This window comes from Blautia sp. AF19-1 (assembly GCF_003479155.1).
In the GTDB taxonomy this organism is placed as follows: Bacteria; Bacillota; Clostridia; order Lachnospirales; family Lachnospiraceae; genus Fusicatenibacter; species Fusicatenibacter saccharivorans.
On record NZ_QUGQ01000006.1, the window covers coordinates 1 to 57,671 of the forward strand.

The 57,671-nt window shown below is 49.2% G+C and carries 50 protein-coding genes, 3 tRNA genes and 1 pseudogene; 43 read left to right on the forward strand and 11 right to left on the reverse strand.

The window, feature by feature from the left end:
* Positions 1 to 215 precede the first annotated feature (215 nt).
* Positions 216 to 287, forward strand: a tRNA-Asn gene (locus DWX26_RS05200).
* 158 nt (positions 288 to 445) lie between these two features.
* Here the strand turns inward: DWX26_RS05200 and DWX26_RS05205 are convergent.
* Entirely contained in the window at positions 446 to 1,303 is an 858-nt protein-coding gene (locus DWX26_RS05205; protein WP_117802316.1) for an AraC family transcriptional regulator, read from the reverse strand.
* Between the two features lie 244 nt (positions 1,304 to 1,547).
* Between DWX26_RS05205 and DWX26_RS05210 the strand changes: the two genes are divergently transcribed.
* Complete coding sequence (locus DWX26_RS05210) at positions 1,548 to 3,743, forward strand: alpha-galactosidase (RefSeq protein WP_118600994.1); 2,196 nt, start codon at positions 1,548 to 1,550, stop codon at positions 3,741 to 3,743.
* Positions 3,744 to 3,940: 197 nt separating this feature from the next.
* Positions 3,941 to 4,825: an SH3 domain-containing protein gene (locus tag DWX26_RS05215; RefSeq protein ID WP_118600995.1), complete on the forward strand. Its 885-nt coding sequence runs from the start codon at positions 3,941 to 3,943 to the stop codon at positions 4,823 to 4,825.
* A 110-nt stretch (positions 4,826 to 4,935) separates the two neighbouring features.
* Here the strand turns inward: DWX26_RS05215 and DWX26_RS05220 are convergent.
* The 3 genes from DWX26_RS05220 to DWX26_RS05230 form a co-directional block, all read right to left on the reverse strand.
* Positions 4,936 to 5,007, reverse strand: a tRNA-Cys gene (locus tag DWX26_RS05220).
* 3 nt (positions 5,008 to 5,010) lie between these two features.
* Positions 5,011 to 5,082: transfer RNA gene (locus tag DWX26_RS05225), tRNA-Glu, on the reverse strand.
* 215 nt (positions 5,083 to 5,297) lie between these two features.
* Positions 5,298 to 6,260: an AraC family transcriptional regulator gene (locus tag DWX26_RS05230; protein WP_022461721.1), complete on the reverse strand. Its 963-nt coding sequence runs from the start codon at positions 6,258 to 6,260 to the stop codon at positions 5,298 to 5,300.
* A gap of 101 nt (positions 6,261 to 6,361) precedes the next feature.
* Here DWX26_RS05230 and DWX26_RS05235 point away from each other — a divergent pair, with 101 nt between their 5' ends.
* The 7 genes from DWX26_RS05235 to DWX26_RS05265 all read left to right on the forward strand — a co-directional run bounded on the left by DWX26_RS05235 (position 6,362) and on the right by DWX26_RS05265 (position 17,107).
* Entirely contained in the window at positions 6,362 to 7,993 is a 1,632-nt protein-coding gene (locus DWX26_RS05235) for a glycoside hydrolase family 13 protein (RefSeq protein WP_118600996.1), read from the forward strand.
* A gap of 72 nt (positions 7,994 to 8,065) precedes the next feature.
* Positions 8,066 to 9,562, forward strand: a complete 1,497-nt coding sequence (locus tag DWX26_RS05240) for a response regulator transcription factor (protein ID WP_118600997.1) — start codon at positions 8,066 to 8,068, stop codon at positions 9,560 to 9,562.
* Positions 9,540 to 11,252 carry a sensor histidine kinase gene (locus DWX26_RS05245; RefSeq protein ID WP_118600998.1) on the forward strand — a complete coding sequence of 571 codons (1,713 nt, stop codon included), beginning with the start codon at positions 9,540 to 9,542 and terminating at the stop codon, positions 11,250 to 11,252. Before DWX26_RS05240 ends, DWX26_RS05245 begins: the two co-directional genes overlap by 23 nt.
* 252 nt (positions 11,253 to 11,504) lie before the next feature.
* Entirely contained in the window at positions 11,505 to 12,491 is a 987-nt protein-coding gene (locus DWX26_RS05250) for an ABC transporter permease (RefSeq protein ID WP_243030545.1), read from the forward strand.
* An 11-nt stretch (positions 12,492 to 12,502) separates the two neighbouring features.
* Positions 12,503 to 13,402: a carbohydrate ABC transporter permease gene (locus tag DWX26_RS05255; RefSeq protein ID WP_022461726.1), complete on the forward strand. Its 900-nt coding sequence runs from the start codon at positions 12,503 to 12,505 to the stop codon at positions 13,400 to 13,402.
* Between the two features lie 21 nt (positions 13,403 to 13,423).
* A complete protein-coding gene (locus tag DWX26_RS05260; protein ID WP_118600999.1) occupies positions 13,424 to 15,046 on the forward strand; it encodes an extracellular solute-binding protein in 1,623 nt (540 codons plus the stop codon).
* A 177-nt stretch (positions 15,047 to 15,223) separates the two neighbouring features.
* Complete coding sequence (locus DWX26_RS05265; protein WP_158580588.1) at positions 15,224 to 17,107, forward strand: serine hydrolase domain-containing protein; 1,884 nt, start codon at positions 15,224 to 15,226, stop codon at positions 17,105 to 17,107.
* Positions 17,108 to 17,194: 87 nt separating this feature from the next.
* On the opposite strand, the gene DWX26_RS05270 is transcribed toward DWX26_RS05265, so the two are convergent.
* Positions 17,195 to 18,259, reverse strand: coding sequence for a PTS transporter subunit IIC (locus tag DWX26_RS05270; protein WP_117509767.1), 1,065 nt, complete (start codon positions 18,257 to 18,259; stop codon positions 17,195 to 17,197).
* Positions 18,260 to 18,464: 205 nt separating this feature from the next.
* On the opposite strand from DWX26_RS05270, the gene srtB reads away from it, so the two are divergent.
* From srtB to DWX26_RS05320, 10 genes are all read left to right on the forward strand, one after another.
* Positions 18,465 to 19,316, forward strand: coding sequence for a class B sortase (srtB, locus tag DWX26_RS05275; protein WP_118601001.1), 852 nt, complete (start codon positions 18,465 to 18,467; stop codon positions 19,314 to 19,316).
* Between the two features lie 26 nt (positions 19,317 to 19,342).
* Positions 19,343 to 20,077: an NAD-dependent protein deacylase gene (locus DWX26_RS05280; RefSeq protein ID WP_118601002.1), complete on the forward strand. Its 735-nt coding sequence runs from the start codon at positions 19,343 to 19,345 to the stop codon at positions 20,075 to 20,077.
* Between the two features lie 32 nt (positions 20,078 to 20,109).
* Positions 20,110 to 20,301 (forward strand): DUF951 domain-containing protein, encoded by a 192-nt coding sequence (locus tag DWX26_RS05285; RefSeq protein WP_022461609.1) that lies wholly within the window; start codon positions 20,110 to 20,112, stop codon positions 20,299 to 20,301.
* 147 nt (positions 20,302 to 20,448) lie between these two features.
* A complete protein-coding gene (gene rpsF / locus DWX26_RS05290) occupies positions 20,449 to 20,736 on the forward strand; it encodes a 30S ribosomal protein S6 (protein ID WP_022461610.1) in 288 nt (95 codons plus the stop codon).
* An 11-nt stretch (positions 20,737 to 20,747) separates the two neighbouring features.
* Complete coding sequence (locus tag DWX26_RS05295; protein ID WP_055220137.1) at positions 20,748 to 21,209, forward strand: single-stranded DNA-binding protein; 462 nt, start codon at positions 20,748 to 20,750, stop codon at positions 21,207 to 21,209.
* 20 nt (positions 21,210 to 21,229) lie between these two features.
* Positions 21,230 to 21,478 (forward strand): 30S ribosomal protein S18, encoded by a 249-nt coding sequence (gene rpsR / locus DWX26_RS05300; RefSeq protein WP_022461611.1) that lies wholly within the window; start codon positions 21,230 to 21,232, stop codon positions 21,476 to 21,478.
* 189 nt (positions 21,479 to 21,667) lie between these two features.
* Complete coding sequence (locus tag DWX26_RS05305) at positions 21,668 to 23,713, forward strand: DHH family phosphoesterase (RefSeq protein WP_117802327.1); 2,046 nt, start codon at positions 21,668 to 21,670, stop codon at positions 23,711 to 23,713.
* 1 nt (position 23,714) lies between these two features.
* Positions 23,715 to 24,161: a 50S ribosomal protein L9 gene (gene rplI / locus DWX26_RS05310; RefSeq protein ID WP_022461613.1), complete on the forward strand. Its 447-nt coding sequence runs from the start codon at positions 23,715 to 23,717 to the stop codon at positions 24,159 to 24,161.
* 4 nt (positions 24,162 to 24,165) lie between these two features.
* A complete protein-coding gene (gene dnaB, locus DWX26_RS05315) occupies positions 24,166 to 25,500 on the forward strand; it encodes a replicative DNA helicase (RefSeq protein ID WP_022461614.1) in 1,335 nt (444 codons plus the stop codon).
* Between the two features lie 299 nt (positions 25,501 to 25,799).
* Complete coding sequence (locus tag DWX26_RS05320) at positions 25,800 to 26,396, forward strand: MerR family transcriptional regulator (protein WP_118601003.1); 597 nt, start codon at positions 25,800 to 25,802, stop codon at positions 26,394 to 26,396.
* A 63-nt stretch (positions 26,397 to 26,459) separates the two neighbouring features.
* Here DWX26_RS05320 and DWX26_RS05325 read toward each other — a convergent pair whose 3' ends face one another.
* Complete coding sequence (locus tag DWX26_RS05325; protein WP_022461615.1) at positions 26,460 to 26,663, reverse strand: DUF1858 domain-containing protein; 204 nt, start codon at positions 26,661 to 26,663, stop codon at positions 26,460 to 26,462.
* 206 nt (positions 26,664 to 26,869) lie between these two features.
* Here DWX26_RS05325 and DWX26_RS05330 point away from each other — a divergent pair, with 206 nt between their 5' ends.
* The gene (locus DWX26_RS05330; protein ID WP_022461616.1) at positions 26,870 to 27,040 is read left to right on the forward strand and encodes a DUF362 domain-containing protein; all 171 of its coding nucleotides are present in this window, start codon (positions 26,870 to 26,872) and stop codon (positions 27,038 to 27,040) included.
* A 68-nt stretch (positions 27,041 to 27,108) separates the two neighbouring features.
* Here the strand turns inward: DWX26_RS05330 and DWX26_RS05335 are convergent, their stop codons facing one another.
* Positions 27,109 to 27,858: an adaptor protein MecA gene (locus tag DWX26_RS05335; RefSeq protein WP_022461617.1), complete on the reverse strand. Its 750-nt coding sequence runs from the start codon at positions 27,856 to 27,858 to the stop codon at positions 27,109 to 27,111.
* A gap of 695 nt (positions 27,859 to 28,553) precedes the next feature.
* Here DWX26_RS05335 and DWX26_RS05340 point away from each other — a divergent pair.
* The 4 genes from DWX26_RS05340 (at position 28,554) to DWX26_RS05355 (ending at position 33,376) form a co-directional block, all read left to right on the forward strand.
* A complete protein-coding gene (locus DWX26_RS05340) occupies positions 28,554 to 30,254 on the forward strand; it encodes a glycosyl hydrolase family 18 protein (RefSeq protein WP_158554994.1) in 1,701 nt (566 codons plus the stop codon).
* Between the two features lie 60 nt (positions 30,255 to 30,314).
* Positions 30,315 to 31,331: a hypothetical protein gene (locus DWX26_RS05345; protein ID WP_118601004.1), complete on the forward strand. Its 1,017-nt coding sequence runs from the start codon at positions 30,315 to 30,317 to the stop codon at positions 31,329 to 31,331.
* Between the two features lie 82 nt (positions 31,332 to 31,413).
* The gene (locus DWX26_RS05350; protein WP_330410121.1) at positions 31,414 to 32,205 is read left to right on the forward strand and encodes an N-acetylmuramoyl-L-alanine amidase; all 792 of its coding nucleotides are present in this window, start codon (positions 31,414 to 31,416) and stop codon (positions 32,203 to 32,205) included.
* A complete protein-coding gene (locus DWX26_RS05355) occupies positions 32,102 to 33,376 on the forward strand; it encodes a transglutaminase domain-containing protein (RefSeq protein WP_118601005.1) in 1,275 nt (424 codons plus the stop codon). Before DWX26_RS05350 ends, DWX26_RS05355 begins: the two co-directional genes overlap by 104 nt.
* Positions 33,377 to 33,496: 120 nt before the next feature.
* Here the strand turns inward: DWX26_RS05355 and DWX26_RS17845 are convergent.
* A pseudogene (locus DWX26_RS17845) lies at positions 33,497 to 33,652 on the reverse strand (electron transfer flavoprotein subunit beta); the annotation flags it as partial.
* 144 nt (positions 33,653 to 33,796) lie between these two features.
* Between DWX26_RS17845 and DWX26_RS05365 the strand changes: the two are divergent.
* The 7 genes from DWX26_RS05365 to DWX26_RS05395 all read left to right on the forward strand — a co-directional run bounded on the left by DWX26_RS05365 (position 33,797) and on the right by DWX26_RS05395 (position 41,997).
* Positions 33,797 to 35,458, forward strand: coding sequence for a class I SAM-dependent methyltransferase (locus DWX26_RS05365; RefSeq protein ID WP_117761975.1), 1,662 nt, complete (start codon positions 33,797 to 33,799; stop codon positions 35,456 to 35,458).
* 10 nt (positions 35,459 to 35,468) lie between these two features.
* Positions 35,469 to 36,410 (forward strand): ABC transporter permease, encoded by a 942-nt coding sequence (locus DWX26_RS05370; protein WP_118601006.1) that lies wholly within the window; start codon positions 35,469 to 35,471, stop codon positions 36,408 to 36,410.
* Positions 36,407 to 37,213, forward strand: a complete 807-nt coding sequence (nikC, locus tag DWX26_RS05375) for a nickel transporter permease (RefSeq protein WP_117761943.1) — start codon at positions 36,407 to 36,409, stop codon at positions 37,211 to 37,213. The genes DWX26_RS05370 and nikC overlap by 4 nt, the downstream gene beginning before the upstream one ends.
* Positions 37,214 to 37,249: 36 nt before the next feature.
* Positions 37,250 to 38,086, forward strand: a complete 837-nt coding sequence (locus DWX26_RS05380) for an ABC transporter ATP-binding protein (RefSeq protein WP_118601007.1) — start codon at positions 37,250 to 37,252, stop codon at positions 38,084 to 38,086.
* Positions 38,079 to 38,846 (forward strand): ABC transporter ATP-binding protein, encoded by a 768-nt coding sequence (locus DWX26_RS05385; protein WP_243002065.1) that lies wholly within the window; start codon positions 38,079 to 38,081, stop codon positions 38,844 to 38,846. The genes DWX26_RS05380 and DWX26_RS05385 overlap by 8 nt, the downstream gene beginning before the upstream one ends.
* A gap of 71 nt (positions 38,847 to 38,917) precedes the next feature.
* A complete protein-coding gene (locus DWX26_RS05390) occupies positions 38,918 to 40,480 on the forward strand; it encodes an ABC transporter substrate-binding protein (protein ID WP_118601008.1) in 1,563 nt (520 codons plus the stop codon).
* Positions 40,481 to 40,587: 107 nt separating this feature from the next.
* Positions 40,588 to 41,997: a Sapep family Mn(2+)-dependent dipeptidase gene (locus DWX26_RS05395; protein ID WP_055228098.1), complete on the forward strand. Its 1,410-nt coding sequence runs from the start codon at positions 40,588 to 40,590 to the stop codon at positions 41,995 to 41,997.
* Between the two features lie 109 nt (positions 41,998 to 42,106).
* Here DWX26_RS05395 and DWX26_RS05400 read toward each other — a convergent pair whose 3' ends face one another.
* Both DWX26_RS05400 and DWX26_RS05405 read right to left on the reverse strand, forming a co-directional pair.
* The gene (locus DWX26_RS05400) at positions 42,107 to 43,807 is read right to left on the reverse strand and encodes an ABC-ATPase domain-containing protein (RefSeq protein ID WP_118601009.1); all 1,701 of its coding nucleotides are present in this window, start codon (positions 43,805 to 43,807) and stop codon (positions 42,107 to 42,109) included.
* Between the two features lie 140 nt (positions 43,808 to 43,947).
* The gene (locus tag DWX26_RS05405; RefSeq protein WP_118601010.1) at positions 43,948 to 44,961 is read right to left on the reverse strand and encodes a LacI family DNA-binding transcriptional regulator; all 1,014 of its coding nucleotides are present in this window, start codon (positions 44,959 to 44,961) and stop codon (positions 43,948 to 43,950) included.
* Positions 44,962 to 45,313: 352 nt separating this feature from the next.
* On the opposite strand from DWX26_RS05405, the gene DWX26_RS05410 reads away from it, so the two are divergent.
* From DWX26_RS05410 to DWX26_RS05455, 11 genes are all read left to right on the forward strand, one after another.
* Complete coding sequence (locus tag DWX26_RS05410) at positions 45,314 to 46,714, forward strand: L-fucose/L-arabinose isomerase family protein (RefSeq protein ID WP_117814507.1); 1,401 nt, start codon at positions 45,314 to 45,316, stop codon at positions 46,712 to 46,714.
* A gap of 5 nt (positions 46,715 to 46,719) precedes the next feature.
* Complete coding sequence (locus DWX26_RS05415; protein ID WP_117509781.1) at positions 46,720 to 47,553, forward strand: transketolase; 834 nt, start codon at positions 46,720 to 46,722, stop codon at positions 47,551 to 47,553.
* On the forward strand, positions 47,550 to 48,482 hold the full coding sequence (locus tag DWX26_RS05420) for a transketolase family protein (RefSeq protein WP_118594827.1): 933 nt from the start codon (positions 47,550 to 47,552) through the stop codon (positions 48,480 to 48,482). The genes DWX26_RS05415 and DWX26_RS05420 overlap by 4 nt, the downstream gene beginning before the upstream one ends.
* 347 nt (positions 48,483 to 48,829) lie before the next feature.
* Positions 48,830 to 50,317, forward strand: coding sequence for an FGGY-family carbohydrate kinase (locus DWX26_RS05425; protein ID WP_118601011.1), 1,488 nt, complete (start codon positions 48,830 to 48,832; stop codon positions 50,315 to 50,317).
* Between the two features lie 474 nt (positions 50,318 to 50,791).
* Positions 50,792 to 50,926 (forward strand): DUF6783 domain-containing protein, encoded by a 135-nt coding sequence (locus DWX26_RS17850; protein ID WP_442857766.1) that lies wholly within the window; start codon positions 50,792 to 50,794, stop codon positions 50,924 to 50,926.
* Positions 50,927 to 50,975: 49 nt separating this feature from the next.
* Positions 50,976 to 51,695, forward strand: a complete 720-nt coding sequence (locus tag DWX26_RS05430) for a metallophosphoesterase (protein WP_118601062.1) — start codon at positions 50,976 to 50,978, stop codon at positions 51,693 to 51,695.
* A gap of 197 nt (positions 51,696 to 51,892) precedes the next feature.
* Positions 51,893 to 52,549, forward strand: coding sequence for a metallophosphoesterase (locus DWX26_RS05435; protein ID WP_118601012.1), 657 nt, complete (start codon positions 51,893 to 51,895; stop codon positions 52,547 to 52,549).
* Between the two features lie 18 nt (positions 52,550 to 52,567).
* The gene (locus DWX26_RS05440; protein WP_118601013.1) at positions 52,568 to 53,350 is read left to right on the forward strand and encodes a metallophosphoesterase; all 783 of its coding nucleotides are present in this window, start codon (positions 52,568 to 52,570) and stop codon (positions 53,348 to 53,350) included.
* Positions 53,351 to 53,486: 136 nt separating this feature from the next.
* Entirely contained in the window at positions 53,487 to 54,542 is a 1,056-nt protein-coding gene (locus tag DWX26_RS05445) for an AAA family ATPase (RefSeq protein WP_118601014.1), read from the forward strand.
* A 19-nt stretch (positions 54,543 to 54,561) separates the two neighbouring features.
* Positions 54,562 to 56,391: a vWA domain-containing protein gene (locus DWX26_RS05450; protein WP_118601015.1), complete on the forward strand. Its 1,830-nt coding sequence runs from the start codon at positions 54,562 to 54,564 to the stop codon at positions 56,389 to 56,391.
* A gap of 125 nt (positions 56,392 to 56,516) precedes the next feature.
* Positions 56,517 to 57,206, forward strand: coding sequence for a metallophosphoesterase family protein (locus DWX26_RS05455; RefSeq protein WP_118601016.1), 690 nt, complete (start codon positions 56,517 to 56,519; stop codon positions 57,204 to 57,206).
* 111 nt (positions 57,207 to 57,317) lie between these two features.
* On the opposite strand, the gene DWX26_RS05460 is transcribed toward DWX26_RS05455, so the two are convergent.
* Positions 57,318 to 57,509, reverse strand: a complete 192-nt coding sequence (locus DWX26_RS05460; RefSeq protein WP_055220177.1) for a YlcI/YnfO family protein — start codon at positions 57,507 to 57,509, stop codon at positions 57,318 to 57,320.
* Positions 57,510 to 57,671 lie beyond the last annotated feature (162 nt).

Here is a 57,671-nt window from a genome sequence, read left to right on the forward strand (position 1 = left end):
GAGCTGACTGTTACTAATCGGTCGAGGGCTTGACCTGAATGGTTGTGTTCACAGAAATGGAATGATAGATGTGTAGTGTATGCGGTTTTGAAGGTATATCGGAAAGGCCATCGGAGAAATCCGGTGGCTTTTTGTAATTATTTTCCGCAAAATACTTGTTTTTCGAAAAAGATTGTGTTATAGTAACGATTGTTAGGAAAAGATTCCTGAGGTATTCCTCGATAGCTCAATGGTAGAGCATTCGGCTGTTAACCGAAGGGTTGTTGGTTCGAGCCCAACTCGGGGAGCTAAGATGAAGAAGCGATACAGAAATGAGAAATCATAGCTGTATCGCTTTTTTGCTGTCTGTAGCCATTAAGAAATGCCATCTAACATTTTGACGGTTTTCCATAACATTTCTTCCTGTTCATGGAAAAAAGATTTCGTTATAATAAAATCAGACAGATCACGGAACATGTGCAGAGTCCGGAGTCGTGTCCAGGCGGAACTTTTTCCGATAGGCGCTTGGCGTCATGCCCTGCTTCTGGCGGAAGGCTTTGGTAAAAACTTCGGCATTCCGGTAACCACAGGAAAAAGCGACCGTTTCGATGGAGAGATCCGTATACGATAAAAGCTCGAGCGCACGCGTGATCCGGCAGGAAGAAAGATAGTCCTGCGGTGAGGTATGGAGATATTTTTGAAACAGGGTATAAAGGTAACTTCGGTTGATGCAGACATATCTGGCAATATCCGAGACAAGGATTTCATTGGAATAATTATTTCGGATAAACTCAACGGCTTTTTCCACGTAAAGATTGCCACTCTCCCGTGCAAAAGGGTCGGCAAGCGTGATTTCGCGGGAAAGAATTGAGAAAAACTGGTATAGACAGCCTTCCAGAAGATACTGGTCAGAGGTGTCATAGGTATTGTGCTTCTGCATCTGAAACAGGAGGGACTGCAGTTCACCGGAAAAGTTGCACTGGTAGACAGGGTGCTCCTCGGAAAGACCGAGTTCCTGTACATAAGAGGCAGCTTTTTCGCCGTCAAAACCGATCCAGAGATAGGTCCAGGGATCATCCGCATCGGCTTCATAGTAGGTGCGGACATTTGGCATCAGGAAAAAGCCCTGTCCGGCGGTTAAGCGGTAAGTGCGGTTTCCGATGGTAAAAATGCCTTTCCCGGAAATAATATAGTGGATCACGTAATTGGGGCGGACAGCCGGGCCGTAGCTGTGGAACGGCTGGCAGGCTTCGTAGCCGCAGAAGCAGAGATAAAGATCCGAAAATTTATGCTTTGGGACGGGAAGTGTCCAGGAAGTTTCCATAAGTATACCTCACAAAATGAATCATCAGAAAAGCTGGAATGTCACAAAGGATGAGATTCCGAAATATCAGTAAAATTATATCGTGTTTTGCAGGATACTGCAAGCCGCTGTAGGAAATCAAAGGCCCGGAGTAGCAGCCGTTGCGGTTCACACAGCACCGGAACACTTGCTGTTCGGGTATGTAAGAAAGTGATTTTGGTGTGAGCAGCCCGAAAAAATGCGATAAGATAAAGGAGAAAAAACCATGGCAATCAAAGTAAGTGAAAATGGACGGTTATTTACCCTCCAGACAAAAGACAGCAGTTACCAGATGTTCGCAGATGACAAAAATGTGCTTCTGCATCTCTACTATGGAGAAAAAATCGGTGAGGAAAATCTTTCCGGTCTGATTTTCTGTACGGATATGGGATTTGCAGGAAATCCGGAGGAAGCAGGCCCTAACCGGAAATATTCTCTTGATACACTTCCGCAGGAAATTCCGGGAAGTGGTGTCGGTGATTTCCGTGATGATATGATTGAGATCCGCCACGCGGACGGCAGCTTTGCAGCAGATTTTCGTTTCGATTCGTTCGAAATTCTGGATCATTCCTATGCTATTCCGGGAATGCCGGCGCTGTACGATACAGAGGAAGAAAAAGGTGAGACTCTTGTTATTACAATGACGGAGAAGGCTTCCGATATTGTTCTGAAGCTGTTTTACGGTGTATTTGAAAAGGAAAATGTGATTACGAGAGCGGCAAGACTCGAAAATCACGGAGAAACGGCGATTGAGCTGGAAAAAATGCTGTCATTCAGCATGGATCTGATGTATGAAAATTATGAGATGATCTATTTTTCAGGTCGTCATGCGATGGAGCGTACGGCGGAGCGGATTCCGGTGCAGCATGCAAAAGTCGAGATCGGAAGCACCCGTGGTACATCGAGCCATCATTACAATCCGGCTGTGATCCTCTGCGAGGAGGGTGCGGGTGAGACACACGGTTCCTGCATCGGCGCATGCCTCGTTTACAGCGGAAACTTCGTTGCGGCAGCACAGAAGGATCAGAAAAACCAGACTCGTTTTCAGATGGGTATTCATCCGACCAATTTCTGCTTCCATCTGGAAAAAGGAGAGGCGTTCGATACCCCGCAGGCAATCTTAAGCTATTCCGGAACCGGCCTTACCAAACTGTCACAGCAGTATCATGAGATCATCCGCGAGCATATCTGCCGTGGCGCATACAAGCATGCCAAACGACCGATTTTGATCAACAACTGGGAAGCAACCTATTTTAATTTCAACGAAGAAAAAATCCTGAAAATTGCAGAACAGGCGCAAAAGCTTGGCATTGAGATGCTGGTGCTTGACGATGGCTGGTTTGGAAAACGAGAGGATGATAACAGTGGTCTCGGTGACTGGTTCGTTAACGAGAAAAAGATGAACGGCTCCATGGCGCAGCTTGCAGAAAAAATTCACAAGATGGGCATGAAATTCGGTCTCTGGTTTGAGCCGGAGATGATTTCCGAGGACAGTGATCTTTACCGTGCACATCCGGATTGGGCATTTGCAATTCCTGGCCGTGTGCCGAACCACAGCAGAAATCAGCTTGTACTTGATATGACGCGTGAGGATGTGCGCGAGTATCTGCTGGAGCGTCTGACAACCATCGTTCATGATGCAAAGATTGATTATGTCAAATGGGATATGAACCGCAGCGTCTGCGATGTTTACAGCCATGTGGCAGCTCAGAACAGAAACGGGGAGCTGTATCACCGCTACGTACTCGGCGTTTATGATCTGCTCGAGCGTTTCCTTGCCGCATGCCCGGATCTGCTGCTCGAGGGCTGCAGCGGAGGAGGCGGACGATATGATGCCGGTATGATGTATTACTCCCCGCAGATCTGGTGCAGTGATAATACCGATGCGATCAACCGTCTTTCCATCCAGTACGGAAGCTCGTTCTTCTATCCGATCAGCACCGTTGGTTCCCACGTTTCTGTATGCCCGAACCATCAGACCGGCCGTGTGACACCGTTCCGGACAAGAGGCGATGTGGCACTGGCAGGAAGCTTTGGATATGAGATGGATCTGAATAAGATTTCAGAGGAAGAAAAAGAGATGGTAAAAGAGCAGGTTGCTGCGATGCATGAATATTACGAGCTCACACACGAAGGCCTGTATTACCGTCTGACCGGACTGAAAAAACAGGATTTCATGGCATGGGAGTTTGTGGCAAAAGATCAGAGCCGTGCACTGCTCACGATCGTAAAAACCGACGCAGAAGGAAATATGCTTCCGGTTCACACGAAAGTGTGCGGACTGGCAGAGGATAAGCTGTACCGCTGCAGCCTGGACCAGGAAGTCCGCCTTGGCCGTACCTGGAACCGTGCGGGGCTGACCCTGCATCAGGTGCTGGGAGAGTATGAGAGTATCCGGGTCGAATTTACAGAAGTAAAATAAAAAAGATAAGAAAAATCTTCAACTGGATTTGAGGGGGAGGGAACCTCAATCTGGTTGGAGATTTTTTTGCATAAAGAAAATCAAAGCAGGAGGGAAGGAACGCACTCTTTACAGTGCAAAAATAGTTGTGATACAATAAGCAAAAGAAATTTTCTGACAGAAAATAAAGACGGAACTGTCAAGAAAGGAAATTGTACATGAGAAACAGAAAAAACTGTTTAGCTGTTCTTCTGATGACAACTATTGTGGTAATGGGATGTGGCAACCAGCAGGTGGAAAAGGAGAATTCATCGGCTGTCTCCGAAAGAGCATCCAATGTCCAGGATAAGTCAGAAGATGGTGAAAAAGAGTTTCTTTCTACATACCAGAATATTATAATCACACTTCCAGAAGGCTGGAATGTAATGAGAGATGAGAAAATCCAATGTAGTTTCATATCGGAAGATGGGGAAAGTCTTGAGATATCGTATCGGGAAGGAATGGCAAAAGTAGCGCTTATGGATTTTCCGGAGGACGAAGAGAGCGCTGAAAATTTGCTCTACCCGAATGAAATAACAGGGGAAAACAGCATCAGCGATTTTATGGTGAAAACAGCTAACGAAGGAAAAGATAACGAGAGTTCCTTTTATCGTTTCCAGGTAAAAAATTCCCTGCAGATTCCGATTGCATTTTTCTGCGGGGTGAAAACGGAGAATGAAGGGTATCAGATCATATGGAAAAAAGGAAGCGGCAGCAACGATACACAGCAAATCGTGCCGGAAATACTGGAGTCTCTGCAGTTCCCGGACAATGAGCTGCTGACAGAAACATTTCAGACGGCCTGCCAGGAGCAGAAAAGAGCGCTGGAAGCAGAAAATAATTCGGATGGCGTGAAAAAGCAGAAGGGTAAGAAAACCGTCACCTGTATCTCACCGGTCAATGTACGTACAGAACCCAACGTCAGCACAAGCCAGGTTATCGGAGCTCTGACGACAGGGGAAGAAGTGGAAATGCTCGGAAAAGAGAACGGATGGTACAAGATTTCGTATGAGGGAAAAACGGCGTATGTGTACGAAGACTATGTGAAAGAAAAAGAAAATTAAAAAAGAATGATATTTTCAAAAAAGCTGCCGAAGCAAACAGAACCGGCAGCTTTTTTGAAATAATTTTGAAAAAGAAAAATCCCGGAAACTATCTGTTTCCGGGAAAATAGAGGCGTCGACCGGATTTGAACCGGTGGATACTGGTGTTGCAGACCATTGCCTTACCACTTGGCTACGACGCCATATGACTCCGACGGGAATCGAACCCGTGTTACCGCCGTGAAAGGGCGATGTCTTAACCGCTTGACCACGGAGCCGAAGTTTTTGATTTGTCTGCCGTGATTTTTGCTCAGCGACAAGTAGTATATTATCATAAGAAAACGAGTTTGGCAAGTGTTTTTTGAAAAAAAATCAAAAATTTTTGAGATTTGTGTTGTCGTGCATTCAGAAGGAAAAAATTTGATGTTTCGCTGTATAAGAAAGTGATTTATCTTTGCGTAGATATAAAAAGGGAACAGAAAAATTTGCCGGGTCAGGGCATGGCTTTTCGATATTCTTCCGGTGACATACCAAAAGTCCGGCGGAAAATGCTGGCAAAATAGCTGGGGCTTTCAAATCCGGTATCCAGAGCAATTTCCAAGATAGAAAGCGAGCTGCCGGTAAGAAGATCTGCGGCTTGGGTTACGCGGTACTGGTTGATATAGGAAATAGGCGTTGTGTGAAAGTGCGTTTTGAAGAAACGACAAAAATATTGTGGATTCATATTGAGTATAGCAGCAAGATCTGAAAGACGGATTTTGGAATCATAGTTATCCTGAATATAACGTAAGAGTTTTTTACACTGATCAGATCTTTCTTTTTTACGAGTGCAGAGGGGTTCCGGATGAAGAAAAAGCTGGTATTGCGCCAGAAGTGCAAGAATCCGATACATGTCACTTTTGATCAGAAGAAACCAGCCGATGGGTTTGGTATCGTATGCATACAGGATTTCCTGGAAAAGCTCAGATAATGTCAGTACAAATGTTTTCTGTGTCTGAGAGGAGGCTTCAGCAGCAGAAAGCTCTTCCAATGGAAAAGCCGGAAGAAGCAGTTGATGAGAGAGCAGCGGACGAATCCAGTCTGCTTCACAGGAATCCAGATAGGCACATGAGAGAATTTCTGGAAGAAATACAAGGGCATGGTGAACCGAAGGGGTAGTTCCAATGCTGCAGAGCTGATGCAGTTCGTGACTGTTGATGAAAAGAAAAGTACCTTCGGAAATTGTCCGGGTTTCAGTTTTCAGTGTCAGAGTGAGAGTACCTTTTTCAACCCAGATCCATTCTAATTCTTTATGCCAGTGAAAAGGAACAGAGAGCCCGCCATGCGCATAATCCTGATGATAGATATGGAGCGGAACAGGTTCGGTTCCATGCACGGTAAAATCCCGGATTCCGCCAGAAAGAACAGGGGAACAAGATTCAGGAGAAAAGAGCTCTTTTGAACGTTCTTTTTTCATAAAAGTCAAAATCCTTTCATTAAATACGAAAATTAAGTTAGAAAATATAAGATAATATCATTATACTGCTCTTATAGGAAAAAAGAAAGAGAGGACAGAAAATGAAAAGAGAGTGGTGGCATAGCTTAACCGTATATCAGATTTACACCAGAAGCTTCTGTGACAGCAACGGAGACGGCATCGGCGATTTTGGAGGGATTCTGCAGAAGCTGGACTATCTGCAGGAGCTTGGTGTTGGAGCCATCTGGCTTTCGCCTTTTAACGATTCTCCTAATTACGACAATGGATATGATGTCAGTGACTATTATAAAGTAATGGAAGAAGCGGGCACAATGGAAGAGCTGGAAGAACTGATCGCAGCCTGTGAAAAGCGGGAAATTGTGGTCATGATGGATCTTGTTTTAAATCATAGTTCCCATCTGCACCCATGGTTCCTGGAAGCCAGAAAGGATCGAAACAGTAAATACCATGATTTTTACATCTGGAAGGAAGGAACGAAGGAGCAGCCGCCAGAAGGCGGCGGAGCATTCTTTGGAGGAAGCACCTGGGAATGGGTGCCGGAGGTTCAGGAATATTATTATCACAGTTTCAGTGTAATGCAGCCGGATCTGAACTGGAAAAATCCGTCGCTTCGGAAAGAGCTGTACCGGATGATCCAGTTCTGGATGGATAAAGGGATCCGTGGTTTCCGGCTGGATGCAATTGACAATATTGTAAAAGATGGACATGGAGGAAATGATACTCATTCGGAGCAGATTCATACATACTTAATGGAAATGAATCAGAATACGTATGGAAAATCAGAACAGATCCTGACAGTGGGGGAAACCGGAGGTGCTACGGTAGAAATGGCACAGCAGTATTCTGATCCGGAAAGCCAGGAGCTCAGTATGATTTTTCAATTTGAACTGATGGGAATCGACGGCATCCGAAGTGGAAACTGGGATCCGAAACCGTATACGCTGCCGCAACTGAAGCAGCTCTTTGAAAAATGGCAGACGGGACTGGAAGAAAAAGGATGGAACAGCCTGTTCTGGGGAAACCATGATTTTCCGCGTGTCGTATCGCGCTTTGGAAATGACAGGGAACCGTATCGGGAAAAATCAGCAAAAATGTTGGCTGTCCTTCTCCATGGGATGAAAGGAACTCCTTATATTTACCAGGGGGAAGAAATCGGTATGACAAATGTGTCAGGGCTTCGGATCGAGGACTATCAGGATATCGAGTCTGTAAATTTTGCCGAAGACCGTAAAAAAGAAGGCTGGGAGGAAGAAAAAATTCGTACCTATCTTGCACGGAACAGCCGGGACCATGCGCGGACGCCAATGCAGTGGAATGCGGAAAAACACGCCGGATTTACAGCGGGAACACCGTGGATGGCGGAAAATCAGAATTACGCGGAGATCAATGTGGAAAACAGCAGAAAAAATCCGGATTCCCTCTTCTATTTCTATCAAAAACTAATTGCGCTGCGTAGGAAAAATGACACTCTTGTTTATGGGGATTTCCGTCTGATTGAGGAAGAAAATCCGGATATTTTTGCTTATGAGAGAAATCTGGGAGAGAAAAAGCTGATTGTGCTCTGCAATTTCCGGGATACCGCGGCAGAGATGAAAGCCCGATATGATTTGACAAAAGGAACGGTTCTGATTCATAATGATACAGAAAGCCTCACAAAAGAAGTGTGGAAGTTACAGCCGTATGAGGCGTATATGATTGAACTTCTGCAGTAAAAAGACAGAAATGAAAAGCAGCAGAAGAAGAAGAAGAAAACTGCAGGAGCAACTGGAAACAGGAGGGAAAAAATGTATCGCGTTCTTCTTGTAGAAGATGAAGAAATTGAACTGGAGACATTGCGGGATTATATTGACTGGAAAAAGAACGGGATTTCCAGGGTATTTACCGCGCGCAATGGCAGAAGGGCACTGGAGTGCCTGGAAGAAAATATGGCAGATATTGTGATTACGGATATTCAGATGCCAGGAATGAGTGGAATTGAACTGGCAGAGACGATCGTACGCCGGGGATATCCATGCAAAATTGTTTTTCTGACAGGATATGATGATTTTTCCTATATCCATTCCGCTTTTCAGGTGAATGCCGTGGATTACCTTTTAAAGCCATTTACGATTGAAGAAGTAGAAGCATGTCTGAAAAAAGTGAGAAGTGAACTGGAGAAAAGAGAGATAGCAGACTGGTCGCGGAAAACGGCGGCGAAGCAGTTGCTGGAAATGGCTTTGCGGGAAAAACAGGAAACAGAGCTTTTACGGAAAAATTTCCGTGGTGTATTTGGAGAAGAACTGGAAGAGTGCAGGTTTGGAATCATAGCGGTTTATGGAAAAACGGAAGAAAACATCTGTAGCCAAATTCAGGAAAAATACAAGGGCATCCGTTACATCAGCAAAACGGAACGGATCAGTATGCTGCTGCTGGCGGGGTATCTGTCGGTGAAAGATACGGCATTTCAGATCTGGAATGATTTGAAAGAAGACACACCGAGAGCCGTTGGATGGTGCAGTGGAGCATGGACAGCTGACTGCCTGTACGAAAAGGCGGAAAAACTTCGGAACTGTTGTGTTCTGGCATTTCATATGGATCCACCGGAACTTTTCTGTGCAGATGAAAAAGAAACGGAAGAGGAAAAAGCATATCATTTCCGGGAACAGAAGGAGCGGAGAGAAGAAATCTGTCGTCTGGTCAGCAACGGGAAAAAGCAGGAAACGCTGCAGACCATGAAAGATTATTTTCAACAGCTAAAGGGGCTTGCGCCGAAAACATTTGCGGGAGAAGTTTACAATCTCTATATGTATCTATGGAACCGTCTTGTTTTGAGCGATGAACTGCTGGAAAACTGGATGGAAGCAGAAAAAATTTTGAGAGAAAATGAAATTTTTGAAGCAAACAACAGTTATCAGATGCGGGAAAAGATGAAGCAGTATCTGGAACGGATGTTGGCATTTTTTGAAGAACAGAATCAAAATCCAAATTACTATGCCGTTTATCAGGTAAAAACATATCTTCAGGAGCACTGCTCGGAAAGCGCAGATATCGAGAAGCTGGCTACGGAGGTCGGTTTGTCTCCGAATTATCTGAGGAGCCTGTTTAAAGAGGCAACAGGAAAAACGATTTTGGAATACAATACGGAAATGCGTCTGCAGAGGGCGGCGGAACTGTTAAAGAATAAGAAAAATAAAGTACGGGAAGTGAGTCTGGCGGTTGGATATGAAAATGTTTCTTACTTTGGCGTTGTTTTTCAGAAAAGATTTGGAGTGACACCAAATGAATATCGTAAAATGGTATAAAAATCGGAGTTTTCAGTTTAAACTGGTGATCGGCTATCTGGTACTGGCACTGATTCCAATGCTGTGTGTTACCTGGTACAGTTATGGAAAAACAAGGAATGTGCTTCTTACTGAAGCATATCAGAGTGCAGAACAGGAAGCAGAACGAATTGAAAAAAATTTTTCTACGATGGTCGAGCCTTACGAAACAATTCTGGATGTGCTGTATGTGGATCAGATGCTGAGCGGATATTTGTTTCAGGATTACAGCAACGATTCTTATGAAGATATGTTTTACTATATTGATAAGAAGCTCAGCGAAATCTGTCTGATGAATGCAGGAATTTACAAAATCTGTTTTTACAGCAACAATGAAACGCTTCCGCAGGATAATTATTATTTTTATTCCATGCAGGATCTAGATCGGAGGGAATGTGTGCTGACATTTGATGCGATAGGGGAAACGGTATTCTGTGGGACATCTGGAGACGGAAAAGCATTTCATATGAATCGTCTGATGAATTTTTATCCACAGGGCGGGATGAAGGGCGTACTGTCGTTACAGATTGAAAATCAGCAGATACAGCCCCTCCTCGAAACAATAAATTCCACCGATGAAATTTATCTGGTGGATCAAAAAGGATATATTCTGGCTGCTTCCGAACCGGAAATGGCAGGCCTTCCGATCCGGACCAGAATGCCGGAAGAGGATCTGGAGCAGAAAGCGCAGATTGAGTTTGAGCGTGACGGCATTTCAAAAATCGGAAATATCCAGAGCGGAGTTTTCGGAACAAAAATTCTTGTGATTTCGGATAAGGAGACGGTTTTAAAAGACGCAAAAGCTGTTTCAAGAAGGATGATGTTCCTGATCCTCTGCAGCGCGGCTATGGTATTTCTCTGCATTATCTGTTACACAAGATGGATTTCCGCGCGGGTGCAGAAAGTGGTGTATGCAGCAAAACGGATGGGACAGGGAGAATTTGATTACCGTCTGGAAAATATGGGAGAAGACGAGATCGGACAGATCGGGCTGGCGTTTAATCAGCTCAGTGATCAGATTCAGGAGCTAATTCGGGAAAATTACGAAAAGAAAATCCGGATTCAGACGAGCGAACTGAATTTGCTGCAGGAACAGATCAATCCGCACTTTCTTTACAATGCACTTGCGGTTATTTCAGCACTGGCGATGCGGGAAGGTGGAAAACAGACGATGCAGGCGGTCAAAAATTTGTCCAGCTTCTACCGGATTTCCCTGAATAAGGGAAAACAGGTGCTTTCCATCCAGGAAGAAGTGGAACTGCTGCAGAGCTATCTGAAAATCCAGCAGATGCGTTTTCGGGACAGCGTACAGGTGGAGTATGAGATTGCAAGAGAAGTACTGACATATCGAACCATTAAACTTCTTCTGCAGCCGCTGGTTGAAAATGCCATTCACCATGCGAGAAAAGAGGAAGAAGTTCTCCACATTGCGGTCAGAATTCAAAAAGAAGAAAGGGATGTGGTATTCCAGGTGACAGATGATGGATGTGGAATCGAGGCGGAAAAACTGATTAAACTGCGAAGTTCTCTGCGGCGCTCAGAGGAAGGATATGGACTGAGAAATGTTGCAAACAGGGTTCGTCTGGCTTATGGAGAGAATTATGGTGTCCGAATAGAAAGCCAGGAAGGATATGGAACGACAGTTTCTGTCAGAATTCCAGTAAACGAATAAAAAATCAACAAAGCAGAAATAACTTCGTATTGTTTGCATAGAAAAGGAAACAGAAACCGGCTGATAAAGGTGATTTTGCCCGTCAGCCGGTTTCTGTTTCGTTAGATATTGACAGAAATCGTAAGAAAACAACAGAATAAAAAAGAGAATTATAAAACTCCGTTAAATCGAGATAGAAATCATAAAAAAGTGAGATTGTTGCAGGACAGACTATCCATTAGAATGGAAACATAGACAGCAAGAGTGTACAAGATGAACAAAAAGAAGAAAGAAGGAGAAGGCATGAAAAAAGAAAACGTGCATGCAAAGCACAAAAAAAGCCTCGCGGAACGGTTCTGGAAACAGAAATATCTGTTTTTACTGCTGATTCCATCGTTGGTATGGGTCATTCTGATCTGCTATGCACCAATGACAGGACTGTATATGTCCTTCATCAACTACACGCCGCAGGGTAGCGGCTATTTTGCGGATATGGCGAATTCGCAGTTTGTCGGTCTTGACTGGTTCAAGTATTTCTTTTCCACAGATTTCACAAAAATCATGAGAAACACACTGGCAACCAGCTTACTGACACTGTTATTCTCATTCCCGCTGCCAATCATTCTGGCGCTTTGCCTGAATGAAGTTCGAAACCAGAAGGCAAAGAAATTTGTACAGACCGCATCTTATATTCCCTATTTTATTTCCTGGGTTATTGCGGCAAACATTTTCCTTACATTCCTTTCTTCAGACGGCGTCATCAACAATCTGTTAAAATTCTTCGGATTAACCGATGAGTCGATTCTGTTTTTCCAGAAAGGACCATATTTCTGGTGGATCATCGCGATCGCAAATGCGTGGAAGGTACTTGGATACAATGCGATTATCTATATGGCGGCAATCTCCGGCATCAGCCAGGATATGTATGAAGCAGCGGATGTGGATGGTGCGACGAGAATGCAGAAGATTCTGCATATCACACTTCCGGCATTAAAGCCGACCATTATGATTCTTCTGATTCTGGCAATCGGAGGTGTTCTGAATACAGGATATGAGCAGCAGCTGTTGATGTCTAATGATGCTATTTTAAATTATTCTGATGTACTTGATACGTATGCATACCGCTATGGTTTGAAAAACGGAATGTATTCTTACGGTACTGCAGTAGGATTCTTTAAATCCGCAGTCTCCTTCATTCTGGTCATCAGTGCAAATGCACTTTCGAAGAAATTCAGTGATGATAATACGGCACTGTTTTAGGAGGAAGGAAAATGAGAGAAAAAGCAATTAAAATCAAAAGAAAACGTTGTGCCAGTGACTGGTTTCTTGATATTTTCAAAGTGGTTTTTCTGGTGTTAGTTACTGTGATCTGTGTGTATCCGTTCTGGAACATTTTTGTGGTATCCATTAACGATGCAACCGATGCACTGCGCGGCGGGCTCTACTTTCTGCCGAGAAAACTGAGTCTGGCAAGTTATAAAGATATTCTGGGACGTGCCACATTTTTGCATGGCATTCTGATCACTGTACTTCGTACTGCAATTGGTACACCGCTGGCGGTCCTTGTCACGACAGCACTTGCCTATGTGCTTTCCAGAAAAGAGCTGCTGTTCCGGAAACAGCTGAACCTGTTCTTTATCTTCACCATGTATTTTGGCGGCGGAATGGTTCCGTATTATATGGTATTAAAGAGCCTTGGAATGCTGAATAATTTCATTGTATTTATTTTCCCGAACCTGGTAAGTGTTTATAATATGATTCTGGTAAAGAATTATATAGAGGGAATGCCGGCAGAGATTTTTGAATCGGCGAAAATTGACGGAGCAAATGATCTGACAGTTTTCTTTAAAATGGTAATTCCATTGTCCAAGCCGATTATTATGACCATTGCACTGTTTGTTGCAATTACACATTGGAATTCTTGGTTCGATGCATATTTGTTTACGAATGCACAGTCTTTAAAAACAATGCAGTCCATTTTGGTTGAAATTCTGAATCAGTATCAGACTTCATCAGCGAACCAGGCGGCAAATCAGGCGTCACAGACCATTACACCGGACAGCATTCGAATGGCTGCTACGATGATTGCGACCATTCCGATTATCATGGTTTATCCGTTTATTCAGAAATATTTTGTTAAAGGAATCATGCTCGGATCTGTAAAGAGCTGATGATAGAAGGAGGAAAAGAAAATGAAGTTCAAAAAAAGTATCGCAATGGCGATGAGTGTCCTGATGGCAGCGGGAATGCTTGCAGGATGCGGATCAAATGGCAGTACATCATCAAGTACTGCATCCGGCAGTGCATCATCTGCATCGGGCGAGGTATCAACAGACGGAGTTACGATTTCTATCTTTGACAAAAACTCCGGAAGCAATACCTTTGATGATCCAGTTGCAAAAGCAATTGAGGAAAAAACAGGTGTCAAAATTCAGGTAGAAAATCCAACCGGAGATCCGCTGGAAAAATTGAACCTGATGCTGACCGGTCAGAATTACCCGGATATCGTCCTGATGGATCGTGGAAATGATATTGTAAACCGTTACATTGAGGCAGGCGCACTGCTTCCGTTGAATGATCTGATCGATGAGTACGGCCCGGATGTAAAAGAGATGTACGGGGAAACCTTAAACAAGAGTCGTTATACCGATGGAAAAAATTACTATCTGAATAACTGGTACGGAGAAGATCCGGATCCGGTAGCCGGTGTTCTGATGCGCTATGATTATCTGTGCGAAATCGTTGGAAAAGACCGCGCAGACAGCGATGAGCCATTTACACAGGAAGAGTATATTGACATTTGTAAGAAATTCAAAGAACTTCATCCGACCATTGACGGAAAAGAGAGTATTGCCATTACCTTTGATGCAGAATCCAAAAACTACGATGGAACATTAAAAGGAATGTATGGTCTGAAAACATATTATCAGGATGGGGACAATCTGGAACATGTTGCCAAAGCACCAAACTTCAAAGAGATGATGTCCTTTGCCAATGAACTGTATACCGAAGGCCTTCTGGACAAAGAGTGGGTTGTCAACAAGAAAAATCAGTGGACGCAGAAACTGTCTGCAGGCAACGTATTCAGTACCTTTGCTTCCTACTGGGATACCGATGCAGCAAATACAGCACTTGCTTCTTCTGTAGGAGAAGATGCAAAATTCTATTCCTATAAAATCCTTGGAAACGGAATCAGTACAGATGAAACTACTTACTCCGGAAGAAGTACACTTGGCTGGGATGCAATCGCGATCACCAAGAATTGTAAAAATCCGGAAGCAGCCATGAAGATGATCAACTACCTTGCAAGCGAAGAAGGACAGTATCTTCTGATGTGGGGTATTGAGGGAACCAACTGGAATATGGAAGATGGAAAACACGTTCCGAACGATGATCTGATTGAAGGATTCCAGACGGATTTTGACAAAACAAAATTGGATACCGGCGTCCGCAAATGGACCTGGTTTGTAAAGAACGGAAATGGTACAGACGGAACTCCATACGATGTATCACAGTATAAAGTAAAAGAGACCCGGCAGGTGGCTATGAATCACTTTGGTGAGAACGACAGATGGGATACCGCAGAATTTGCAGGCCTTACCCCGGCAGGAAGCACTCCGGATGGCTTGAAATGGCAGAAAATCCAGGATATCTACGATCAGGAATATCCGAAGATTGTGAATGCAGACAGCCACGATGCGGCAATGGAAGAGTACGACAAGATGATTTCCGAAATGAATGACGCAGGACTGGAAGATGTAGAAAAAGTTATCACACAGAATTATCAGGAGCGTATGAAACTCTGGAATGAGTAAGCTAAAGTAAAATAAAAAAATCACACACGGAAAAGAACCGGCAGAAATTGAAATACAGATTTCTATGTCGGTTCTTTTTTATCAGAAGAAGCATTGCGATTTTCAAGGAATCTGGATATAATGAGGAAAACTGGAAAAACAGGGAAATCCAACCGCATGAGACAGGAGGCATCGTACATGGTAGCGAAAGAACAGTTAACCGCAATGGAAATGATCTGGGGATTTATGAGTGGGACGACAGGACATATGGGAAAGACGGACTTTGCGCCGCAGAAGGAAGCGTTCGGGGATTTTGCATCTCCGGAGACATATTTTCCGCGTGTGACGCCGGAGAGTGAGGGAATCTCCTCGGAAAAGCTGACGCAGATGCTTCGTGAGCTCGCCGCTGCGCGCCATACGGACATGCATCATCTGCTGGTCCTGCGGAATGGACATGTCATCTGCGAATGCAATTTCGCCCCATACCGCAGCGGCATCTGGCATGCGACGTATTCTATGTGTAAGAGCATCACTGGCATGGCGGCTGGTTTTCTGATCAGTGAAGGAAAACTTTCCCTGGACGAGAACGTCTATGATATTTTTGAAAAACGAAACGGTCTGCTGCAGAAGATCCTGCGCCCGAATCTGACCGTGAAGCATCTTCTGACGATGAAGAGCGGCGTACAGTTCAACGAGATGGGCGTTGTTTCCGGCAACGACTGGGTGGACAGCTTCTTAAATGCGCCGGTCAAGGGAACACCGGGCGAAGCGTTTGAGTACAACAGTATGAACACGTATCTGCTGTCTGCAATCATACAGGAGCGCACCGGCATGAAAATGGTAGATTACCTGCGGCCGCGTCTGTTTGAGCCTCTCGGCATCCGGAAAGTTTTCTGGGAGAGCTGCCCGGCAGGGATTACGAAAGGCGGCTGGGGCCTCTTCCTGTGCCCGGAGGACGCGGCCAAGCTCGGGGTGATGTACGTGAACGGCGGAAAATTCGAAGGAAAACAGATCGTCCCGGCGGAATGGGTCGCAGCGTCCACCTCCGTTCATGCGACACCGCCGGAAAAGATGGGAAAATATGGCTATGGTTACCAGGTCTGGATGGAGGAGCGGCCGGGCAGCTTTGCGTTCAATGGCATGCTGGGGCAGAACGTGCTCGGTTATCCGGATACCGGCGTGGTGATTGTGACGAATGCGGGCAGCAACGAGCTGTTCCAGACGTGTGAGATGCTCGACATTGTGCGGAAGTATTTCGGCGCGGAATTTGGTGCAGAGCTGAAATCCGGCGAGGCGGAAAGCCCGATGGCATATCAGAAGCTGGTGCAGACCTGCCGTGATCTGGAGGGCGCGAAAGAGACACCGGGAAGAATCCTGCGCGGCGGCTGGAAGCGGAGAACACCGGGGCCGCGGAACAGCGGAACACCGCGTCAGATCGACATGGCGCAGCTTCTGCACGGAAAAGAATATAAAATGGAGGACACGCATGTCGGCATGTTTCCGCTGACGCTGCAGGTCTTCCACAACAACTTTTCCGACGGCATCCGCCGCATTGGTTTCTTCTATGAAAAAGGCCGTTTCTTTGTCGAGCTGACCGAGGGAGAAAAAACACAGCGCATTGAGATCGGTCTTACGGGGTCCAAAGTTGTAGAATGGGTGGAAAACGAGGAATCGTATCTGCTCGGAACGACGGGACAGTTTGCGGAGAATGAAGACGGCGAACTGGTGCTGAAGCTTGAGTTTGCATTTCTGGAAGAGGCCGCAAGACGGAGGGTCAAAATCATTTTCCAGCGTGATTTCGAGCGGATCAGACTGGAGTGGAATGAGACGCCGGGCAAGGATCTGATTATCGAGGGCCTTGAATCCCTCGTGACGGATGTGGCGATCGCACCGCTTCTGCCGTCGCGGTTCCGCGAGCGGAGCCTTGACATGATCCATCTGCTGATGGCACAGACCATTGAGCCAATGGTAGAGGCACATCGTGTGCGGCCGGGGGAAGAAACGGGGACAGAAGAAGCGGCAGCGGAAGCTGAATCGGCCGCGGCAGTGGAAAATGCGGAAAACGCAGAAGAAACGGTGTAAAAACAGAAAAAATCAGAAGAGAAATGTGGATAAAAAAGGGAATGGAGCTGCCGGATGCGCAGTTCCATTCCCTTTTAAAAATACAGATTACAGATTCAAAGCCATATCGCCGGATTTGATCAGGTTTGCCTTGCGGAATACCTCTGAGAAGAACAAGGTGATCACAGCCGGAAGCACGAAGTGGAGCAGAATAATTTTGATGATAACGAGCTTCGGATCATCGTAAGCGATCATCGTCTGATACGTTGTGATCTGTCCGACAAGACCTGCGGAACCCATGCCGCTTCCCGTTGCATTATTCTGCATATTGGCGAGGATTGTGGAGACGGGTCCTAAAATCGCACTCGAGAAGATGACGGGCAGCCAGATCAGTGGATGACGCATGATGTTCGGCACCTGGAGCATCGAGGTTCCAAGACCCTGTGCGACAAGGCCGCCGAATTTGTTTTCCCGATAACTTGCAACCGCGAATCCGACCATGTTGCAGCAGCAGCCGATCGTTGCGGCACCGGCGGCAAGACCGGAAAGATTCAGAATGATGCCGAGTGCAGCGGAGCTGATCGGCAGTGTCAGAACCATACCCATGACGACCGAAACAACGATGCCCATGATGAACGGCCGCTGTTCCGTTGCCCAGTTGATGATGCTTCCAAGGCCTGTCATCATCTGGGAGATCGGCGGTCCGACGAGCAGTCCGACAACGGAACCGGCTCCGATGGTGATGACCGGTGTCACGATGATATCAACCTTGGTCTTGCCGGAAACCAGATGGCCGCAGGTGATGCCTGCGAAAGCTGCGATGAAAGCGCCGAGCGGTTCGCCAGGTCCTGCCAGAACGGCATTTCCGTCCACAAAGAATGTGCCGCCGGTGATCTTGCCGGCATAACCGCCGACCATGGCGGCGACGGCTGCAGAAACCGTGACAAGCGGGCTTTCCCCATATTTCACTGCCACGCCGACACCGATACCGGCACTTGTCAGGGCTGCGGCAGCTTTTCCAAGCAGATAGATCACATTTCCAGTCGAACCGCCGATCAGAAGACCGATCTGCTGAATCATCGTACCAATAATCAAGGTTGCAAAAAGACCCTGCGTCATGCCGCCGAAGCCATCAATGAAGATGTGCGAGGCGACTTTTTTGATTGTTCGCATATGGATTCCTCCTCATGTATGTGGTGTGTTACTGTATTCACAAGTGACTTGTCAGTCGACTTTTAGTCTATCATAAGATGGAGGCGGGTGCAATCCTTTTCCGGGGCATAAGTTGACAAAAGAAAGGGGCACGCTTATAATTGAGACAAATTCAGAGCGCTTCCAGAAAACAGCGCAGACAGTAAAAAAGTGATAAAGGAGACGCATGGGAAAACAGAAAAAGAAACAGAAAAAACGCGGCAATCCGCTTTGGACTCTGGTATTTTTAGCGGCACTTGCTGTTTTCTGCTTTTCCGGGTATAAGCTGATCGGCATTTACCTGGATTACAAGACCGGTACGGATGAATACCGGGATCTGCAGCAGTATACGACGGAAATTACAAAAACACCGGAGACACCGGCACCAAAGAAAACAGAGGAGCCGCAGGCGGAATCCGAACCGGCGGAGCCTTCCGAACCGGAGCCGGAACCACTGTCGTATCCGACAGAACCGCCGCTTGCCGTTGATTTTGAATCCTTAAAAGCGATTAACCCGGATGTGAAGGGATGGCTTTATATCGAAGCTCTCGACATCAGTTACCCGGTCGTACAGGGGCCGGACAACGATGCGTATCTTCATACGACGTACGAGGGAACGAGCAACTTTGCGGGTTCCATTTTCCTCGATTACCAGAATCAGGATGATTTCAGTGATGGAAACACAATCGTTTACGGTCATAATATGAAGAATCTCTCCATGTTCGGAAAATTGAAACAGATGAAGGAGCAGGAAAAATATAGGGACAGCGTCTATTTCTGGATGCTGACGCCGGAATCAAACGATGTGTACCAGATTTTTTCTGCCTTTTATACGGAGGCAGACAGTGATGTCTACACGCTGTATTCCGGCGGGGGTGAAGCGTTTGTACAGTATCTGAATACCATGGCGGCGCGGTCAGAGATCCCGGTGGAGCAGCCGGAGATGGATGAAAACAGCCATATTATTGTGCTGTCCACCTGTGCGGCGAGCGATACGACTGGACGGTTCGTCGTTCTGGGCGTGCGGCGGAACCGGTAATGATTGGTCAGGAGGAGGAATGACAGATGGAAGAGGAAAGAAAAATCGAAGAACTGCAGAGATTGATTGATACGCATGAAAATATCGTATTCTTCGGCGGCGCGGGCGTGTCCACGGAGAGCGGGATTCCGGATTTCCGGAGCGTGGATGGCCTTTATCATCAGAAGTATGACGTTCCGCCGGAGACAATTTTAAGCCACAGCTATTTCCTGCGGTACCCGGAAAAGTTTTATGCCTTTTACCGCGACAAAATGCTTCCGGTCGGCGCGAAACCGAACGCGGCGCATAAGAAACTTGCAGAGCTGGAAGCGGCGGGAAAATTAAAAGCGGTTGTGACGCAGAACATTGACGGACTGCATCAGGCGGCGGGAAGTAAAGTAGTGTATGAACTGCACGGAAGCATACACCGCAATTACTGTATGAAATGCGGGGCATTCTGCGATACAGAGCTGGTGAGAAGGAGCAGCGGCGTTCCAAGATGTGAAAAATGCGGAGGCATGATCAAACCGGATGTCGTACTCTACGAGGAGAGTCTGAATGAGAAAGTGCTCGACGGTGCGATCCGCTCGATTGCGGCGGCAGATCTTCTGATTGTCGGCGGAACGTCACTTGCGGTTTATCCGGCGGCAGGCCTTCTCCAGTATTTTGAGGGCGATGCGCTGGTTCTCATCAACAAGGGCGCAACGCCGATGGATAAAAACGCGGATCTTCTGATCCAGCAGCCGATCGGGCAGGTGCTCGGCAGCATCAAAGTAAGATAGATTTTAATTAGAAAATATAAGGCGGAAGAAACATGGCAGAACATTACGAAGTAGGCGATATTGTAAAACTGAAAAAGCCGCATCCGTGCGGCAGCAGCGAGTGGGAAATCCTGCGTGTCGGCGCAGATTTCCGTCTCAAATGCACCGGCTGCGGCCACCAGATCATGGTAGCACGCAAGCTGGTCGAGAAAAACACCCGCGGATTACGAAAAAAAGATGCGTAATATCGTGAAAAAAACAAGAAAACACGCGAAAAAGGGCTTGCTATAAGCCCTTTTTTATGTTAAAATAACAAATTGTGACGTATAAAAATAATTCCTTGCTCCCCATAATGAAAATGGGGTGCCAAAAAGTCCAAAAGGAGGTAAAGCATGAACAAGTACGAATTAGCACTGGTTGTGAATGCAAAACTTGAAGAAGAGGAACGCGCAGCTGTAGTTGAGAAAGCCAAAGGTTATGTAACCCGTTACGGCGGAACAGTTGGCGAAGTAGAAGAGTGGGGCAAAAAACGCCTTGCATACGAAATTCAGCATATGCGTGAAGCATATTACTACTTTATTCAGTTTGAAGCAGACGCAACAGCTCCGGCAGAGATCGAGAGCCATATGCGTATTATGGATAACGTACTGAGATACTTAGTCGTTAAAAAGGAAGCTTAAGAGGTAAGCGAATGAATAAAGTTATATTGATGGGAAGATTGACCAGAGATCCCGACGTCAGATACTCTGCTGGAGAGAACTCCACAGCGGTAGCCCGTTATACACTGGCTGTTGACCGCAGATTCCGCAGAGACGGCGATTCCGCAACCGCAGACTTTATCGGATGCGTTGCTTTCGGCCGCCAGGCAGAATTTGCAGAGAAATACCTGCGTCAGGGAACGAAGATCGCCATCACCGGCCGCATTCAGACCGGAAGCTACACCAACCGTGAAGGCCAGAAGGTCTACACGACAGACGTAGTTGTAGAAGAGCAGGAGTTTGCAGAGAGCAAAAATGCAGGCGGAAACAACGGAGGATACTCCGCACCGCAGCATAACAATCCGGCTCCGTCCGCGAATACATCTGACCTGGGCAGTGCCGATGGTTTTATGAATATTCCCGATGGCATTGACGAAGAATTGCCATTTAATTGATAGAAAAGGAGAGATTGATCATGGCTTATAATAATAGTGAAAGACCAGCTTCCAGAAGACCGGCCCGCAGAAGAAGAAAAGTTTGTGTTTTCTGTGGTGGAGAAGAGATCAGCTACAAGGATGCAGCTAAACTGAAAAAATATGTATCCGAGCGTGGTAAAATCCTGCCGAGACGTGTAACTGGAACCTGCGCAAAACATCAGAGAGCAGTAACAGTAGCCGTTAAGAGAGCAAGACATATGGCTATTATGCCGTACGTAGATGATTGATTCTGACTTGCGCTAAGCACTGTCCGAACGTTCATTTTGAATCGGTAAATAAATGGAGGTATCTGCCCGAAAAGGGCGGGTACCTTTTTTGTATCCAGAAGTATCTTGTTGCCAAAGTACAGGTCAAAGTGGTATAATCGGAAGGACAGGAGCGAAATACAACACGCAACGTTGGAAAGGTGTTAGGAAATGAAAAGCAAAATGAAGTTGAGCGGCCAATTGCGGAGCTATCTTCGATGGCCGCTGATTTTGTCCATCCTGATGCTTGTGATGAATATCGGCATGTATTTTGTGGATGTGATGGCAGGAATGTGGTTCACGCTGTTTTTTGCAGTCTATGTGATCGCAGCCGCAGTTCTCTATTACAGACAGCGTCCGCAGGTGATCAACGAGCTGATTACCTTTGCGACCGAATACGGCCAGGTTCAGAAGCATCTGATCCAGGAACTGGCGCTGCCCTATGCCGTTATGGATTCGCAGGGAAAACTTCTCTGGGTCAACAAAGAGTTTACAAAAATCACAGGGAAGGATACACAGTATCATAAATGTATCGCCACCATTTTTCCGGAGCTGACGGTCGAGCGGCTGCCGAAAAATGAGGAGGAGACCGACATCAACGTGGCTTACGGCGAAAAGAATTTCCGTGCCCATGTAAAAAGCGTCTGCATCGACGAGCTGATCCAGAATTCGGAGATGATCAACACAGATATCAAAGGCTATTTTATTCAGGCACTGTATCTGTTCGATGAGACGGAGCTCCGCGAGTATATGCGGAAATTCGAGGACGAAACGATGGTCACCGGTCTTCTGTATCTGGACAACTACGACGAGGCGCTGGAGAGCGTCGAGGAGGTCCGCCGTTCCCTTCTGACCGCACTGGTCGAGCGAAAGATCAACAAATATTTCAACGATCTCGATGGACTGGTGAAGCGGTATGAGAACGACAAATACATCGTGGTCATGCGCCGGAGTTCGTTAAATGAACTGAAAGAGAAAAAGTTCGATATCCTCGAGGACGTCAAGACCATCAACATCGGAAACGAGATGGCGGTCACAATCAGTATGGGTATCGGAGCAGATGCTGGATCGTTTGCGAAAAACTCCGAGTATGCGAAAATCGCGATCGACCTGGCTCTTGGCCGGGGCGGCGATCAGGTCGTTTTAAAGGACGGTTCGAAGATTCAGTATTTCGGCGGAAAAACGCAGGCTGTGGAAAAGAATACGAGAGTCAAAGCCCGCGTCAAGGCGCACGCGCTGAAAGAGTTTATGAACACGAAAGAGAAGGTCGTTGTCATGGGACACCGCCTGCCGGATGCCGATTCGTTCGGTGCGGCCATCGGTATCTACCGTGCGGCGAAAACGCTGAATAAAAAAGCGTACATCGTCATCGACAACCCGACCAGCTCGATTATTCCGCTGATGAATACGTTCCGCGACAACCAGGATTATGAGGCGGACATGTTTGTCAATAATCATGAGGCGAAAGAGATCATGGACGACAACACGCTGCTCGTTGTGGTCGATACGAACAAGCCGAGCATCACACAGTGTGAGGATCTGCTGTACATGGCGAAAATGATCGTCGTGCTGGATCATCACCGGCAGGGAAGCGATACGATCCGCAACTCGGTGCTTTCCTATATTGAGCCGTATGCATCATCCGCGAGCGAGATGGTTGCCGAGATTCTCCAGTATTTTACCGAGGGAATCCGCATCCGGAACGTGGAGGCGGACAGCATCTATGCCGGCATCATGATCGATACCGACAACTTTATGCAGAAAACAGGTGTCCGCACGTTCGAGGCGGCAGCTTTCCTGCGCCGCTGCGGTGCGGATGTGACGCGTGTGCGCAAGCTGTTCCGTGAGGATATGAACGATTACAAGGCAAGAGGAGAGACGATCCGCAATGCGGAGCTGTTCCGCGGCCAGTTCGCGATTTCCGAATGCCCGAGCGACTATGTGGACAGCCCGACGGTGGTCGGAGCACAAGCGGCGAACGAGCTGCTGAACATTGTCGGTGTCAAGGCGTCCTTTGTACTGACCGAGTATAAAGGCGTGATCTATATCAGCGCCCGCGCGATTGATGAGGTCAATGTACAGATCATCATGGAGCGGATGGGCGGCGGCGGTCATCTGAATATGGCAGGATGCCAGCTTGAGACCGTCGATCTGGAGGGGGCGCGCAGCCTCCTAAAATCAACCTTAACAGAAATGCAGGATGGAGGAGAAATCTGATATGAAAGTTATCTTACTGGAAGACGTAAAAGCACTTGGTAAAAAAGGACAGACTGTAAACGTAAGTGACGGATATGCAAGAAACATGCTTCTGCCCAAAAAACTCGGCATCGAGGCAACCGCAAAAAACCTGAATGAGCTGAAACTCCAGAAAGCACACGAGGACAAAGTGGCAGCAGAGCAGCTCGCTGAGGCACAGGCTTTCGCGAAAGAGATTGAGGACAAACAGGTTACCGTAGCAATCAAAGTCGGCGAGGGCGGAAAAGTATTCGGAAGCGTATCGGCAAAAGAGATCGCTGAGGCAGCAAAAGAGCAGCTCGGATACGACATCGACAAAAAGAAAATGCAGCTTCCGAACCCGATCAAGGTTCTTGGAACGACAGAAGTGCCGATCCGCCTGCATACCAAAGTAACTGCAAAGCTGAAAGTTATCGTAAAAGAAGCATAATTCTATGGAAGAAGCACTGATTAAACGAATCCTTCCGCACAGCATCGAGGCGGAGCAGTCGGTCATCGGTTCCATGCTGATGGGGCGCGAAGCCATCATGGCGGCATCGGAAATCCTGACGAGCGACGATTTTTACCAGCACCAGTACGGCGTCATTTTTGATGCCATGGTGGAGCTGTTCAATGAGGGAAAACCGGTCGATCTGGTCACCCTGCAGAACCGCCTGCGTGAAAAGGATGTTCCGCCGGAGATCAGTTCGATGGAGTTTGTCCGCGATCTTTTAAATGCGGTGCCGACTTCGGCGAATGTGCGCCATTATGCGAACATCGTCAGCGAGAAAGCGGTGCTGCGCCGTCTCATTAAGCTGACAGAAGAGATTGAGAATGACTGCTATCTGAACAAAGAGCCGGTGGAAGTCATCATGGAGGAGACGGAAAAGAAGATGTTCCAGTTATTGGGCCAGCGGAATTCCGGAGACTTCATGCCGATCCGCCAGGTTGTCATCAATACGCTGGAGAACATCGAGCGTGCATCGAAGACGAAGGGAAATGTCACGGGTATTCCGACCGGATTCACGGATCTGGACTACAAGACATCGGGTCTGCAGAACTCTGACTTTATCCTGATTGCGGCACGTCCGTCTATGGGTAAAACGGCGTTTGTCCTCAATATTGCGCAGTATATGGCGTTTAAGAAAGACAAAGCCGTTGCGATTTTCAGTCTCGAGATGTCGCGGGAGCAGCTGATGAACCGTCTGCTCTCGATGGAGTCGAAAGTAGATTCCCAGCATCTGAGAACCGGAAACCTGAAAGACGACGAATGGAGCAAGCTGATCGAGAGCGCCGGCATGATCGGTGAATCCCGACTGATGATCGACGATACACCTGGTATCTCGATCGGAGAGATGCGGTCGAAATGCCGCAAATACAAGCTGGAGCACGGTCTTGATATCATCATCATTGACTACCTGCAGCTGATGTCGGGAAGCGGAAAGAGCTCCTCGGAATCGCGTCAGCAGGAGATTTCGGATATCAGCCGTTCCTTAAAAGCACTCGCGAGAGAGCTGAATGTGCCGGTTGTTGCACTGTCCCAGCTTTCCCGGGCTGTTGAGCAGCGTACCGACCACCGTCCGATGCTTTCCGACCTGCGTGAGTCGGGAGCGATCGAGCAGGATGCCGACGTTGTTATGTTTATCTATCGAGATGATTACTATAATAAGGATTCCGAGAATAAGGGAATCGCGGAAATCATCATCGCCAAACAGCGAAACGGCCCGATCGGAACCGTCAATCTGGTCTGGCTGCCGGATTATACGAAATTTGCGAATGCAGAGAGATAAAAGAAAATATTTGTAACTATTCAGAGCCATGCGAAATTGAGGGGAAAAGTGCGACTCATGCTTGCATGAATGAGCACTTTTCCCCTCAATTTCATATGGCGAGAAGCCACATCGAGATGTAGCGTAGCGGAATCGAGATGGGGCTCTGAATAGTATGGTGTCAGAACGTGTCGTGGGATAGTCCTGCGGCACGTTCTTTGTGTATAATTGTATGAAATTGTCGGAATATTACGATGAGATTTTCTTGCGGCAGGGGATAACAGATCCTATAATAAAGGGAAGAAGGGAGTGGCTGCCGTATGGAAAATAGAACGTATCTGGTCACGGAGGCGGAGAAGCTGACCGGGGAGAAAGCGCATGTGCTCCGGTACTGGGAGGACGAGCTCGGCATGGAAATCCACCGCAATTCGCTGGGACACCGCTGCTATACTGCGCAGGACATTCAGATTTTTCTGGGAATCCGGGAACTGAAGAAAAAGGGGCTTCACCTGAAAGCGATCCGCGAGCTGATGCCGAAGCTGGTGCAGGCAACGGCGGAGATCAAAGCGTTTCCGGCGGAAGCGGCAGAGACGGCAAAGGAGAAGCCGGATCCGGCAATACCGGGAAAAGCGGACGAAGTGCCGGAGGTGGTTGTCGATCTTCTGCCCGAGCGGGAAGCAGAACAGCTGGCGGACACTGTGATGCGGCAGGAAGAGGAGGAGCGTCAGACGGAGTTTTACCGCGTGCTCGGCCGTCTGCTCGATCAGACGATACAGAAGCGGCGCCAGGAAGAGCGGAGCCGCCGTGTGGATGAGGCGATCCGCCGCCACCAGCAGAGCCGGAGAGAAGCAGCGGCGACGCTGGAGCAGAAAGGAAAACGGACGAAAGCAAAACGGGACCATCGGAACAATGGGTAAATCGGACAGAAAAAAAGAACGCCTGCGAGAGGCGTTCTTTTTGGATCCACGCGGAAATCCGACTTATTTTGCAGCCAGATAATCGTTGATCTGGTCTTCCAGAACCTGAGCGTCCAGGCCGTGAACCATAGCTGCTTCTTCCAGGGACTCACCCTGTGCAGAAGGGCAGCCGATGCAGTGCATGCCGGCTCCCATCAGGATTCCGATGATATTTGTATCCATTGCGATTAACTCGCCGATTGTCATGTCTTTCGAGATCTTTGCCATCTTAAAGTTCCTCCTTTAAATGTGTATATACCCGTCGTTCCGATTTTGACGGCTATTTTGATTATAGCGTACCCCCGGGGGGAATGCAAGAACAAATTCATAAGATTATAGAATGTTTATAATTTTGTACTTGTATTTCAGGGGGCAATCGTTTACAATGTGGATAGTACCGAAAGGGCCAAAAAATCTACAAGGAGGATAAGATCATGGCATATGTAATCACAGACGAATGTGTAAGCTGCGGAACCTGCGCTGGAGAATGTCCAGTAGAGGCTATCGCTGAGGGAGATTCCCATTACGAAATCAACCCGGATGTATGCGTTGAGTGCGGAACATGCGCAAGCGTATGTCCAACCGAGGCTATCACAGAAGAGTAATTTGTACGGAACGTACAAAAAAGGAAGTCCTTCGCGGACTTCCTTTTTTTATACATACGTTTCAAAACTTACAGAGAAGCCAGCTCCTGCAGAGCATTCTCTTTTACCATTGCATTTCCATGTTCCAGCAGAAATGCTTCAGCGGCCAGGGAGAAGGATTCCTGTCTGCCGTACTCGGAAAGAATGTTGCAGACCTTGTTGAATTCCTCCGGTTTGCAGCCGGACTGGTGCAGAACGAGCTGATAGTTGGCATCTGCCGTGTTCTTATAGAGGGAATTGCTGCCGGTAAAATACTGGTTCAGCGCTTTTGCGGAGCTGATGACATCGTCGAGGGTTGAGAAGTGGAAGGTGCGTACCAGATCCACATTCTTTTCCTCGGATGCTGCAGGCTCTTTTTCGTTTTCCTTCTGTGCCGCTTTCTTTGCGATTTCCTGTGCCTTGTTCTTCACATCGCAGAGCTTGTGGAACAGGTCAATGATGTCGTCCGCGCCGGAATACTGTACCGGTTCCGGTCCGTCCGTATCGTCGCCGGATGGAGCAAATTTGGCGAAGCGGGTGTCGAGCTCCTGTGGGTCCTCGACTCTGGTGATAATGAGGACAATGCTGTCCGGAGCCACCGGAACAGCCTCGACCATGAGCGGGGCATTATCCACATTGAAGCCGAACTGCTGGTTGGCTTCAAGCATCATATCCTGAAACAGGCTGCGGGCCTTTTCCGTGCCGTAAGCCAGTTCGCTGAGCTTTAAATTTCTTTCGGCAAGATCGGCGCTGGTCAGTGTGCAGCGGATCTTGTTATCATTGATTTTTTCTATTTTCATAACTCTCACGTCCTTAATTACTCTTTACTTATATAAATAGGGCTGCTTACGATATAGTATAACACATCACGGAAAGAAGTAAAGAACTTAAGATTTTTTTTACATTTCGCATAATTTTTTCAGAAATGAAGGGACAAACTTTATTTGTAATTCCCCCGGTTTGAAGTATAATAGGAGTTGGGGAAACCTTTGCTTCTGCCCGGAGGGTGCATACTCCGGCCGGAAGCAGGCACAGAAAAAACGGATCGGATAAGAAGGCGTCCCCGCGAAACATGATCATTGAAACTAAAAACAAAAGTATTTCATACGGATCGATGGGGCTTTCTTTTTTGTACGTCACAACTGCAAATAAGCCATGAAACAAACAATCGACAAAACTTTTTAAACAGATTTTCTGAAAAATACCCAATAGCAAAAAGCAACGATACGTTCGTTACTGTTCAATCAGCAGTGAAACACCTGCTGTTTCGCTGCGTAAGAACATGATTCAGGTGTGAGCAGCCCTCCTTTTGCGAAGCAAAACTTTAAATGAGGGCTGCGAATGTTACAGTTCGCTGGGAACCAGTGAACTGTAACGATACTTTCTGACTCGCATGCGGTTCCCTTGCGCATAACGGTTGCTATTGGGTATTTTTTTTGTTATAATGGGCGCAAGTGGGGAGATCTTCAGAGCGAAGAAAAGGGGAAAAGAACACATGAAGGAGCAACAGAAGAAAAAAGCAGCGCCGGTACTGGTCGTACTGATTCTGATCGTGCTAGTCGGTGCAGCAGGCATTGTTTCATTTTTGATAAACCGATATAAACCCGGAACCGAATACATGGCCGGGAACGAATATTTTAACCTGACAGACGAAAACAGCGTTGCGCTGATCCAGAACGGAGAACTTCTGGAAGAGCAGGCCGTCCTTATCGGAGGAGAGCCGTATGCGGCGTACACATATGTAGAATCCCAGCTGAACAGCTGCTTCTACTGGGATGAAGAAACAAAAGGAATCCTGCTTACAACGAGCGGCGGCGTGCAGACACTGCTTCCGGGCGATGCGGCCGTTGCCAAAACACCGGGCGGACAGCCTGCCGTACAGCAGGAGAGCGACGGAACGGTTTACATTTCGCTGGATGTCGTAAAAGAATACACAGATCTCGACTATGCATATTACAGCGATCCCAACCGTGTTGTAATCCGGAATGAATGGGACGGCGTGGAGCAGGCGACGGTACAGTCAGACACCGCGCAGGTGCGCCAGAAAGGCGGCATCAAGAGTCTGATTCTTGCGGATGTACAGAAGGGTGACACCCTGCTGTATCTGGAAAATCTGGACAACTGGTGCAAAGTCATGACGGCGGACGGCTATACCGGATACATCCAGACAGAGGATATCTCCGAGCCGGAGGCCATCGAAGCGCGGACGGCAAAGAAAGATTCCTATGAAAGAATTACACGGGATCACAAAATCAATCTGGTCTGGCATCAGAGCACATCGACCGAGTCGAACGACGCGATGGCAGAGATGACAGCAGAAATGACCGGCGTGAACGTGATTTCACCGACCTGGTTTTCCGTGACAGACGAAACCGGTACGATTTCCAGCCTTGCGAGCGCCGATTACGTGAAACTGGCGCATGACGCGGGACGGGAAGTCTGGGGATTGATTGATAACTTTAATGAAGCATTTGACGAAACAACCGATCTTGCCTACGCATCCGTGCGCAGCAGAATCATTGAGCAGCTGCTCGCCGAGGCAGCATCGTGCGGCATGGACGGCATCAACGTGGATTTCGAGAATCTGAAAGAGGCCGGAATCCCGCATTACCTGCAGTTTCTGCGGGAACTGACGAGCGCAGCGCATGCACAGAATCTTGTGGTGTCGGTCGATACGCCGGTACCGCAGGCTTACACGATGTATTATCAGCGCGGCGAGCAGGCAAGATTTGTGGACTATATGATTGTCATGGCCTATGACGAGCATTTCGCGGGAAGCGAGGAGGCAGGCTCTGTTTCATCCCTCCCGTTCGTACAGCAGGCCGTGGAGGAGATGACGCGGGTGATGCCTGCCGATCAGGTGATCTGCGGAATCCCGTTTTATACCCGTGTCTGGACGGAAAAGTTCGGACAGAGCGCCATTACCAGCGAGGTGCTGGGCATGGATGGCGCCAAAAACTATGCCAAAGAGAATCAGATGACAGAAACCTGGGATGCATCCCTTGGCCAGAATGTGGCAACGGTAGAAACTTCCGATGCCAGATACACGATCTGGATGGAGGATGAGCAGTCCATGGAGGAAAAACTGAAAGTGATCCAAAGCGCTGATCTCGCCGGAGTGGCAGAGTGGAAGCTCGGATTCGAGTGCGCAGACGTCTGGAGTCTGATTTCAGAATATATTGAAACAAACAGTTGACGAGGAGTCCGGGAAGGATAAGGGGAATGATAAAAGCCCGGGCACGAAGGAGGAGTATACATGTCAGAAAACAATCACGAAGAATTATTTAAAACAACGCTGATGGGCGGTTTCGATAAGGACGATGTCATGACGAAAGTGCAGAACCTGAAAGATCAGGCGTATGCCGCTCAGAAGAAACTGGAAGCGAAGATCGAGGAAAACGAGCAGGAAATCGAGAAGCTGAACCGCAAGATCCGCGAGCGTGAGGATAAAATCGAGGAGCTCGAAAAAAATATTCATGAGAAATACCAGAGCTATATCGACAATTATGACAGCATCAGCGGCCTTGTGTTTGAGGCACAGGTGAAAGCGAAAAAACTGACACAGGAAACAGAGGAGAGCTGCAGAAAGCTAAAAGAAGAGACCGAGGAAGCCTGCCGCCGGAAAAACGAAGAAACGGACGAGTCCTGCCGCGAGAAAACGGAGGAAACGGATGAGGCGTGCTGCAAAAAGAAAGAGGAGACAAACGAGTCCTGCCGGAAACAGAGGGAGGAGACAAAGGAATCCTGTGCAAAGCAGCGCCGCGAGACGAAGGAACAGTGCGAATACATGGTAGAGAGCGCACGTCAGAAGGGCGAGGAACTGGCTGCTGTTTATGAAGAAAAACTGCAGGCCGAAGCAGAAGAAATCCAGAGCCATATGGACGCGGAACTGCAGAAAGCCAACACCAGATACCAGAAGATTTACGCCGAGATGGAAACCATGACAAGTGTACTCGAGAAGAACCGCAGAATTTTTGAGGAGGCTTTTGCCGGCATCGAAAAAATGCGTGAGGAGATGAAACGTTCTGCGTCGGAAGTGGAAACCTTCATGAAAGATCCGGTAAAAAGTATCTTTCCCGGAGAGGCAAAAGAAACAGCCGCAGAGCCAGGCAGTGAAGATACCGCAGAAGAAGCAGAGGAAGAAGACGAAATCGTCGAAAATTCCGCAGTCATCGATTTCGAAAATGAGCCGGATTATCTCGATGATGACAACGACGAAGAAGAGGATGAAATCCCGAATCGCGCGCATGATGAAGAAGATGAGGAAGAGTAACCGGAAGCAATAAGAGTTGTAACCTGCCCCGCTGCTGCATAAAATGACCAAGAAAGGAAATTTGCAGCAGGGGGCTTTTCATTTGGAAAAAGGGAAAAAACTGGAATGGCTGATGGCGGTGATTCTGCTTTCGGCGGCGTATGTTCTGTCCCGCGAGGGCGCACGGCTGGTGGCAGCACAGAAGGCAGCCACAAAAGTAGTGGTGCTGGACAGCGGCCACGGCGGCGACGATCCCGGCAAAATCGGGGCAAACGGTGTCAAAGAAAAGGACATCAACCTTGCGATTGCCCGTCTGCTGAAAAAGAAGCTGGAAAAGCAGGGAATCCTTGTGGTGATGACGCGGGAAGGGGAGGATGATCTCTCCGATCCGGGAGCCGTGAATGCGAAAGTGCAGGATCTGCAGCGGCGCGTGCAGCTGATTCATAAAAAAAAGCCGGACTGTGTGATCAGCATTCACCAGAACAGCTACCCGGATGCGGCGGTCAAAGGGGCGCAGGTGTTTTATTATACGGATTCAAAAGAAGGCGAAAAACTGGCGCTCTGCATGCAGGCTGCACTGGTCGCGGGGCTCGATCCGGCGAATCACAGGAAAGCCAAGGGAAACAAAACGTATTACATGCTGAAGAAGACAGACGCAGTGCTGGTGATCTGCGAGTGCGGATTCCTCTCAAATCCGGAGGAGGAAGCGCTCCTGAACACAAAGGAGTACCAGAAAAAGGTGGCGGATGCACTGTGTGACGGCGTTTTAACGTATCTGGGAGAAAAGAAGAATGGCAAAGAGAAGACACAGACGAAGACGGAAGAGACCGCTGCGGGCGCTGCTTCCGCTTATGCTTGTCCTGCTGGCGGCTTATCTGGTATTCGGAGAATTTGATGAGAGCGATCCCGCGCAGAACGGAAGCGGAGCGGACAGCAGCACTGCTTCACAGACGGCAGACGAAAACAATGGTCTGTCAGAGAATGGCGCAACACAGTTTCAGGCGGAAAATACAGATGAGGAGGAGCTGGCGAAGCGGTATTATTACAGCCAGCTCGATGAAAACAGACAGATGATTTACCGCGAACTGGTGCAGGGAATCGCGGAACACCAGGAAACCATCATCACAAAAGGCGGCGATCCCGATGTGACGGCGGAGGTTTACGGATGGGTCTATATGGATTACCCGGAGTACTGCTGGATCAACGGAGCATCACATGTCACGGGATACGGCGAGCCGAAGAACTACTGCGAGGTAGTTCCGGAATACACGATTCCTGCGGAGGAGATCACAGGACGCCAGACCCAGATCAAAGGGTCGGGAAACGATTTCTTAAGTGATATCGACCGTTCGATGGATGACTATGGGAAGATCAAGGCTGTCTTTGAAAAATGTATCCGGCAGATTGATTATGTGAAAGATGCGCCGGAGAATCAGACACTCTACAGCGGACTTGTGAACGGACAGACGGTCTGCGCAGGCTATGCCAGAACGTTCCAGTATCTGATGAACCGCCTGGACATCCCGGTCATTTATGTGACGGGAACGACAGACACCGGCGAGGCGCACGGCTGGAATATCGTAAAGTGCGGAGACAATTATTACAACGTCGATGTAACCTGGGGCGATCCGGTATTCGCAGAGGGCGAGAGCGGCGAGTACAATCTGCCGGACGACCTGATCTACTACGATTTTCTCTGCGTTTCCGATGCGGAATTTTCGGACACGCATCAGGCGGATGCGAATCTGACGCTCCCGGCGTGCAATGCAGATGACCTCGAATATTACCGCCAGATCGGCCGGTACATGGATACATTTGATGCGACGCAGATTCTGTGGGAAATGGAGACGGATATTGAAGAGACAAAAGAGTATTCCGAATTTAAATTTGCCACCGATGATTTGATGGCACAGGTCATGGAAGCCCGACCGGAGCTTCTCGATAAGGCTTCCGGCTATCTTTGCAGCTATTACGGACTCGGGTCCGTAAAATATACATACAGCGAGGATACGGCGACAAGAAAGCTGATGGTATTCTGGCAATATAAAGGAGAACCGAGTGAATGACGGTTCTCCTTTAAAAATATCCGGAAACAAAATGTCGATCAGCTCGCGCTCGAGAAACTCGATGGTAATCAGGCACGAATAAGGGAGTTCGGAAACCTGGGAAACACTCACAAGATCCTGACGGACGGTGATGGAATGATCCGTGACATCGGTAACCTCTGCGACCCAGGCGGCATGCGGGATCGTCAGATGTTTCGCAATCAAAGGGCCGACCTGCGCGGTATCGCCGTCGGTTGTCTGACGTCCGCAGATAATCAGATCCGCGCCGCCGATCACCTGAATACCCTGCGCCGGCGTTAAGAATATCCCCCGTGGGGGCTTGTGAAAAAGGCCGATTTTTGGTAGAGTAAAGGGATATTTGAGCGGTTGGAGAACGACCGCGCCGGGAAAGTTAAGAAAAAGAAGAAAGAAGCGGAAGATATGGAACAGGAATTATTACAGGAAATTGCCTCCTACTGGGGAACCCGTGCGGAGGGGTATTCTGAGGTCAATGAAAAAGAACTGGCGGGAAGCCAGAGAGAAGCGTGGCTGCATGTATTAGAGGAGCAGTTTCCAGAGAAAAAGAAAGAAGAGATGAAGATTCTCGATATCGGAACCGGCCCGGGATTCTTCCCGATGATTTTGTCGGAGGCAGGTTATACGGTGGCGGCTGTTGACTACACGGAGGAGATGCTGGAAAAGGCGAAAGAGAATCTGGGAAAATATACGAAATACGGTCTGGAGCGCGTGACGCTGCAGCGGATGGATGCACAGAATCTGGAGTTTGCGGATGAGACCTTTGATGTTGTCATTTCCAGAAATCTGACCTGGAATCTGGAAAAGCCGGAGCAGGCATACCAAGAGTGGATGCGTGTCCTGAAACCGGGCGGCGTGTTGCTCAATTTTGATGCGAACTGGTACGGTTATCTCTATGACGAGGAGAAAAAAGAAGCGTACGAGGCAGACCGGAAGAAAGTGGAAGAGCAGCAGCTCGACGATCATTATCTGTGCACGGACATTGACCGCATGGAAAATATTGCGCGCCAGGTGCCGCTCTCTGCGATGGAACGGCCGGCGTGGGATACGAAGGTGCTCGAATCCCTCGGCGTCTGTTCCATCCAGACCGATTCCGAAATCTGGAAGCGCGTCTGGAGCGAGGAAGAGAGACTGAACTATGCATCGACACCGATGTTTCTGGTGCGCGCGGAAAAAAGCGCAGAGCAGCCCTTCCAGCTTGGTGATGTGACCGTCCGCCGCGGCGAAAAATATCAGGGGGTTTCCGAAGACGGCCTCTGGTATCCGGCGGCAAAACCGGGCGATATGGTAACAGAAGGGGGCCCTGTCGTTGCTTACGGAAGAATTGTGCGCGAGCCGGAGTACGACGACCGCAAAGAGCAGATTGTCCATTACTGGGAGAAGCGGAGCGAGAACTTTTTAGAGCAGAGACGCTCCGAACTTGCAAACCCGATTGCGAAGCGCTGGATGAAAGAGATTGAAAAACAGATCCCGGCGGGAAGACGGTTAAAGATCCTTGATGTGGGCTGCGGAGCCGGATTTTTCTCGATCCTGCTGGCAAAAGAGGGCCACGAGGTCTTCGGCATCGACCTGACACCAGAGATGATTGAGAATGCGATCCAGCTCGCCGAAGAAGAGAATGCCGACTGCTGCTTCCAGGTCATGGACGCGGAAAATCCGATGTTTGCGGATGAAACGTTCGATGTTGTCATTTCCCGAAACCTGACGTGGACGCTGCCGAATGCGGAGCATGCTTACGGCGAGTGGATGCGTGTGCTGAAAACGGGCGGTGTGCTGCTGAACTTCGATGCCAATTACGGAAAAGAAGACGTTGCCGATACGAAGGGACTTCCGGAGGCGCATGCCCATTTCAAGGTTGGAAACGAGATGCTCGAAGAGTGCGAACGGATCAAATCACAGCTCCCGATCAGCCGCAAAAACCGGCCGGCGTACGATGTGGCGGTGCTGTGCGAAAACACAGCGGGAGAAATCCGCATTGATACGAGCCTTGGAAAACGCATTTATCTGGAAAAAGACGAGTTCTATAACCCGGCACCGATGTTTTCGATTTGTGCCGTGAAGCAGTAAAGGAGTATTTGTGAAAAAATATCTGTTAAAACGACTGCTTCGCCTGATTCCGGTATTCCTCGGCGTGACGATTCTCGCTTTTCTGCTGACGGGACTTTCCTCGGTCGATGCGGTGGATTTAAAAGAGAGCAGCAGCGGCGGCGTGATGTCGGAGGCGGAAAAAGAAGCGATGCGGGAGGAGCTGGGACTGAATGAGCCGAAAGCTGTCCAGTACCTGCAATGGCTGAAAAACGCCCTGCGCGGTGACTTCGGGGAGTCGTACGTTTCCGGCAAACCGGTGCTTGTAAGCTTCTGCGAAAAACTGCCCGCAACGATTGCACTTGCGGCGCTGGCGCTTGCCATGACGGTCTGTCTTTCGTTTCCGCTCGGTATCTTAAGTGCAAAATATCAGAATACGTGGGCGGACCGCAGTATCAGCCTGTTCTGCTTTGCAGGTAATTCGTTTCCGGGGTTTTTCACTGCACTTCTTCTCTTGTATTTCTTTTCGCTGAAATGGAATCTTTTTCCGGTTCTCAGTATGGGAAAGGGATGGAAAAGCTGTGTGCTTCCGGCGGCGACGCTTGCGGTTTCGATGACGGCAAAATACACCCGTCAGGTGCGTTCTGCCGTGCTTGCAGAGCTGGGGCAGGAGTACGTGGCGGGTGCACGGGCACGTGGGTTAAGTGAAAACCGGATTCTGTTCGGAAATGTATTAAAATCCGTGCTGCTTCGGATGGTCACGCTGCTATTCTTATCCGCCGGTTCGCTGCTTGGAGGAACCGCCATCGTTGAGACGATTTTCATGTGGAATGGTGTCGGAAAAATGGCCGTGGATGCCGTTTCCATGCACGATATTCCCGTGATCCAGGCGTATCTGGTGTGGATGGCGGCGATCTATCTGCTGCTGCATCTCATTGCTGATCTGATGATGGGTGCACTGGATCCGCGGGCGAAGCTGGAGGGAATGCGATGAAAAAAGAACAGAAAAGAAAGATCCTTTTTTATGGCATCCTCGCCGGTGCGCTGCTGCTGTTTGCCGCGTGTGCGGCCCATCTGGCACCGTACGATCCGTATGAGCAGAATCTGGAACTGTCCCTTCTTCCGCCGTCCGCGGCGCACTGGATGGGGACGGACCGCTATGGAAGAGATCTGTTTTCAAGGATTCTCTCCGGCGCGCGGGTCAGCATTTTTTCAGCACTTCTTGTCGTTGCGGCAAGCGCTCTGATCGGAACACTCGCCGGAATTTTCAGCGGCTGGCTGGAAGGTAAAACGGATACGGTTCTGATGCAGATCTCCGATATTTTTCTGGCCTTTCCGGGTATGGTATTTGCAATCGCATTTTCCGGCGTTCTGCAGAGCGGCATGACGGGAGCCGTTGTGTCGCTGATCCTTGTTTCCTGGCCGAAATATGCACGGCTTGCACGGAACCGTGTGCTGGCATTGAAACACATGCCGTTCATCGCGGCGGCGCGCCTTACAGGAAACGGAACATGGAAGATGATCAGACGCCATATTCTGCCGAATCTTGCGGGGCAGACGATTGTCACAGCGGTGCTTGATATCGGAACGATGATGCTGGAAATCGCGGGTCTGTCCTTCCTCGGCCTTGGTGCGGAAGCGCCGTCGGCGGAGTGGGGAGCGATGATGAGCAACGGAAGAAGTATGCTGCAGACCGCGCCCTGGGTCATTCTGGCGCCGGGACTGGCGATTTTTCTGACCGTTCTTGTCTGCAATCTGCTTGGTGAGGCGGTACGGAAAACGGTGGATCAGGGATAAGGGGCAAACGAAAATGGAAACAAAGGGAGCAAAAACATGAGCGAAAAACTGCTGGAAATCAGCGGCCTTTCTGTCTGTTATGAGGGGGAGCAAATTTTAAATAACATCTGTTTTTCCGTCGAAAAAGGAGAAACCGTCGGCATCGCCGGGGAGTCGGGCAGTGGAAAAAGTACCTTGCTGCGAGCGATCCTGCGGCTGATGGGAAAGAATGGTTCCATCACCGGCGGGCAGATCACATTTCGCGGAGAGGAGCTGACGGGCATGTCCGAAAAGAAGCTGCGGAGTCTGTGTGGTTCAGAAATTGGTATGATTTTCCAGAATACAGGGGCATCATTCTGTCCGACCCGGAAAATCGGAACACAGATCTGTGAAAGCGTGCGCGCCCATGAGAAACGCTGCGGATTCATCACCCCGATTTCTGGGGGAATGTCTGGCAGAAAAAGCCGCAGAGAAATCAAAGATATGACGCTCCAGCGATTTGCGGATATGGGGCTTTCGGATGGCGAGACGATCTGGAACAGCTATCCATCGTCGCTCTCCGGCGGCATGAACCAGCGCGTCGGGATTGCGCTCGTAATGCTGCTGCATCCGTCGCTTCTTCTGGCGGACGAGCCGACGAGTGCACTCGATGTGGTTTCGCAGGCGCAGGTGCTGCGGGAGCTTCAGGCGTTGCAGCAGAAAGAGCAGACGGGGATGGTGCTGGTGACGCACAATCTTGCGGTTCTCGAGCAGATGGCAGACAGGGTTGCTGTTTTGAAGGATGGAAACATCGTGGAGCAGGGGGAGACAAGGACGGTTTTCGATCACCCAAAGGACGAATATACAAAAAATCTCCTTGCGGCTGTGCCGGGAAGAGGGAAGAACGATGCATAATCATAACATGCTGGAAGTAAACAACTTAAGCAAAAACTTTGCTGGAACCGGCCGGGAAACGGAATTTGCCGCCGTGGACGGCATCAGCTTCACACTGGATGCGGGTGAATGTCTTGGCCTGATCGGGGAGAGCGGATGCGGAAAAAGCACGACGGCCCGTCTGATCACCGGATTGGTCCAGGCGGATGCAGGCAGCGTTCTGTTGGAAGGCGAGGAAATCCTCGGAAGAAAAGGCAGGCGGCAGCGCGAAGTTTACCGGAAAATACAGATGGTCTTCCAGACCCCGCAGGATTCCTTCGATCCAATGCAGACGCTCGAAACCGGGATTCTGGAAGCTTTTCGGAATCAGGGAATGAGCCGGAAAGAAGCCTGTCTTCGTCTGCCGGAACTGCTGGAAAAAGTGGAGCTTGCCCCGGAAACGGCGAAACGCTATCCCCGCGAGACGAGCGGCGGAGAGTGCCAGAGAGCCGCAATTGCGCGGGCTCTTGCTGTGCAGCCGTCTCTTCTGATCTGCGACGAGGCAACGAGTGCGCTCGATGCGGCGGTACAGGCGCAGATCGTTCAACTGCTGAAAAAACTGCAGCGGGAAGAAGAACTTGCGATGCTGTGGATCGGCCACGACCTTGCGCTGGTGCGGGAACTCTGCAGCCGTGTGATTGTCATGCGGCAGGGAAAAATCGTGGAGCAGGGGGAGACGCGGGAGGTATTGGAGTACCCGAAAGAGGAATATACGAAACTGTTGATGGAGTATAGTCTGTGAGAAAACTGTTGAAACAGAAAATCAGACAGCGGAAATGGTGGTGCCATTTGCGAAAACAGGAGAAGTACAGAATGCAGAGAAAGAACGGCAGAAGGAAAAAAATTGCATATGTTTTGTGCGGCATTCTGGCGGTGGTACTGTTTTCCGGTTGTCAGAGCACAGCGGCAGATGGTACAGATGAAAAAGTTTTCGTATACGGCGACACGACATTCAACGCCGAAAACGACGAGTCCGATGTCAACCCGCACAACGGCTATTCCGGCTGGGCGTGTATCCGCTATGGGATCGGTGAGACGCTGTTTCATTATTCCGATTCTATGGAGATCGAGCCATGGCTGGCAGAAAGCTATGAGCTTGTGGACGATACAACATGGCGGATTACACTGCATGAAGGCATCTCCTTTACAAGTGGGCGCACTCTCGACGCGGAGGCGGTCAAAGAATGTCTCGAGGATCTGATCGCAGTACATGACCGTGCACGCGGGGATCTGAAAATTGAGAGCATCGAGGCAGACGGCCTGATCGTAACGATTCACACCGAACAGCCTGTCCCGGCGCTTCTGAATTATCTGTCTGACCCATATGGATGCATCATTGATATGCAGGCAGGTGTGACGGATGACGGCAATGTCGCCGGAACCGGCCCGTACCGCGCAGTACAGGTGGAGACGGATCAGGGACTGACGCTCGTGAAAAATGACAATTACTGGAACGGAACGCCAAAGCTCGACCGGATTGAAGTAAAAACGATCCGCGACGGCGATACGATGACGATGGCATTACAGTCAGGCGAGCTCGACGCGGCGTACGGCCTGCCGTATTCCAATCTGATCCTGTTCCGCGATGAACCATACACGATTTCTTCGGCGGATACGTCGCGTACCTTCTTCGGACAGTTCAACGGATCATCCGAGGTGCTGCAGGACGACCGCGTGCGCGAGGCAGTCATCGGAGCGATCGACCGGGAGGGCTTTGTGAATACGCTGATGGAAGGAAACGGAAGCGTGGCGGAAGGCCCGTTCCCCTCTTACTTTGCATTCGGCGACAGCAAAGTGCAGGAGGAGTCCTATGATCTTGAGTATTCCAGAGAACTGCTGGCTGAAGCAGGCTGGACTGATGAGGACGGCGACGGCTACGTGGAAAAAGACGGAAAACGCCTGACCATCTGCTGGCTCACGTATCCGAGCCGCCAGGAACTGCCGCTTCTCGCGGAGAGTGCACAGGCATCGCTGAAGAAAATCGGAATCGAAGTACAGATCCAGTGCACGGCAAATCATCTGGAACTGCTGAAAAAAGGAAACTGGGATGTTTATGTCAGCGCATTTGTCAGCGCACCGACGGGCGATCCCGAGTATTTCTTTACAACGCACTGCCTGCAGGATTCCTCCAAGAACCGCGGCGGTTATTACAGTGAGACACTCGAGATGCTGGAGCAGCAGTTAAGCGGCGAGTTTGATACCGAAAAACGAACTGAACTGGCCATCGAGATGACGCAGACGCTGCTGGATGACCACATGTTTTTCTTCGCATCACACCTCAAAATGTCGATGGTATCCGGCGAGGGCGTGACGGGGCTTACGGCGCATCCGTGCGATTATTATGAAATTACAGTCAATTTGGACAAAAACAAATGATTATTTGGCAAAAGAGCAGAAAATGTGGATTTTCTGCTCTTTCTGCGTTATGATAGGAAAAGAACGGCACTGCGACGGTGCCAGAGAAGAGAAAAGGAGAAGTTACGATGCGGAAAGAAGAATTGAGAACATATATTGAAAACCACGAATCCGAAATGATCGAGGATCTGAAAAGCCTGATCCGGATTCCAAGCGAAAAACAGGCGGCAGAGCCAGGCAAACCATTCGGCGCACCGGCGGCAGAAGCACTGGCGCAGGGAATCGAAATTCTGGAAAAATACGGCTTTGCCGTAACCAACTACGACAACTACGCGATTGCAGCTGACTTTAATCAGGAAGAAAAGGGCCTTGATATTCTCGCCCATCTCGATGTCGTACCGGCAGGCGAAGGCTGGCAGGAGACCGATCCATTCACCCCGCTCATCAAAGAAGGAAAAATGTTCGGCCGCGGAACCGCAGACGACAAAGGACCGGCGATCGCAGCTATCTACGCAATGCGCGCTGTCAAAGAACTCGGTTACCCATTAAAGAAAAATGTCCGTCTTGTCCTCGGTTCCGACGAGGAGTGTGGAAGCTCTGACCTCGAATATTATTATAAGAAAGAAGTGGAAGCACCATGCACCTTCTCACCGGATGCCGAATTCCCGGTCATCAACATTGAAAAAGGCGGCATGCGCGGCCACTTCGAAAAAACATCCGATGCCGGAACGACAGGCGTGCGCCTCGTATCCTTACAGGCCGGCACCAAACTGAACGTTGTACCAGGCAAAGCATATGCAGAGCTTGCCGGCATGGCAAAAGAAGACCTGAAAACCTGCGCTGACGAGACTGAGCAGAAGACCGGCGTTTCCTTCGTTCTGGAAGACACCGAAAACGGCAATATAAAAATCACCGCCTGCGGTGCCTTCGCCCACGCATCCACCCCGGAAATGGGTAACAACGCACTGACCGCACTGCTGCAGCTTCTCGCATCCGTTGGAATGGAAGAGAGTGAACTGAAAAACGACATCAGTTTCCTTGCAAAAGTTTACCCGCACGGCGACGGCAAAGGCGCAGGCCTCGGTGTCGCCATGTCAGATGAAGAGTCCGGCGAGCTCACCTTAAGCCTCGACCTTATGAACTACGACGGTAAAACCTTGACCGGTTCCTACGACTGCCGCGCCCCGATCTGCGCGACAAAAGAAAACCTGTACGATACCGCCGGGCAGAACATGAAAAAAGGCGGCTTCTCCATGGAAGGCAGCGGAATGTTCCCACCACACCACGTCCCGGCCGACAGCCCGTTTGTCCAGACCCTGCTGCAGTGCTACACGGATGTCACTGGAAAACCAGGCAAACCATTTGCGATCGGCGGCGGAACGTATGTGCATCATCTGAAAAACGGCGTTGCGTTTGGATGCGCAGACCTTGAAGTCGACAACCGTATGCACGGAGCAGACGAGTTCGTGGAAATCGAATGCCTGAAAGAATGCGTTGTGATCTTCGCGGAGGCGATTCTGCGGATCTGCGGGGAATAAATAATTGAAAAATAAAAGATAAAAAAGATCTTCAGCCAAACCGATAGATTCTGAAAAGAACAAGGTTTGCCTGAAGATTTTTTATGGCTCTGAATTGTTACAAATTTTCTCAGAACCGCAGTTCCCTGCACCGGTTCAGGCATGCAAAGATTTCCTGCCGTCTCGGCCGTGCCAGATCGCCTGGCCTTCCCGGGGCGAGAAGAGAAGCAAGACCTTTTTCATCCATCTGTTTTTCCAGCAGATCCACCACCTGCACCAGTGTTTTCTTACCGTCCATCTTGTGCTCCGCTGCTTCTAAAAGAAGCGCAGCCAGCCCGTTCAGCTGTTCACTGTCCGTGAGCTGTTCCATGGCGCGCAGATCCGTCAGAGATTTGTTGATGAGGATGGATTCCCGTCCCATCACTTTGACTTTCGTGCGGTCACTTCCCGTCAGGCCTTTACCCGGCTGCGGGCAGCGGTGAAAGGCTGGAACGGAAAAAGGGCGTATGGAGGCAGTAAACGGCGGAAATTCCGCGGCTGTGGTTTTTGCGCGATCCGTAATGTCATAAGGAACGTATTCTTTCATCTGAATGACAGTGTCTGCCACATGGAAGTAAGAACCGGAGCTTCCGGCAACGAGAACCGACGAGATGCCGAGCTTCTCATACAGATCCCGCACGCGGCTGATAAACGGTGTGATCGGTTCTTCGCTGTCGGCAACGACGCGCTGCATCAGCTCATCGCGCACCATAAAGTTGGTGGCGGATGTGTCCTCATCAATCAGAAAGAGGCTCGTGCCGGATTCGATGCCCTCGATCACGTTGGCGGCCTGCGAGGTGCTTCCGCTGGCATCTGGAGTCGAAAATGAGGTGGTGTCGCTCTTTCCGGGAAGATCGTGGATGAAGAGGGAGATATCGACATTGCTGATGCTTCTGGAGTCCTCGGAGCGGAGCTTTCCGGCGCTTGCATCGGTGATGACATATTCACGGCCGTCCCCGGCGATGTGGTTGTATACGCCGCGCTCAAGAGCCTGCAGAAGGGTAGATTTTCCGTGGAAGCCTCCGCCTACGATCAGTGTGACACCGAGTGGAATTCCCATGCCGGAAACAGGTCCGCGGTTTGGAAGATCGAGGGTAACGCGCAGGGATTCCGGTGAGGTAAACGGAACGGCGTGCTTCATCGGCAGATCGGAAACACCGGTCTCGCGCGGGAGAATGGAGCCGTCGGCGATGAAGGCAGTAAGCCCTTTTTCTTTTAATGCGGAACGGATCGCCTGCTGATCCTCACAGAGATAGGCGACATTGGCACATGCTTTTGGATCCAGAGCACGGTAGAACAGTGATTTTTCTACGCAGCCGGGAAGAAAGTCGAAAAGAATGCGGATCAGCTCCTGCGAGGCGATGGTGCGGCCGTTAGCCGGAAAGCCGATTTCCATGTTGACGATAAGACTGCCGTCGGAAGGATTCAGAACACAGGCAGTACGCTCCAGAATTTCCTGCCCGCAGCGGCTTATCCCAAGCAGACCACTTTTGCCGGAGCCCTTTGCGCGGAACGAATACGGTGCGATAGCGCGCGCAAACTGGCGCAGCAGGTAATCCTGGAGGGCGACGCGCTTTTCATACGTATCATAGAGTGATGCCGGGAAAGCGGCAGTTCTTCCATTCACATGAACGCTGACGCGCGATGGAGCGGCGAACGGATCGCCCTGCACGTGGTCGATGGAGAGTGTGTAGCGCGGAAACTGATAGGCACCGCGGGTAGATTTATAGGCGGGATAGCTTTTGTGATTGATACTGAATAAAAGCTGTTTCAGGTCATTTGCAGATTGCATGAAAAAAACTCCTTTCAAAATAAAAAGGTGAGGCTGCCGTACAGAGCGTGTCTGAGAAAGGCTTTTCGCAAGCTGCGAGTTCCGGTTTGCGGAAATGATTTTTCAGACACGCGCTGGACGACAGCCTCATCCAAAAAGCTTTAACGTCTGGAAACACTCTGGCGCTTCACCAGTTTGGTTGCCATGCACATTTTCAGACATTCGCGTTTCGGATCGGCCACGCGGTCAAGCAGGCGCTGGACGGCAGTGGCGCCAAGCTCGCGTTTTCTGACCTTCATGGTGGAAAGCGGCGGAACCATCATATCGCACATCGGAACGTCATCAAAGCCGATGATGGAGACATCCTCCGGGATGCGGTAGCCGTTTTCACGCAGTGCACGCATGGCGGCCGCCGCGATGATGTCATTATCGGCAAAGTAAGCATCCGCGATCGGCGCTTTCGACTCGAGAAGGCGCAGCATGTCGCGGTAGCCTTCGTCCGAGGTCGGGGAAACCGGGTGGACATATGGATGTGAGGTGCTGATACCGTTTGCACGGAGCGCTTTGTAGTAGCCGTCGGCGCGTTCGGAGAAGTTGCTGATGTCGAGGCTCGAGTGAAAGTAGCCCACGTTTTTGTGTCCGCACTGAATCAGATAATTCGTGGCGTTGAACGCCCCCTGGATGTTGTTGATCAGAACGCAGTCGTAATCGAGCTCATCGTAATAGCAGTCCACGACAACGATCGGAACAGAAAAATCGCGGAACTTGCGGAAATCGGACGGAGCCATTTCGGTTGCAAGAAGAAGAATGCCCTCACAGTCCACAGCGCGGAGTGCATCGAGCTGGCTGTCAATATCCATGGTCTCATAAAAATAGGAGATATGAAGCGCACAGCCCTGGCGGGTGCATTCGGTGGAGATTCCTTCGGTCAGCTGGGAGAAGAACGGCGTGTCGGCAGCGACCTTTCCGTGCTTCTTATAATTGACCAGCTGAATAATGCGGGAGGAAGCGCCGGAGGATTCATTTTTTTTCGGCGCATAGCCATACTCGGCTGCAGTTTTTAAAACCAGCTCTCTTGTGGCATCACTGATGCCGGGTTTGTTATTGAAAACCATAGAAACCGTGGCAGGCGATACGTTGATCAGCTTTGCCAGTTCTTTCGCAGAAATATTCATAAGATTTCAGCTCCTGTTCGATAAAATCAGCCCGCATGGTGCTTTCGTTTGTTTTGTGCATGCGGGATGTTGAAATTTATTTCAGTATTTATCTGAAAAATATTAAACTTATGCATTGATTTTAATATGAATTAAAAAAGAAGTCAACTTCTGAACTGTAAAAAAAATGAAATATGAAGAAATGCATAAAAACAGCCATTCTTTTTTGTATAAATTACTAAAAAAGATTTAATAAAACTGAATAGATGTTGACAAGTTCAAAAGAATTTAGTAATATAAGAGCCATAAAGAACAGGGAAATTCAAGATATAATTTAGCAGAGTTTAAAGAAAATTAAGTGGAGGAAATGAATATGAAATCAATTAAGATCGGATTTGCACCTACGAGAAGAAGCATTTTCAGTGCCCCGGATGCCGTAAAATACGCCAACCTGACGAGAGAGCGTTTAAAAGAGCTCGGCGTTGAATTTGTCGATATCACAGACATCAATGAGGAGGGTCTGTTTTACGATGAGGCGGACCGTGAGAAAATCCAGGAGAAATTCCGCCGTGAAAACGTAAAGGGAATTTTCTTCCCGCACGGAAACTTCGGAACGGAATATGTCTGTGCAAGACTGGCAAAGGAAATGGGGCTTCCGGTACTCCTCTGGGGACCGCGCGATGAGAGACCGGATGAGAACGGTGTGCGTCTCCGCGACAGCCAGTGCGGCCTGTTTGCAACCGGAAAAGTGCTGCGCCGTTTTGGTGTTCCGTTCACCTATATGACGAACTGCCGTCTGACCGATCCGGAATTTGAGCGCGGCATCAAGGATTTCCTTGCTGTATGTAATGTGGTAGATACCTTCCGCCACACCAGAATCCTTCAGATCGGACCGCGTCCGTTCGATTTCTGGTCCACCATGTGCAATGAGGGCGAGCTGCTGGAAAAATTCAACATTCAGCTTTCCCCGATTCCGCTCCCGGAACTGACTGCGGAGATGAAAAAAGTAAAAGCAGAGGGCAGCGAGGTAGAAAAAGTTGTTGCATACTGCAATACCAATATGTGTGTAAAGATCAAACCGGAAGAACTGGAAAATGTAGCAGCTCTGAAGGTTGCGATGAAGAATCTGGCTGCAAAATATTCCTGCAATGCTATCGCGATCCAGTGCTGGAACGCACTGCAGGGTGAGATTGGCATCATGCCGTGTGCGGCAAACTCTCTGCTGAACGAAGAGGGAATTCCGGTCGTCTGTGAGACCGATATCCATGGCGCCATCACCGCTCTGATGGTAGAGGCTGCCGGCAGAAACGATAAGAGAAGCTTCTTTGCCGACTGGACGGTGCGCCACCCGGACAACGAGAACGGCGAGCTGCTTCAGCACTGCGGACCGTGGCCGATTTCTGTTGCACAGGAAAAACCGACGATCGGTTATCCTCTGGCATTCAGCCATCCGGGCGCTGTAGAGGCACAGGCAAAATTAGGCGAAATGACACTGGCGCGTTTCGACGGAGACAACGGAGAGTACTCCCTGCTGCTTGGAAATGCAAAAGGTGTCGAGGGACCTTACACGAAGGGAACCTACGTATGGGTTGAGGTACAGAACCTGAAACGCCTCGAGGCAAAAATCGTGGAAGGACCATACATCCACCACTGTGTCGGTATCCACGAGAACGTTGTGCCGGTTCTGTATGAAGCATGCAAATACATCGGCATTGCCCCGGATTTATATGATCCGATCGAGGAAGATGTCAAAGCATATTTAAGAGGAGAATGAAAATCATGAGTGAATACAAGGAATTGAGTTGTCTGGCGTATGATCTGCGGAAGAAAGTAGTGGAAATGGTAGTTTCCGGCAAGGGCGGCCACATTGGCGGTGACATGAGTGTCATTGATGTGCTTGTAGCGCTGTATTTTAAAGAGATGAACATCAGCCCTAAGAACATGGACGACCCGGACCGCGACCGTTTTGTAATGAGTAAAGGTCATTCCGTTGAGGCATATTATGCAGTACTTGCGGCAAAGGGGTTCTTCCCGATGGAAGAGGTCATCGAAAAATTCTCCAAATTCGGCAGCCCGTACATCGGCCATCCGAACAATAAACTGCCGGGCATCGAGATGAATTCCGGTTCTCTCGGCCACGGACTTCCGGTCTGCGTGGGAATGGCGCTGGCAGGAAAAATGGATAAAAAAGATTACCGTGTCTACACCGTTATGGGTGACGGCGAGCTGGCAGAAGGCTCTGTCTGGGAGGGCGCAATGTCCGCAGGAAACTACAAGCTGGACAACCTCTGTGCGATCGTAGACCGCAACCGTCTGCAGATCTCCGGAAATACCGAGGATGTCATGAAACAGGACAGCCAGGAGGAGAGATGGGCAGCGTTCGGATGGAATGTTCTTTCCGTACCGGGCAACGATATGGACGCGCTCGTTCATGCGTTTGAGCTGGCGAAACACTGCAAGGGAAAACCGACGGTTATTATTGCAAACACAACGAAGGGCTGTGGTTCTTCCGTGATGGAAAATAAGGCGGAGTGGCATCATAAAGTGCCGACACCGGAGGAAGTAGAACAGATCATGAAGGATCTGGATGAGAGAAAGGAGGCACTGTCATGAATAAGATTCCAAACAGACAGGCCATTTGCGAGGTTTTAATGAAACATGCCGAAACGGATAAAGATATCGTGGTGCTCTGCAGCGATTCTAGGGGAAGTGCTTCCCTGACACCGTTTGCAAATGCGTATCCGGAGCAGTTTGTGGAGATGGGTATTGCGGAGCAGGATCTGGTCAGCGTTTCTGCCGGTCTTGCAAAATGCGGCAAGAAAGCATTTGCGGCATCTCCGGCGTGCTTCCTTTCTACAAGAAGCTATGAGCAGGCAAAGATTGACTGTGCATACTCCAACACCAATGTAAAGCTGATCGGTATCAGCGGCGGTGTGAGCTACGGTGCACTCGGCATGAGCCATCATTCTGCACAGGACATCGCAGCAATGGCAGCTATTCCGAACATGCGCGTTTATCTGCCGAGCGACCGCTTCCAGACAGCAAAACTGGTTGAGGCGCTCCTTACCGATGAAAAACCGGCTTATATCCGAGTGGGAAGAAATGCCGTTGCGGATATTTACAGCGAAGAAAATACCCCGTTTGAGATGGATAGGGCAACGGCTCTCTCGGAAGGCACCGATGTTTTACTGGTAGCCTGCGGTGAGATGGTCCGCCCGGCGCTCGATGCGGCTGCTATGCTGAAAGAAGAGGGAATCAGCGCAGGACTGCTCGATATGTACTGTGTGAAACCGCTGGACAAAGAGGGCCTGGTAGAAGCTGCAAAGAAGGCAAAAGTTGTCATTTCGATCGAAGAGCACGCTCCATTCGGCGGTCTTGGATCGATGGTGAGCCAGGTGGTCGGTGCGGAATGCCCGCGCAAAGTCATTCCTATGTCTCTGCCGGATGCGCCGGTGATTACGGGAACTTCCAAAGAAGTATTTGACTATTATGGATTGAATGCCGAGGGCATTGCAAAAAAAGCGAAAGAATTACTGGCTTAATCAGAAATGGAATCAGCGGTGAATGTGATAGCCCGCAGGGAACTGTAAACTGCCGCAGGTCTGCGTATGCCATGTTCCTGCGTGCCTGGGCGGAAGAAAATCCGGGAACGCAGGAACTTTTTCTATATAACCAGGAACAAATCGTTCTGCGGAAATAATCAGGAATAAATCGTTCTGCGGAAGATGTTGGAATGTGTGGTAATCGCCAAAGATCTTGCCTATAGGGGCAGGGTGAACGCTGCGATAATAAACAATGACGCATTGTATGCTGAAAAACAGGGTGTATTCAGCGTTATTCGAGAAGGGGATCTGGATATTTATAAAATTTTAGGAACGGAGCTGGAAAAATGGAGAAAAGGTATATCATCGGAATTGACCAGAGCACGCAGGGAACGAAAGCGCTGCTCTTTGATGGGGAGGGACATTTACTCCGCCGTACCGACCTGCCGCATCGGCAGATCGTCAATGAAAAGGGATGGGTGTCCCATGATCTGAATGAGATTTACCGAAATACAGTACAGACGGTAAAAACGCTGGTGACAGAGTCCGGTGTTGCACCGGAAACAATCGCCGGAATCGGCATCAGCAATCAGCGTGAGACGACGGCGATCTGGGATAAGGCGACCGGGGAACCACTGGAAGAGGCCATTGTATGGCAGTGCGGACGCGCAAGCGGGATTACGCAGGAGATTGCGGAGCAGGGGCACGCAGAGGAGATCCGCGAGGCGACGGGTCTGCAGCTTTCGGCTTATTTTCCTGCTGCAAAGATGGCGTGGCTGCTTCGAAACGGCGGAGAAGAAAGACAGAAACGTGCTGCAGACGGGGAGCTCTGCCTTGGCACCATCGACAGCTGGCTGGTTTACAAGCTGACGGGAGATCATGCATTTAAGACGGATTTTTCAAATGCGTCGAGAACGCAGTTGTTTAATCTGAAAACACTGGCGTGGGATGAGAAGATCTGCGAGATGTTCGGGATTCCGGCTTGTGCGCTGGCCAGGGTGTGCGATTCCGATGCGGTGTATGGAACCACGACGATGGAAGGATTGTTTTCCGAGCCGGTTCCGATCTGTGGTGTATTAGGCGACTCTCATGCGGCTCTGTTCGGACAGGGCTGTTTAAAACCGGGGATGATCAAGGCAACGTACGGAACGGGTTCTTCGCTGATGATGAACATTGGAGACAAGCCGATTAAAAGCAGTCACGGCGTTGTGACTTCGCTTGCGTGGGGAAGAGGCGGCAAGGTGGACTATGTGCTGGAAGGCAACCTGAACTACACCGGAGCTGTGATTACCTGGCTGAAGGATGACCTGAAGCTGATTTCTTCGGCAAAAGAGACGGAAGGACTGGCAGGGGAGGCAAATCCGGCAGACCGCACGTATCTGGTTCCGGCATTTACCGGGCTTGGCGCGCCGTACTGGGATGAGAAAGCAACGGCATCGATCAGCGGAATTACCCGCACCACAGGAAAAGCTGAGGTGGTAAAAGCGGCACTCGATTGCATTGCCTACCAGATCACCGACCTTGTCCGTGCGATGGAGCAGGATACCGGCATGCGGATCGAGGAACTCCGTGTAGACGGCGGCCCGACACGAAACGGATATCTGATGCAGTTCCAGAGTGATATTACGAATAAACGCGTAAATATTCCGGACGCGGAGGAGCTTTCCGGGATTGGAGCGGCTTATATGGCGGGTATTTCGGCAGGTGTGTATGATCTGGAGAAGCTCGCGGGAAATATGAAACGAAGTGTGTATGAACCGAAGATGGACGATGAAATCCGGGAGAAAAAATATGCCGGATGGAAAGCGGCGGTCGACGGGGTATTAAGTAAATAGGGGACGGACGGTGTAAAAGGCCTCCCGCCCCACAGAGCACAAGTCCCCGGACAGGCACTGTTTCGGAGGGCAAGAGGCTCTGTGCGGCGGGAGATTTTTTGCGCCTGACGGTGGGATGACGAAGGGGGGGACGCGGGCATTACTGTGCACTCGGCAAATACGCGTTTGTGATAAGAAAACGAAGACGCATACGTGCGTGATTGAGAAATTTGAAAAATAAAATAATCTACAAACAAAAAGGAACGATTTGGATAGAACGTTCCTTTTTTGCATATAGAGAATAAATTGTACAGAAATAAAAGGCGCTGTATAAACAGCGCGTAGTGCTGGTAGAATGCGAGAAAACAACAAGAAAAAGAGGATTAAACTTGTAGTTCAATGAAGAAAAGAATAGATGTGGTATAGTATCAAGAAAAGGGGATTTCGCATGAATGAAATTTCAATAGAAGATGTATAGAGCGTGTCTGAAAAATCATTTCCGCAAACTGGGACTCGCAGCTTGCGAAAAGCCTTTTTCAGACACGCTCTAGAGTGTATATTATGCAAAAAAGAGGAGGGACAAGAGTTTGTCCGGTAAAAAACAGGAAGTATGGTAAGATAAGCTGGTAATGGAGAACGTATGCAGATTCGTATGGATGAAAAAGGGAGGATTCTGTTTATGGCTACTTACGTTATTTCTGATATTCACGGTGAGTATGAGAGATTTATGGAGCTGCTGGAAGAAATCGAGTTGAAAGATACAGATACGCTCTATATTCTGGGGGATGTTTTAGACCGGGGTGAGCATCCGATTAAGGTGATATTGAAACTGATGGAAATGCCGAATGCGTTCTGTATCGTGGGGAACCATGAGGTGATGGCGCTGGAATGTCTGCGGTTTCTCTGTCAGGAAATCACAGATCTTGCCATCGAGGAAGTGGATGCTGAACTGCTGGACAACCTGGTTCGCTGGAAGTATAACGGCGGTGATTCTACGATCCGGGAATTCCGGGCGCTGGATCCGGAGATGCGGGAGGAAGTGCTGAATTTTCTGGAGGATTTCAGTCTGTATGAGGAGCTTACAGTGGGAGAAAAACAGTATCTGCTGGTGCATGGAGGGCTGGGTGGATTCACACCGGAAAAGAGGATCGAGGAATATTCCCTGCACGATCTTGTATGGGCCAGACCAGATTATCAGAAGGAATACTTTGCGGATACAAATCTGGTAACAGGACATACACCGACGCAGACGATTCCGGAAAATGATAATCCCGGGTATATTTATAAAAAATATCACCACATCGCCATCGACTGCGGCGCATGCTTCCCGGGAGGGAGGCTGGCGGCAATCTGTCTGGAAACGGGGGAAGAGTTTTACAGTTCGGACAACAACAGGTGAACGATTTTAGACGTTCCATGATGCTAGTATCAGAAGACCGGGATCCGGAACCAGCAGAACAAGCGGGAAGATTTTTGAAACAGGACATGCCAAAACACAAGCAGGAAAGCCGTTTTTGGAAAAAATGAGCGGATTACGAAAGCTTTGAAGATTGCAGGAACAGCATGAAAGTTGTGAAAGAAAAGGAGTAATTTTGGATGCACTATATTATTACAGATATACATAACGACAGCTGGCGGTTCATGAAATTGCTGGAAAAAATGGATCTCAAAGAGGACGATCACCTGTACCTGCTTGGTGATTTGTTTGACCGCTGCAAGGATCATCCAGACCCGGCAGGCGTGTATTTTCAGGTACTGAAGCTGGGGAAAAAATGTACTGTGATCCGCGGCAACCACGATCATTGGCTTGCCAATTACATTTTCCGCTATTACGGAATGGATGAGAGAGACCGCGCCCTCCTGCAGCCGTATCCGTACAATTCCTTCCATCTTTTACAGGAACGCCTGTCGGAAGTTGATTTAAAGCAGCTCGCAGAGCGCATCCTTTCCTGGCCGGTACAGGTGGAAATCGAGGTAGACAGTCAGCCGTATCTGCTTGCCCATGCCTGTACGGCAGAACCGGGGAAATGGAAACTGGACAACTATTATCTGATGGGAGATTTGTGGTACAAGGTTTTTCTTCATGAGGGAGTGCATGGATATATTTCCGTCTGTGGTCATCAGAACATGGGAAATGGATCCATCTGGAAGAATAAAAAAGAAAACGTTTATCTGTGTGACTGCGGCTGCGGTTTCGAGAATGGAAGACTGGGATGCCTTTGCCTGGAAACGAAAGAAACTTTCTATGTATAAACAAACAGAGGAAAAGCGATGAAACGATATATGATGTCTGACATTCACGGATTTCTGGAGGCGTTCGAGGCAGCTCTGAGAAAAACAGACCTTTCGGGGAAAAACCAGCTGATTCTGCTGGGCGATTACATAGATTATGGGCCAGATGGCCGGGCGGTGCTGGAAAAAGTCAGGGCATTGCAGGAAAAATATGGTTCGGAAAAAGTCATTGCCCTGATGGGAAATCATGAAAAAGCACTGCTGGACTGGCTGGAAGAATATGCAGATGTCAACCGGCATATCGGCAGTGTGGAACAATATCGCAGTCGGGAATGGCTGGCATCGGATGCAGATGGAGATTATGAAACACTGCACAGCTTTCTGAAAGAAGAACATTTTCGAGAATTTCTGGAAAAAGAAGCACACCTCTCAGAGGATTCCAGAAATGCAGAAGCAGTACGGCTGATGCTCGAAGATGCGTGGGAACTGATTACCTGGATGTGCCATCTTCCTTATTTTTATGAAACAGAGCGCCAGATTCTGGTGCACGCCGGAATTGCCGAATGGGGCGGTAAAGACTGGCTGTGCGTGACCAGCGAGGAGCTGATGGTGGGGAAAAGAACGGTAAGCCGCGGAGTATTCTATAAGGATGTGATTGCAGGTCACATCTCCACGGCAAAAATCAGTGGAAACAGAATATATGACAGTATCTGGCATGACGGTCAGAGTCATTATTATCTCGACGGAACCACCTGGCGGAGTGGAAAAATTCCGGTGCTGGAATATGACAGTGAAACTGGAAAATACAGAGAAATATGGTGAGACACGTTGTAATGCAGCACAGTAAGATCAAGGCAGGGCAGAAAAAGTGATTTAGTCAAATTAAGCAAGTGGTAAAGTGGATTGCGGATATCCGCTTTGAAAAGATACAGGATCGAAACAGAAGGGAGTACATCAGATGCATTTACCAATCAGTGTGACACAGGATGAATTATTAGAAGTTTTGCTTCAGGTTGCGCCGGTACGGCCGGTCTTTATCTGGGGTGCACCCGGCATCGGAAAATCCGCGTTAGTGGAAAAATTCGCAGACGAAGTCGGCCTGCCGTGCGTGTCGCTCCTCGGAAGCCAGCTCGCGCCGGAGGATATCATTGGCATTCCGCAGATCCGGGGCGAGACATCGGAATTCCTTCCGCCGAAAATGATCGCCAGAAAAGAGCCATATGTCCTGTTCCTGGACGAACTCAACGCCTGTACGCAGGAAGTGCAGAAAGCCTTCTATTCCCTGATCCATGAGCGGCGGATCGGAGAATACCATCTTCCGGAGGGAAGCATTGTGATCGGAGCAGGAAACCGTGCCGAGGACAGCGCGATCGTAAAAACGATGTCGTCCGCCCTTTTAAACCGTATGTTCCATGTGCAGCTGAAAGCGGATGTGGGACAGTGGATCAAGTGGGCGCAGGCAGAAGGACTCCATCCGTGGGTCATTGACTATATCATTCAGCGGCCGGATCACCTCTTTTCCGAACCGCCGAAAACCGAAGAACCGTTTTCCACCCCGCGTTCCTGGAACATGCTGAGCGATGCGTTGAAGGAATACCGGGCCGGGGAGCAGGATATTTCGCAGGAAACATTAAAAATGATGGCGTACGCCTGCCTCTTGGAACAGCATGCGGGGATGTTTCTTGCTTACACAAAAACACTGCGCAACACACATCTCCTGGATGACATTATCGCGCAGAAAGCAAAATGGCCGGACAAGCCGGAAAACCGGGATGTGCTGTATTTTCTCGCACAGTCCTTCCGCGCCAGACTGCTTGCAGAACTGCCGAAAAGCAAACAGGGAATTTCCGGCGGCATGCTTTCCTTTGCGTACCGCGCCAAGGGCATGATCAAAGAACTCGCAGTGATCAATTTTGAAATCGCCCAGATGACCGTCGCAGCTGATGGAGCGGAGGCACTGCCGGACTGGTTTATGATGGAAATCATCCGTGATCTGCCGCGGCTCGTCGGATGAAAAAAGGAAGGAGAAAAGGATGCCATACGTTCGAAGCAGGTATTACCGCGAAGAAGAAAAGCCGGCCGGGTACCGCAGAGTGGAGGCCGGCTTTGGTTTGCTGGAAAAAAATACACTGTTCCATCAACTGGATGGGTACATCACTGCAAAGCCCTCCCATCTGAATGCAAAAGGAAGTCTGGCCTGTGTTACGAAAGATGGAAATATCTACGTCAACATGCGGGCGAACCTGTCGCCGGAACAATGGTGCTATGTGATGGCACACAACCTTCTGCACCTGGCGTTCGGCCACTTTGACAAAGCGAGCATCCCTTCCGACTGCGAATTTGTCCCGGCACTCTGGAACAAAGCCTGTGATATCTACATTACCAGATTCCTTTATGACATCCGCCTCGGCGAGCCGATCTGCGCAGATCCGGCGGAAGCATATCCGATCAAACTGAACAGCGAGCAGAAAATTTATGAATATCTGTTGAAGCACCAGGATAATGGTGCGCAGATCTGCGGGACAAACTCTGAAAAATTAAAGGATATGATCGGGGTAGAACGGCCGATCGTTTATAAAAAGGGAGAAAGAAATGCATATGCTGAAAAATTTTCCTATGCAGTCACTCATTCCATCAAATCTGCACTCTGCGATGCGGGAGGATACGATCTTAAAACGAAAAAGAATACCGTCATTTCCAGAGCAGCAGAATGGTTCCTGTCCCATTATCCGCTGCTCGGAGGTCTTGCAGCTACATTTAAAATTGTGGAGGACATTGAAATGTGCCATCGGTATGAAATCCATATTGCAGCGGTTGACGCAGAGCAGGGAATCATTTATGCCAATCCGTCGTGCGGATTTTCGGAGGAAGAGTGGATTTTTGTTCTCGCGCATGAATATCTCCATGCCGGACTGCAGCACCAGAAACGGTGCAATGGGCGTGACTTCTTTCTGTGGAACATCGCCTGCGACTACGTCATCAACGACTGGCTGCACGAAATGGAGATCGGCAGAATGCCGCCGGATGGGCTGTTGTATGATGAAACACTTCACAACAAATCGGCAGAAAGTATCTATGATCTGATCGTGAAAGAGATCCGAAAGTACAAAAAACGAAACACCTTTCGGGGCTTTGGCAGAGGTGATATGTTTAACGGAAACAGACCGTATTTTACTGGAAGAGAAAATGGGGTCAGCCTGGATGAACTGCTGAAAAACGCACTGCGGGAGGGATTGGATTACCATCAGGAGCACAATCGTGGTTTCCTGCCGGCCGGGCTGGTGCAGGAAATCAGGGCGCTTGCGATGCCGGTCATTCCCTGGGATGCCGCGCTGGCGAAGTGGTTTGACGTACAGTTTCCACCGCTGGAAAAACACCGCACCTATGCGCGGCCGAGCAGACGGCAGGGTGCCACGCCGGATATTCCAAGGTCAGGATATGCGTATTACGAGCAGGATCTGGAGAGCCGGACCTTCGGTGTGGTCGTGGACACGTCCGGTTCCATGAGTGCAAAACAGATCGGTATGGCACTCGGCTCCATCGCCAGCTATGCCGCGGCGAAAGATGTTCCGTTCGTGAGAATCATTTTCTGTGATGCCAAAGCGACGGATGCGGGATATCTGGCACCGGAAGATATTGCCGGCCGGGTAAAAGTCACGGGACGAGGAGGAACCATACTGCAGCCGGGCGTGGATTGTCTGGAACAGGCGAACGATTTTCCAAAGGACGGGCCGATTCTGATTATTACGGACGGGGAGATTGAGAATGACCTGAAGGTAAGACGAGAGCATGCATTTCTGCTTCCGAGAGGAAACCGGCTACCGTTCCGGGCACGGGGAGAAGTGTTTTATTTTCGGGAATAGTGCGGCGTAGTCTGTGTCTCTGCAAGAAACGATAGCAGCGGCAGAGAAAGCGGACAGAATTTGCGGATGATGTTTTGCGATACCTTAGAGAACAGAAACAGAGAACACGAGAGGAGACGCTGAGAATGAGCATTGTCATTACAGGCGATACCCATGGCACCTTTGATATTGGAAAAGTTGTACGCTATTTTAACGAGCACGAAGACGAGTACACCCAGGATGACTATCTGATCATCTGCGGAGATGTCGGCATCTGCGGCTTTTCTGCAGCATACGAAGCGAATACGAGAGCCGTTTTCCGAAGTCTGCCGGTGACGACACTGTTTATCGACGGAAATCATGAGAACTTCGAACAACTGAATTCCTACGCCGTGGAGCAGTGGAACGGCGGAAAGGTGCATATCATTGAGGACAACATGATCCATCTGATGCGCGGACAGATCTTTACGATTGACGGGCTGAAATTCTTTACCTTCGGAGGTGCTTACAGCATCGACAAAATGTCCCGCGCGGAGGGAATTTCGTGGTTCCCGGAAGAAATTCCGTCACGGGAAGAGTACGAAGAAGGATGGAAAAATCTGGAAAAAGAAGATTTCCAGGTGGACTACATACTGACCCACACAGCCCCAAGAGATGTGGCCGCGGCAATGGGGTATGGAGAGTTGTCTGACGATGAGGTGGAACTTCGTCAGTATCTGCAGCGCGTGGCGGATGAGACAGAGTTTCAGAAATGGTATTTCGGGCACTTTCATGAAGATGCGGAAGTGGAAGAGGTGTTTGTGTGTCTGTATGATGAGGTTGTGGAGTTGAGTTAGGACAGGATCTTGTCCTGAAAAAAATAAGAAGCATGGTAAGATAAAATAGAAGCAGAGAACAGCCAGAAAATGCACGTCGAACCATAAAAATCTGCTTTGAAAAAAGAAAAGTTAATTGTGTTCTTCTGACGGGGCGTCCATGTGATCCAGCGCATACTCACACGCCTGAATTACAAAACTGGAAAAGGTAATGTCCTGGTCAGAATCGGAAATTGCCTGTTCGATCTGATCGATCAGGTGAATGGGGAAACGGATGGTTTTGTTTTCCGTTTCCTTGCGGTTGCCTTTTAACTGAAATGCCATATCAAACTCCATTCTGCTGCCGGAGAATATAAGAACGGAGCATGCTTCCGGATCTTATGTGGAAACTACGGGCAGCATAAAACATAACAAAGGTGTTTCAAAAAAAGGTTCGACAAAAAATAAATTTTTCGAATCTGCGAAATCGAAAAATGAAGAAAAAGC

Coding starts and splice junctions, on each gene's coding strand:
- DWX26_RS05280 (WP_118601002.1), top strand. CDS start 19,343: ATGGAAGAGGAAAGAAAAATCGAAGAACTGCAGAGATTGATTGATACG.
- DWX26_RS05345 (WP_118601004.1), top strand. CDS start 30,315: ATGTCAGAAAACAATCACGAAGAATTATTTAAAACAACGCTGATGGGC.
- DWX26_RS05265 (WP_158580588.1), top strand. CDS start 15,224: ATGGTAGCGAAAGAACAGTTAACCGCAATGGAAATGATCTGGGGATTT.
- DWX26_RS05430 (WP_118601062.1), top strand. CDS start 50,976: ATGGCTACTTACGTTATTTCTGATATTCACGGTGAGTATGAGAGATTT.
- DWX26_RS05245 (WP_118600998.1), top strand. CDS start 9,540: ATGAATATCGTAAAATGGTATAAAAATCGGAGTTTTCAGTTTAAACTG.
- DWX26_RS05250 (WP_243030545.1), top strand. CDS start 11,505: ATGAACAAAAAGAAGAAAGAAGGAGAAGGCATGAAAAAAGAAAACGTG.
- DWX26_RS05455 (WP_118601016.1), top strand. CDS start 56,517: ATGAGCATTGTCATTACAGGCGATACCCATGGCACCTTTGATATTGGA.
- DWX26_RS05270 (WP_117509767.1), bottom strand. CDS start 18,259: ATGCGAACAATCAAAAAAGTCGCCTCGCACATCTTCATTGATGGCTTC.
- rplI (WP_022461613.1), top strand. CDS start 23,715: ATGAAAGTTATCTTACTGGAAGACGTAAAAGCACTTGGTAAAAAAGGA.
- DWX26_RS05445 (WP_118601014.1), top strand. CDS start 53,487: ATGCATTTACCAATCAGTGTGACACAGGATGAATTATTAGAAGTTTTG.
- DWX26_RS05460 (WP_055220177.1), bottom strand. CDS start 57,509: ATGGCATTTCAGTTAAAAGGCAACCGCAAGGAAACGGAAAACAAAACC.
- DWX26_RS05450 (WP_118601015.1), top strand. CDS start 54,562: ATGCCATACGTTCGAAGCAGGTATTACCGCGAAGAAGAAAAGCCGGCC.
- DWX26_RS05295 (WP_055220137.1), top strand. CDS start 20,748: ATGAATAAAGTTATATTGATGGGAAGATTGACCAGAGATCCCGACGTC.
- DWX26_RS05235 (WP_118600996.1), top strand. CDS start 6,362: ATGAAAAGAGAGTGGTGGCATAGCTTAACCGTATATCAGATTTACACC.
- DWX26_RS05260 (WP_118600999.1), top strand. CDS start 13,424: ATGAAGTTCAAAAAAAGTATCGCAATGGCGATGAGTGTCCTGATGGCA.
- DWX26_RS05335 (WP_022461617.1), bottom strand. CDS start 27,858: ATGAAAATAGAAAAAATCAATGATAACAAGATCCGCTGCACACTGACC.
- DWX26_RS05215 (WP_118600995.1), top strand. CDS start 3,941: ATGAGAAACAGAAAAAACTGTTTAGCTGTTCTTCTGATGACAACTATT.
- DWX26_RS05410 (WP_117814507.1), top strand. CDS start 45,314: ATGAAATCAATTAAGATCGGATTTGCACCTACGAGAAGAAGCATTTTC.
- DWX26_RS05440 (WP_118601013.1), top strand. CDS start 52,568: ATGAAACGATATATGATGTCTGACATTCACGGATTTCTGGAGGCGTTC.
- dnaB (WP_022461614.1), top strand. CDS start 24,166: ATGGAAGAAGCACTGATTAAACGAATCCTTCCGCACAGCATCGAGGCG.
- DWX26_RS05365 (WP_117761975.1), top strand. CDS start 33,797: ATGGAACAGGAATTATTACAGGAAATTGCCTCCTACTGGGGAACCCGT.
- DWX26_RS05305 (WP_117802327.1), top strand. CDS start 21,668: ATGAAAAGCAAAATGAAGTTGAGCGGCCAATTGCGGAGCTATCTTCGA.
- DWX26_RS05325 (WP_022461615.1), bottom strand. CDS start 26,663: ATGGCAAAGATCTCGAAAGACATGACAATCGGCGAGTTAATCGCAATG.
- DWX26_RS05285 (WP_022461609.1), top strand. CDS start 20,110: ATGGCAGAACATTACGAAGTAGGCGATATTGTAAAACTGAAAAAGCCG.
- DWX26_RS05205 (WP_117802316.1), bottom strand. CDS start 1,303: ATGGAAACTTCCTGGACACTTCCCGTCCCAAAGCATAAATTTTCGGAT.
- DWX26_RS05330 (WP_022461616.1), top strand. CDS start 26,870: ATGGCATATGTAATCACAGACGAATGTGTAAGCTGCGGAACCTGCGCT.
- DWX26_RS05320 (WP_118601003.1), top strand. CDS start 25,800: ATGGAAAATAGAACGTATCTGGTCACGGAGGCGGAGAAGCTGACCGGG.
- DWX26_RS05435 (WP_118601012.1), top strand. CDS start 51,893: ATGCACTATATTATTACAGATATACATAACGACAGCTGGCGGTTCATG.
- DWX26_RS05380 (WP_118601007.1), top strand. CDS start 37,250: ATGAGCGAAAAACTGCTGGAAATCAGCGGCCTTTCTGTCTGTTATGAG.
- DWX26_RS05420 (WP_118594827.1), top strand. CDS start 47,550: ATGAATAAGATTCCAAACAGACAGGCCATTTGCGAGGTTTTAATGAAA.
- DWX26_RS05405 (WP_118601010.1), bottom strand. CDS start 44,961: ATGAATATTTCTGCGAAAGAACTGGCAAAGCTGATCAACGTATCGCCT.
- rpsR (WP_022461611.1), top strand. CDS start 21,230: ATGGCTTATAATAATAGTGAAAGACCAGCTTCCAGAAGACCGGCCCGC.
- DWX26_RS05210 (WP_118600994.1), top strand. CDS start 1,548: ATGGCAATCAAAGTAAGTGAAAATGGACGGTTATTTACCCTCCAGACA.
- DWX26_RS05425 (WP_118601011.1), top strand. CDS start 48,830: ATGGAGAAAAGGTATATCATCGGAATTGACCAGAGCACGCAGGGAACG.
- DWX26_RS05395 (WP_055228098.1), top strand. CDS start 40,588: ATGCGGAAAGAAGAATTGAGAACATATATTGAAAACCACGAATCCGAA.
- DWX26_RS05415 (WP_117509781.1), top strand. CDS start 46,720: ATGAGTGAATACAAGGAATTGAGTTGTCTGGCGTATGATCTGCGGAAG.
- DWX26_RS05255 (WP_022461726.1), top strand. CDS start 12,503: ATGAGAGAAAAAGCAATTAAAATCAAAAGAAAACGTTGTGCCAGTGAC.
- DWX26_RS05400 (WP_118601009.1), bottom strand. CDS start 43,807: ATGCAATCTGCAAATGACCTGAAACAGCTTTTATTCAGTATCAATCAC.
- DWX26_RS05385 (WP_243002065.1), top strand. CDS start 38,079: ATGCATAATCATAACATGCTGGAAGTAAACAACTTAAGCAAAAACTTT.
- srtB (WP_118601001.1), top strand. CDS start 18,465: ATGGGAAAACAGAAAAAGAAACAGAAAAAACGCGGCAATCCGCTTTGG.
- DWX26_RS05355 (WP_118601005.1), top strand. CDS start 32,102: ATGGCAAAGAGAAGACACAGACGAAGACGGAAGAGACCGCTGCGGGCG.
- DWX26_RS05340 (WP_158554994.1), top strand. CDS start 28,554: ATGAAGGAGCAACAGAAGAAAAAAGCAGCGCCGGTACTGGTCGTACTG.
- DWX26_RS05230 (WP_022461721.1), bottom strand. CDS start 6,260: ATGAAAAAAGAACGTTCAAAAGAGCTCTTTTCTCCTGAATCTTGTTCC.
- nikC (WP_117761943.1), top strand. CDS start 36,407: ATGAAAAAAGAACAGAAAAGAAAGATCCTTTTTTATGGCATCCTCGCC.
- rpsF (WP_022461610.1), top strand. CDS start 20,449: ATGAACAAGTACGAATTAGCACTGGTTGTGAATGCAAAACTTGAAGAA.
- DWX26_RS05390 (WP_118601008.1), top strand. CDS start 38,918: ATGCAGAGAAAGAACGGCAGAAGGAAAAAAATTGCATATGTTTTGTGC.
- DWX26_RS05240 (WP_118600997.1), top strand. CDS start 8,066: ATGTATCGCGTTCTTCTTGTAGAAGATGAAGAAATTGAACTGGAGACA.